Origin of the sequence: Desulfosudis oleivorans Hxd3 (assembly GCF_000018405.1) — a bacterium.
GTDB classification, from domain to species: Bacteria; Desulfobacterota; Desulfobacteria; order Desulfobacterales; family Desulfosudaceae; genus Desulfosudis; species Desulfosudis oleivorans.
This window is the reverse complement of sequence record NC_009943.1, coordinates 3,853,265-3,910,935: the sequence shown is the minus strand read 5'-3', so window position 1 is coordinate 3,910,935 and position 57,671 is coordinate 3,853,265. Positions and strand designations below refer to the sequence as shown.

Sequence of the window (57,671 nt, the reverse complement as noted above, 5' to 3'; positions counted from 1 at the left end):
ACTGGGACGGCACTGGTTATCCCGACGGGTTGAAGGAAACAGAGATTCCTCTGGCTGCCCGGATTGTGGCCCTGGCGGATACCGTTGACGCCCTGACCCATAAGGAGCCGTACAAGAATGCATGGGACATGAAACGCGTGTTGCAGGAAATCAAAAAACTGGCCGGCACCCGGTTTGACCCCCGGATCGTGGAAGCCTTTGTTTCCCTGCAGCAGAAGCGATCTGGCCGAAAAGCACAGGCAAAGGGTTCCGCGTAACAGGAAGAAACGGACCGTGCATTCCTGCCGGTACGTACGACCGGTGCAAGAGAGAGAGGCCTTATGGACCTGACGCGAAAACGGCTTGTTTTTATGATTCGGCTGCTGGTCATCATCAGCCTTTCCTACCTGATGCTGCTGGCCCCCGGTGCCGGCGCCGCCACCCCCTTGATATACGGCTTCATCGGCCTTTACCTGTTTTCCAACCTGGTTATCTCCCAGCTGCCGGCGCCCTTTTTTGAGCGGCCCCTTCTTTTTTACGGCATTGTGCTGTTTGACAGCATCATGGTGGTGGCCGGCATCTATGTGGCCGGCATGGCCAGCACCGACCTTTACCTGATTTTTTTTCTGATTGTCTGCCTGGCCACCCTGGGTTCGGATTTAAGAAACCTCATCATTGCCGGCTTTTTGTTCGTGTTTGTTTATGGATGGCTGCTGTACCAGGAGGGGCTTCTGCAGGGGCCGGAGGCCGTCAGCTACACCCTGCGGCTTCCCTTTATCCTGGTGATTACCCTGTTTCTGGGATACATCGTCGACTTGCAGACCAAGGACAGGGACCGGCAGCTCAAGGCGTCGGAGGCCCGCTACCGCAGCTTTATTGAAAATCTTCCCGTGGGCAGCTACCAGCGGACAACAGGGGAAAACAGCCGTTTTCTGATGATGAACCGGGCGTTTTTGCGCATGTTCGGTTTCAAGGGAAAACCCGACGCATGGCAGCCGGCGGCACTGCCCTACGCGGACGCCGACCAGGAAAAAGAAATTGTTGCCACCCTTGAGGCCAAAGGCAATGTGGATGGTATGGCCGTGGATCTGCGTCGAAAAAACGGGACGGTTTTTAACGCCCGTGTCTGGGCACGGCGCTACCGGATCGACGCCGGGGAGATCGTGGAGGGCATTGTTGTTGATGAAACCGGCCTGCGGCAGGCGGAGGCGGCCCTGCGGGAGAGCGAGGAGCGGCTCAAGGTGGCGGTGGCCGCCTCCTTTGATCTGATCTACGAGTGGCAGGTGGGCGGCGACCGCCTGCAATGGTTTGGCGACATTGAGCAGAAACTGGGCTATGGCCCCGGAGAGGCGGGCGATACGCTGGCGGCATGGGAGGTCCTGATTCACCCGGAGGATCTGCAGAATTTCCGCGAGATGGTGGAACTGCGCGATTCCAACACACAACCGCTTTTAAGGGAATACCGGATACGGCATAAAAGCGGAGAGTGGCGGTACTGGAGTGATCACAGCGTTCCCCTGCTGAACGGAGAGGGCCGGCCCTGGAAGTGGATCGGGGCCTGCACGGATGTCACCCGGCATAAAGCCATGGAGGCCCAGCTTCAGCAGGCCCAGAAAATGGAGGCCATCGGTGTGCTGGCCGGGGGCGTGGCCCACAATTTTAACAACATTCTGATGAGCATACAGGGATATGTGTCTGCCATGCTGATGGACCGGCAGCCCCAGGATTCCGACTACGAGCACCTGGTCGATATCGACCGGTCGGTGAAAAAGGCCAGCACCCTGACCCGCAATCTTCTGGGATATGCCCGTGGCGGCACTTATGATGTGCAACCCACCGACTTAAACGAGTTGATGCGGAACGAAGACAGAATGTTCGGCAGCGCCAAGAAGGAGATCGTGCTGGACGAACACTTCCAGAAGGATATCTGGCCGGTGGATGTGGACCAGAGCCAGATGCAGCAGGTGCTGATGAATCTTTACATCAATGCCGTTCAGGCCATGCCGGAAACAGGCGGCACCCTTCATGTGGGCACGGAAAATGTCATACTCAATGAAGAGGATGTCCGGGGACATGACGTGCTGCCCGGACCTTATGTAAAAGTGGTGGTGCAAGATGAGGGGTGTGGCATGGACAAGGCCACCATGGAAAAGATTTTTGATCCCTTTTTTACCACCAAGAAGACCGGGGTGGGCACCGGCCTGGGGCTTTCATCGGTCTACGGCATTGTAAAGAGCCATGGCGGCATGGTCCGCGTCACCAGCGAAAAAGGGCGGGGCACCTCGTTTTTTATTTTCCTTCCGGCCATGATCCGGGGGCAGTTGAAAAAAGAAAAAGAGGCGGCCGCGCCGGCCATAAAGGGCGGGGCAGAGGCCATTCTTGTGGTGGATGACGAAGAGATGGTGATCAAGGCCTGTTCACGCATGCTCAAAAGGCTGGGATATAATGTGGTGGCGGTCCAGAGTGGTGAGGCGGCGGTGTCCCTCTACCGGCAGCATTACAGGGAAATTGCCCTGGTCCTGCTGGATATGCTGATGCCGGGCATGGGCGGCGGCGAAACATATGATAAGCTGAAGCAGATCAATCCCCATGTAAAGGTGCTGCTGTCCAGCGGGTTCAGCCTGAACAATCAGGCCCGGGAGATTCTTGCCAAAGGGTGCAGCGGGTTTATTCAGAAACCCTATGATACGGCCGCGATCTCTTTAAAACTGCGTGAAATCCTGGATCAACAGGAGGCCGCCGAAACCTGAAAGCATGTTCCCTGTTGATGCGCCTCTCTGGCCTACTCCACCTGCACCCGGAACCGGACCTGGAAGGAGGGGGTGTTGCCGGATGCGGCCCCGTCCATCGGACCTTTGGGATTGACAAGAATATCGGTGACGTTTTCGTCGCAGTCGTCTCCATCCGGGGTGGGGTGATAGGTAAACGTGGCGCCGTTGTCGCTGGAAAAGCCCAGATCATCGGTGTCATTGTCCAGGGCGATGTAATCGTAGGGATCCAGGCCGCTGTCCGTGCCGCCGTAGGCGGACCCGTCCAGAAAGACAATCGGCCCGTCGCCCAGGTCTCCCACGAAAAGTTTTGTGTTGGCGGGAATGGCGTCGGTGATGTTTATCGAGTCCGCGTCCACGGGACCGGCCCCCTGGTTGGTCACCTGAATGGTATAGATCATTACGGCTCCGGGTATGGCCTTGGGGTTGGCCCCGCCTGTGGGATCGGAAAAGGTGGTCACGGTTTTCATCACCAGCAGGTCCGGGGCGGCCGCGGAAACGGTCACTGTGTCGGTGTCTGAGTTGTCGCTGGTATCCGGATCAAAAGTGGTGTCGCTGTCCACCGACGCGGTGTTGGAGACGTTGGGCACTGCCGCAGCCCCCACGTTTACGGTCAGGGTCAGGGCCGGCAGGCTGTTGCCCGGGGGCAAGGGTGAGGCGGAGCAGTCGTAGGTAAAAACAATGGTGGGCGCACCGCTGGTGTCCACGGCCCAGCCGGTGCCGGAAAAGGAGCTGTAGGTCAACCCGGCGGGCAGCACATCGGTGACAGTAACTGTGCCGGTTTCGCTGTTGGGACCGCTGTTGGTTACGGTGATGGTAAAATCGCCGGTGCCGCCGGACACAAATCCCCCGGAATGGGTTTTGGATATGGAAAGGTCGGCAGCCTGGCAGGTGACGGAAATAATTTCGGCGCTTAAGATTACCAGGTCCCCGGCCGCGGAATAGACCGAGCTGAGGGAGCTGTCGCCTTCCGACAACAGGCTTGAGATATCGTAGATATCAAAATCCACACCATAGGTGGGGGAACTGACCAGGGTGCCCAGGTGGGAAAAGGTGGAGTTGTACTGGTCGGTGGCTGAGTTGCTGGCATCGGTCAGGGTTGTGCCGTTGACCCGGAGGTATTCATTGGCGCCGGTCAGGGTAGGGTCGCCTTCCCAGGAGATATGGCCGATTTTGCCGTCGATTCCGGAGGCCGAAGAGACAACAAAGTTTGACGGGGTAAGGACGATGTCACTGTCCCTGAAATACTGAAATCCGTCGTAGATGTTGATGACCCGCTCCTTTTCGGAAGCATCTTCATAGATCACCACCAGTGCCCATCCCCCCACCACGGCCTGGACCCCGCACCAGGGGTTGCCGGCGGAAATGGTTAATCCGCCAAAGGTGTAGTTGCCGTTTCTCGTGGTGTTGACAATGGATGTGACATCGGCCATCCCGCTGAAGAATCGATAGGTGGTGCCGCCGTTGACAAACGTTTCGTCAAAAGGGCGGTCGGCGTTCACGGTGTTGCCGTTAAGGGAGACTTGATTGTCCGCCGCGTTGCCGGACCGGGCCCAGTAGAGATAGGCGGCCCGGATCGTGGCGCCGGCCGGAATACCGGAAAGGGCCTCGGTGGAGGTGGTTGTAATTCTACAAGGGTCCGCCCACCACCCGGCATTGGGCCGGGTGCGAAGGGACCCGCCGGTACCCACAAAATTGACGTTTCCCACAAAGGTGTAGCGCGGGGTGGTTTCGATGTCCGTGGCGCCTGCCGGCAGAACAAAAAGCGCGCACAGGACCAGTGGAATCAGTCCTGCCCAAAGGATTCGGTTTCTTACCCCTGCCGTTGTTTTTTTATGGTAATTCATAGGCATCAGTGTTTGTCCAGCAGCTCCACCGCTTCCTTGACAGTGGCCTGGTCGAATTTGAGTCTGAACTGAATAAAGGGCCCCTGGGCCGTAAACCCGGCCGCTGAAAAATCCTTGTCGGTAAAGCCCGTAAGATTATACCCGAAACTCAGCCAGAAGTTTTTAACAATATCGCAGCCCAGTGACGCCCCGGCCAGGTAGTCGATCTGGCCGCTGTTCCAGGAGTGGAGCATGCCGCCGTGCATGCCCACGTCAAACCGGCGGGTGATGTCGTACCGGGCTTCGATGCCGGTTAAATCCGTGTAGCCGCTGTAGTCATTGTCTTCCACGGTTTCCAGCACGTACTTGGCGCCATACTGCAAGGATACCTGGAATTTTCCGTTCGGCTTGAAGTTGGCGTTTAAGTTGTTGATGATGCGCCGGCTTTCAAATGCCGAAGACGTGCCGGTTTCATCTTCATACACCAGGTCCAGCCGGTCTAAAACGATCCACTCCGCGTTTCTGGGCCGGCGGGCCAGGCCGAACCGCAGGTTTGCCGCTGTGGTGTCGGTGCCGGAAACCGTTTCCGTGCGAAACAGCCTGAAACTGGAAGAGAGCCCCAGCCCCTCTTTCGGCTCGCCGAAGATGCCGGTCATCAGGCCGTATTTGTCGTCGACTTCCGAATGGCGGAACTCGACCCGGTTGTTTGCGGACCATGTTTCCTGAGTGTAGGCGGTGCCCAGGGAGAAGGCGGTAAAGTCATTGCCGTCGGCCGTGCCCGAGGCTGGGGGCACATTGATATTGAGGGGCGTATTGCCGGGGTCCTTGAGGGTCCGGCTGTGGTCGATGCCGCCGTCGGCGCTCCAGTAGTCGTTGATCCGCCATTTCTGGGAAAGGCCCATGCCGGCAAACACCCGGGCGCCGTTTTCGTCCGTCTCCCTGCCCACGGATGAAGAGAGGCTGCCCCCGGTCCAGGGGGAGGTCTTGACCCCGGCCCGGCTGGTTTCAGTATCTTCGTTTTCGCCGAAGGTAAACTCCTGCTCGGCAAAAAGCGTGGTTTTTTCAGTCACCGCATAGTCGGCCCCCAGGGTGGTGCGGGTGGGAAAATCGGCGTTGGCGTTTTCGTCCGGGTTTAAGGTCTGCTCATGGTCCACCCGAAGGGTCAGTTTGTCGTTGGCCGTCTTTGTGGTGGCCCCGGCCAGCACCTGGTCGGTCCGGTTGACTGTGCCGTCGGAAAAGCGGTCCTCGGCATGGCGCAGGCCGGCTCGAAGGGAAGCGTCCCTGCCGGTGGCATAACTCACACCGGCCTCGGCCACGTCCCGTTTGGCGTCGGTTGTCAGGTTTTCCTGGCGATAGACCTCGGCATTGACCCCCACCCTGGACGTGGCCTGGTAGGCGGCCTCACCGCCGATTTTGCGGGTGCCCTCTTCCGATCCATTCTGCTGGCCCAGGCCGAACCCGGGCTGCTGCTCCCGCACATAGAGCTTGCCCGCCAGTTTTTCTGAACCATGGACCATCTCGGCCAGGTAGGCGTTGCCCTCTTTTTGTTCGGTGCCGGACTGCTTGTCGCTGGTTGCCACTTCGGCCCGGACCGTGGTGTTCTTGCTCAGCCGGACCGTGGCGTCCGCACCGGAAAGATCACCTTCAGCGCCTGTGCCGCCTTCGTGAAGATGAGAGGCTCCCACCTCGACACGGCCGTCCAGGAATTTGACTGCGGCCCGGCCGCCGTAGTTGAGTTCGCCCGAGTCACCGGCCTCTGTTTCATAATCGGCGACAATGAATATGGGGTTGAACCGGTCGTCCCTGCTGAAGACCGGCTCCTTGAAGAAAAGGGCGCCGGTGTCGTAGTCGATCTGATAGTCCACGTGCCGGGTCAGGGGCCTTGACTCAAGGATTACCTCACTTTTAAACCGGTCCCGGGTCTCTATTATGATGGTTTCCGAGTTGGGCAGAATGTCGTTGCCGGACAGGTGGTAAAGACCGGAGGTGCCGTTGCCCTGGATTTCGTCCTTTATAAAACCGGAATCCGCCTCGTTGACAAAAGCCGTGTAGGTAAACCGGTCATTTTCAAATTCCGACTTTATACCGGTGGCGTTCCGGTTGTACCGGGCCAGTTCGGTGACGGTCAAATCCGTGGCATAGTCGCCGAACAGGGCGTAGAACTGTTTTTTCTCGATTTTCACGTAGAGCCGCTTGCGGCTGGGGGCCTCGTACCCTTGCTGTACCGTATCACCGTACAGGGTGTAGTAGGTGTCCGGGTCGATGGTGCGAAACATCTCGGTTTCACCGGCGGCCTTTTCCTCGGTGGTGTCCGCGGCCAGGGTCAGGAGCCATTCGCCCTTGATTCTGCCTTTGGCAAAGAAGGCGATACGCCCGTCCTCGTAAATCTCGTCATCCACATCGGCAGCGGCCAGGTTTTCCGCGTGGCCGGAGAGGGTGTTGTAGCCCACGGTGCCTTCGGCCAGACCCACCAGGATCCACTCCCGGTCAGGCGCGATCAGCCATGCACTCACGGTTTTCGTGCCGTCGGAACAGGTAAACTCCAGGGTGGCTTTTCCGGTCGGGGCCGAGGGGTCAAGCGGGATATAGGCCATGCCGTCTGCTTCCACCCGGTACCCGGGAGCATCTTCCACGGCCCCGGTGAGCGGGGCCTGCTGCATGGTCTGTGTTTCCGCCAGGGCCGTGTAAGGGGGCAGAACATTCACGCGGCCCACCACACCTGTTCGGGCCGGGAATCCGTCCTTGTCGGTCAGCCGCACCGCGATCACCGGGGGTGTGGAACCATCGGCGATCAGCCGGGATTTTTCAACCACAAGGTCGGCGCGCACCGGGGGGCCGGAATAGTGGATGACCCTTTCAATGCGCGTCGGTGTTGCTGTATCCGGGTCCTGCCAGAGGGCTTCAAACCGGTTGTCCCCTTCCTTCAGATCGACGCCGCGCCATGTGCTCACCGCCACGGTGCCGGCCCGGTCGGATACGGTTTTTTCAAAATTGAGGCGGCTCACCTCATGGCCGTTTAACAGCAGCCGGGGCACGGTGCCGGCCCGGTGGCGGACGGCGATTTTGATGCCGGGTGTTGCCGGCAGAAAGCCGTCTTCCGGCCAGACCCAGGCCAGGGGCCGGTCGTCGCGGGACAGGGACTCGACAAAGGCCCTGCTGATTTCCGGCATGGTTTGGGCCTCCGCGTCAGAGAGTGAATAAGGCTTCTTCCCGGCAGCCGGGTCTTCACCCGGACGGGCACCCCGGGTGGCCACGGAAACCAGGTCGGCATCGTTGGAGGCCGCCGTGTCAGGACGAATGGATTCCGACACCACGGCCACGGCAACCCGGCGATTTTCTGCCCGGCCGGCTTCAGTGGCGTTGGAGGCCACCGGCTCGCGGTCGCCCTTTCCCTCGGCCTCGATGCGTTCCGGCGGCAGGTTTAAAATGGTTTGCAGATAAGTGGCCACGCTTTGGGCCCGGCCCAGGGAGAGGGCGTCGTTATCGGCAAAAATATGGCGGCTGCGGGCGCGGATGGGCTGGTTGTCGGTGTGGCCGGTGACGATGATGCGTTTGATCCGCCGGCCGGCAAGGGACTGCCGCAGGGCGCGGACCTGTTCCTTGTCGTTTTCGGTCAGTTGCGTGCCAAAGGACGCAAACAGGGGCCGTTGATCGGCCTCCAGGTTGATTGCGTTATGAAATCTTACGGCCAGAAGGCTTTCCACCACCGGGGTCCGCTGGTTTTTCTGGGCCGGTGTGTTAAAGGTGAGCAGCCCTTTTGTGACAATGTGGCTTTCCTCGCCGTTGGTGAAGATGCTGCGTATGGTGGCCGACAGGGTGATTCGCTTCTCCCATGCGGCAGGCACATCCCCCAGCCGGTAGGTCAGCGCGTTGTCCGTCACCATGGGGGTGATGGGTGTGCCGTCTGAAAGGCGGCTGGAGCCTTCGGTATAGATGACGCCTTCCGGCAGCAGCAGGGTCAGCCGGAGGTTGTCCAGGGCCACGCCGTCACCGGAAAGCCGGGCATAAAAAGAGGCCTGGTCCCCGGCGCGGGTGCTTTCCAGGTAGAGCCGGGCCTCGCCTTCGGGCCGGGGTTTTGTGGCCACGTGAAAATCGGCCCGCCACAGGGTGCCGCCCTGAAGGTCCACAAACTGGGAGTACGGGGTCTGGGCAAACCGGGTGTTCTCTTCACAGGCCACAACCTGATACCTTTCCGGAATCGTAACCAGATCCATCTGGACCACGTGGGTGCCGGGCACAACCCCCTCAAAATGGTACATGCCGTTGTCGTCGGTGACGGCAAAGGTGCCGTCCTCCAGGTAGACCCTGACGCCGGGAACCCCGTCGTTGCCGTCAACCGGCTTGTTTTCGCAGTTGTCCGCGATTACCCGGCCCATGATAATGGCCTTGCCGCGGAACAGGTCCTCTTTGACCTCAACGGTGGCCGATGCCGGCAGAGACGACGCGGTGTCGCCCACGGCCACGGCCCGGTTGACCGCCTTGCCCTTTCTTGCCCCGGCCGAGACTTCGACAACATATACAATCGTTGTCTTTTCATGGGAGGCCAGGGTGCCGATAGAAAAGGTCAGGGTCCGGCCGTCGGAAGCGATGGCCGGATCGGCTGTTTTCGCCTTGTCCCGCCGGGACGAGCCGTTCTGATACCGAAATCCCGGGGGCAGCTTGTCGTTCAGCACGATGCCTGAAATCGGATCATCCGACGTGTTTTCCACGGTCAGGGTATAGGCCACAAAATCGCCTGCCGCGGCCGTATCTTTATTCGCCTGTTTGGTCACGTAAAGCGCGTACACGATGGGGTCGATGGGAATATCCAGGTGGACCGGCGGCCCGGGATCGACCCGGAAGGACTCTCCCCTGGACCCCTTAACAATGACAAAAGGGCCGCCTGGCAGGGCCTGCAGGTCGGCGTCGGCCACGATGGACGGGGCCTTGTAGCCTTCCGGCGGCGTGATACGCAAACGGTAGTTTCCCGGTAAAATCAGGGGAAACCGGAAACCGCCCGCCGGCGGATCATACCGGTTGCCGCCGCTGTCTGTGACAGCAGCCCCGGATATAAGGGTGGAAGGGTAGGTGCTGACACCATCTTCACCCAGGACCCGGGCAGGGGCGCCCACGGCCGCCGACACACCGGCCGCTGCCTCGACAATCGTGACAACCGCCCCATCCACCGGTTTTCCGGTGGAACTGTCAAACACAATGCCGTAGGGGTCCACCAGGGCGCTGTCATCCACCACGGCCTCGGGCCCGTCCTCTGTGTCGTGGTAGACGGCGGTAATCGTGGTGCCGGAGGAGACGGCAAGCCGGCCGTCATAATTGCCCGGCGCGGTTCCGGGCGCAGACATCACATAGCCCGTGAACACGCCGGTGTTCAGCCCGGTCTCGGTGAGCAGAATCACCTCGGTGTCGGTGCCGGCCGGGCCGGTGCCTGAAATTTTTATGACAATCGTTTCCACGGTGTTCGGGTCGGTGTTCCGGTCACGGTCGGTCACGCGGATGAATATGGGATCGCCCTGGTGAAAAACATCGGCGTCAATCAGCGGAACCGGCTGGGAAAGATCAATGGGGGTCTGGCCCGACAGGGGCGGCGCCAGTGCGCTAAAGGGGCCGGACAGGGAGCCGTTGGAAGAATAGGCGGCAACCGCGACATTGACGGATTCAGCCGTTGATACCGACGGAGCGTAGCGCAGCAGCTCAATCACGCCCGGCGTGCGAACCATGACCCCGGCCGTGGCAATATTGTTGTTCAGGTCGCTGTCGGCCTGGGCCGTTGTGGCTGCGGCGGTGTTGACAAGGGTTTGGCCGGCAAAGCCGCTGTTTTCATTCACCAGTACCGTCACCGTGACAACGGTCTGCTGCCGGGGTGCAAGGTTTCCGATGTTCCAGGTCAGGCGCCGGTCTTCAACGGACGTCGCCGTTGGGCTGGTTTCCACAAGAGAGACCCCTTCAGGAAGGTCGTCTCTTACCACCAGCCCGATGATGGGAACATCGCTGTTGTTGATCGCGGTGATCCGGTAGGAGACATTGTTCCCCTCCATGGCCCGGTCCGTGTCCGCGCTTTTTTCAACGGCGCAGTCCACGGCTTCTGCCCGGGTCAGAACAACGGAATTGGACGATACCGTCACACCGTCGTTAAAGGTGATGCCGGCGGTGTTGGAAATATCGTTCGGTCCGGCCCATGCGGTGGCGCAAAAAAGGACCAGGGCCGTTATGATCAGCGCGTAAAGACGCGTTAAATGGATTTGCGGGGCCAGGGCCGCCGCTTTCGCGGCAGCCCTGTTCCGCACAGCGGCCATGCGCGCAGAAACAGGCAAAGCCCCGCCGTTTCCGGCAAAATTGCCGGAAGGCGGGGCCGCCTGTCCTTTAATGCGCATGGTCGTCTGGTTCATGGTTGTTATCCGGTGCTATTCGACTTCCACCCGGAAGGTGGCTGACTCGGTAGCGCTGCTGTTGATCGCGTTAAAGACGATCTGGACGGCGTCCACATCCGGATCCGGATCGCCGTTGGAGCCGGACGGGGAGTAGGTCCATGTGGCGCCAAGGTCATCCGAGTAGCTTATCGTGTCCCCGTCTCCGGCCACGCTGCCGATGATAAAATCGGTATTGGCAGGAATCGAGTCGGTGATGGTGACGCTGGTGGCATTGGAACTGCCCGTGTTTTCGATTTCGATCTCATACTCGATGACCGCGCCGGGAATGGCCTTGGGGTTGGTGGTGCCGTTGACCGGATCGCTGATCACCGTGACGCTCTTGGTTACTTCCAGGGCCGCGGTGACAACCGTGTAAGTACCGGCATCGGAAGCCTTGCCGTCCTCGGCCACGTCGGCCGTGCCGGCACCGTCGACAAAAACGGTCTGAACCGTTGCCGGGTTATCGGCAATGAGGCTGTCGTCGGTGGTGATGTTCGCGCCCTGGGTGGCAGCAGTGCCGCCCACGGCCACCTGGGCCACCAGGTCAAGGATGGCGTCATTACCGTTGACTGTGGCTGCCGGAATGTCAGAGACAATGTAAACGATTTTGGAAGCATCGGCAGCCAGCTCATCGATGTAGTCGGCGGTATCTTCACCCGCCTGATAGCCGGCGGTGGCGCCGCTCTCTACAAAGATCGTCACGCCCGTGGTGTCAAAATCGTCCCCCGCGGCCCTGTTGACCGCGGACAGGGAAAAATCCTGGGTGGCGTTGCCGTCGTTGGTGACCGTGAAGATCAGTACCTGGTCCAACTGACCGGGTACCACTTCAACGTCAGCCAGATCCGTCCAGGCCACGCTCAGGTCAAGGCTGGTGTCCACCACAAAAGAGGTGGCCGTGCCGTTGCCGATGCCCGGTGTGGAGTTGCCCGTGAGCGAACTTTCAATGACGGTCTGGTCCACACCGCCCACCTGGTAAGCCACGGTGGCAAGGTTGGTAACGGGAGTGCCCGATGCGGTGCCGTCCGCCAGGGCTCCCTGCGGGGCCGCCCACAGCAGCATAACTGCCGCGACCAGAACACCCGCACCCTTGATCCATCTGCTGGTTGTACGTTTTCTGTTTCTCATTCTGTTTCTCCTTTGCTTTTACTGCGGTTAGTGCTTCTGCTGTTGTTAATGCGCTTGATGAAGCTGTTTATGGGTTGTTTATTTCAAGATGGCCCTGTATGAGACAACCCCCTTTTCCCCTGAAGAAACGGGTTTGGTCACTGTCCATCGAATATGGGTGTAGTCCGATGCCGTTGCCGGACGCGTTGTGCCGTCCGCGGTTTTTACAAAAAGGGCATCGGGCGTTTGATACGTTTTGCCGTTGTCAATGGAAAACACAATGGTCGTGTTTTGGCCGGCCGCGCTGTTTTCCTTATAGACCATGTGTTCGGGCACCGGGTTGGTGATGATCACGTTTTCCGCCGGGGCTGTGCCGATGTTGGTATAGGTGGTGGTGTAGATAACCTCCTTTCCCGGAACCACCAGGCCGGCCGGTTTTCGAACCGTCACGCGTTGGCCCTCGCTGTTAAACTCCTGGGCCTCCACCTCGGCGATGGAGGCAAGCTCAATGCTGCCCTTGTCTTCGGCCAGAGCCGGCCCGCCGCACAGCAGCAGGCAGGCCCCCAGCACCAGCGCAAGGGGGGTGAAGAATTTTAGTTTCATGATGGTCCTCCTTTGGATTAGGTTGGATCGGTTACGCGAACCTGAAAGGTTATGGTCTGGTCCGGGGAGCCGGCGATAAGGTTCCCCAGAAAAACAGTGACGGTGTTTGCCGTGGTCTGGCCCATGTCCCCGGCATCGGCATCAGCGGCATCGGTAAGGCCCGTGCCGTTTAAGGTGATGGACCCGGGGAGATATTCGCTGTTGTCCGGTATCGGGTCTTCAAGGGTTGCGCCCATGGCCGCAGCGCCGGTGCCGGAAACCGACACCACAATGGTGTAGGTAATAATCGCGCCGGGCACCACATGGTCGCCGCCGTAAGGGTCGGCCACCACAGCCGACTTTGCAACAGACAGCACCGCGGCCCGGTAGGTGCCCACGGCATCGGCCGCTGCCCTGGAAAATCCCACCACGGCGTCGGTGCCGCCGTCGCCGGCCCCGGCAATAATGGTGCCGGTGGGGGCCCCGTTGCCGGTGGCGGATGTGGCGGTCAGCCGGATGTCGCCGGTGTCGTCAGCGTCAAGGCCGGAAGGAATGTCACAGAGAACAAAAACAGCCAGGGATGCGTCGGCTGCGAGTACCGGGTCATTGACCCCCGGCGTGTAAACGGTGTCCACGGCCGGTTCATAGATACCGTTTCCATTGGCGTCCAGAACCAGGGTGGTGAAAGACGGGTCAAAATTATCTCCGGAAAGGGCTGTGTCAATGGCAAGGCCGTAACGGTCCTGGCCGTTTCCGGTGTTGGTGACCTGAAAGGAAAGCACCCGGTTGATGTCCCCGGCGATCACCGGCACAGGGGCCGCATCCTGCCAGGAGAGGGTGACATCAAGAACCTCGGCAACGGTAAAAGAGGCGATATTGCTGGATTTTGTAAAACCGGAGACAGGGCCCACCGTGTATGTGACAAAGGCCTGGCTTGGGATGATGGACCCTGCCGGTGTGCCCGCGGCAAGGGCGGGCAGGGGCAGAAAAAGCGGAAAGCAGAGAAAAAGAAGCACCAAAAGCCGGATACGAAGCCCGGCCCGCTTGTTTTTTCCAAAAAATTTTTGATCAAAGTTCAATCTTTTTCAGTCCGTTTTTATTATATTGAACACACAAAGCCAGGATTGAATATTCAAAAAGCGTGCCGTCAATATGGTTTTTCACTTTATTTACAGATCTGCCCTATTGCAACCAGGGAAAATCCGCACCCGTTTCCAATTTTCTGTCGGTGAATATTAATTTTTAAGCCTTTTTATTTAGTACCGTGTCCATCCATAAATTGTCGATTTTGGGTCTTTAATCTGGCACATTTATGAGCAAAATTTTATCACCCCTTATTTTTTGGGGATAAAAAATTATTGAGCAAACAAAATACCACAAAATATCAGTTTTGGGGAACAGCTATCCCCATGACTTATCAAAATCGTTATGTCGGGGTCCGGTTATGCCAGTTGTTTTCTGGCAACGGTCAGCAAATTTGCCGACACGATCGTTGCCCAGACATAGCTTTTAAAGGACGGCAGGCCTTTCCACATGCAGCGGTTGAAGCCGAAGGTCCGTTTGAGCCAGGATATCCCGGCCTCGATGCCCGCACGGAAGCGGCGTAACTGTTTATAAACATAATGGCTGCGACACATATCCAATTCAGACAACCCGCGTTTTTTGGCAAAGCATACGTCTTTGATCTTTTTCTCTTTGGCTTTGGCCAGGTTGTCTTTGGAGGCAAATCCGCCATCAAGGGCGGCTTTCAGCGGGTAACGATTATAAATCTGATGCTGGCGATCCAGCATGGTCTCTGTCAGTGTGGTATCGGCCGGGTTGCCTTCAACAATAAGGCAATCAAGGATCAGATTTGATTTGCCGCCGGTCAGACAGACTTTATGTCCGTAATAGGTGTCCCGGCGGTCTTTGACAATGATGTCCGTATGCGGTTCAAACAAAGAGACGATTTTTTCTGACGACGGAACCTGCTGGTCCTGGAAGACGCGCAGCTCGGTCTGACGGATCACCTGATCGGTCAGGCGCACAAAGCTCTGCAGTTCAATGGCCAATGCCGTTCTGGAAGGATGGGCCACGGATTGCTCCAGCGCTTTTACGGCTGACCTGGCATAGGAGACGCACTGGCGGGTTTTTTTGACAAGGTCTTTGTAAAGGGGCTTTCGGGCTTTTGCGTCACGGGTGTATTGAATCGCCAGCATTCGTTTTTTTGCGATCCGCCGGTGGTCATGGAACAAAAGCCTTTGCTTCCCGGTCTCTTGTTGGGCGCGTTCCAATAACCGGGTAATAGCCCGGACGGCGTCCCACAGAAGGACAGAATCACTCGGCTTATGGATATTGCTTTCAACAACCGTGCAATCAATACGCACCTGACGGCCTTTTTCAATCCCGGCTTCTTCGGCATGCGCCAGCACCTCCTTGTTGATCAACTGCCAGGTCTCGGCGGACAGGGCTTTGATGTTTTTATGAAGCGTGGATTTTTTAAACCCTTCGTCGGTAATGCCGATTCGACAGAAGCGCCGGATGCTCATGGAATCGACCAAATGAAAGGCCAGTTCTTCGTATGTAAAGCCGAACAGGACCTTTACAATGGCGGCTCGTATCACCTGCTCGGCAGTCATGCCCTGGGCGCCACCTGGCGAGCCGGATGTCGCTTGACTGGGAAGGTCTTGCAAGACGATTTCGTAAATGGTAGATTTGCTGTCAAGCAACTGACTGATGGCTTCGAGTTCTCTGGCTTGCGGATGATCAATTTCTTGAGGCATGAAGGTCATTTGTTTTTGCCATTTTTTGCGCATTTTGTATTGGGCTCCTTTTTGTTTTCTGTAGTTATATTGAAAGCTTGGATAACTTTTATATACTACAGCAAGACAAAAAATACCAGTACAAAATGCGCTTTTTTTATTCTTTACAAGTAGTTATATCTGTGGATGGACACTAGTACCACTAAATTTTATTCAATATGGCTCTTTACTGAAGCAGCTCACTTTTTAGAAACGCTTGCCGCAGACTGCCTTATATCTCCCGGTTTTTGTCACTGTTTGCGCTTTTTTGTCTCATATCGGACAAGCGGTCCAGTTTTTCAGGAGCGAGCCGTTCCCATTATGAGACACTTTCGTCATTAAACAGATATTTCCCATCACCTGCGGCCCATACCAAAACAACAGCAGGCGTTTTTTCATGCCTGTTTAATGAACAGATTTCCATCCATCAATGGCCTTTTTCCACAATCTCTCTCGTCAAACGGCCGGCTTTCTTGTGCGGCGTACAAGAGTACACCTTCAGCAAAAGCCCTTGTTTTCCTTGACCGGGCAAAACAATTCGCAGTTTGCGGATTGGAAGCCTTTTTCGTGTTTTCACAACAGATGGATGGACACGCACAGGTTACGTGATGAAGAAAAGTGGCCGGGTATCTGGTGTTGCGCGGGAAAGGAGTTTTGGGAGTATCTGATGTTTATGTGTATGAATATGTCCCGGTCGTGCCAAAAGGGGGCGGCCTGCCGGGCGCTGTCGGTTCCTTTGCTATAATTAGTTTCCATCCATAAATGGCCTTTTTCCGCAATCTCTCTCGTCAAACCGCGGTCTTCCTTGTGCGGCGTACAACAGTACGCCTCCGCGTCAGCCCTTGTTTTCCTTGATCTTGCGAAAAAATTCTCATTTCTGGATTGGAAACCGTTGTTGTGCCCTCATAATAGCTGGATGGACACTAATTAAAGAAAGCCAAATCACGGTCCTTATATCCTCTATTTCAGGCAGGGTCAATCTTTTTCTGGTATATTTTTTGTTTTTTCAAGTTGTTACAATGGAAGAAGGCCGCCTGTGCCTGCTGCAGGTGTTGTCTCATTTTACAACGATAATCTGGTCCGGGCCTTGTGTCACAGTGCCGATGGCAGCAGCATGAGACACACCTGCTTTGTGAAGGGCCGTGACCATTTTTTTTGCCTGGCTGCCGGCAACGCTGATCAGAAGACCTCCGGAGGTCTGGGGATCGAACAGAATATCTGCCAGGGCCGGATTGACCGACTGCTGGATTTGCACCATGGGAGCGCGAAACTCCCTGTTTTTGTAAGCACCCCCTGGTATCAGGCCCATGGCCGCATACGCCGGCGCCTCGGCAATGACCGGTATTTGTTCTGAAAAAAGATGGGCCGAGGCCCCGGATCCGCACACCATTTCAGCAAGGTGGCCCAGCAGGCCGAACCCGGTGACATCGGTGCAGGCGTGAACGGTAAAATCGGCCATCACTTCGGCGGCGGCCCGGTTCAGGGTGGCCATCTGTTCGGTGACGGCCCGTATCAGGTCATCCGAAACCAGGCCCGCCTTGATGGCGGTGTTGACAATGCCGGTGCCCAGGGGCTTGGTCAGCACCAGGGCATCGCCGGGAACAAGGGTTTTTTTTGTTTTCACCCGGCCCGGGGCAATGGTGCCGGTCACCGACAGGCCGTAGACCAGTTCTTTTCCGGTGATGGTGTGGCCCCCGACCAGGGCCGTGTTTGCCTCCCGGAGCGTGTCCATGCCGCCCTCAATAACACGGCGCAAAATGGCAAGGTCCATGGTCTTGTCGGGAAACACCACGATATTCATGGCGGTTTTGGGCACCCCGCCCATGGCATAGACGTCGCTTAAGGCATTGGCCGCGGCAATCCGGCCAAAGTCGTAAGGGTCATCCACAATGGGGGTGAAAAAGTCCACGGTCTGAACCAGGGCCAGGTCATCGGTGAGTTTATATACACCGGCGTCGTCGGCACGGGCAAGACCCACCAGGACATTTTCATCCGCGGGAAAGGTCATGCCGAAAAGTGCCTGCTCCAGGTCCCCCGGAGCCAGCTTGGAGGCTCAACCGGCCCCTGCCACGGTTTGAGTGAGGCGTATGGGTTGGGTGTCGTTCATGGATAATTCCTGTCCGGCTGTTGTGCTGTTGATGGTAAATCTGCTGACCAATTCAGCATATTAAGGAGTTGAGAATGGCGCTTCATCCAAATCGAAATCGCTATCGGGATCGAAATCGAATTTTATATGCGGCAGTTCTCTTAAGAAAATATTTCCCTCATTTTTTATCCGTGTACTTTTCTTGGCGGCAAGAAAAGTACCAAAAGAATCACGCCGCAGGCGTGACAGCTTGGCCTCTGGCTTGCCACGCCACAGGCGTGGCTTCCCTCGTGCAAAGGGCGGGGGCTTTCGTTAGTGTTTGGCACGTAAAAAAACTGCCACCCGTCGCACGCGTCATTGCGAGCGAAGCGAAGCAATCTTGTCCGGATTATGTGTCATTGCGATCGAAATCGAAACAGCCCTACTCGACCACTCGACCCCTTGAACCCTCGAATCCTTGAACCCTTTTAAAGCAACACCTCTTCCAGCGCCTTTGGTATCGCCGCAACCAGCTCCGCCGCCTGGGTGGCCGGCGTGGCATGGGCGTAAACCCCGGCCCACCGGTTGGCCACGGCCCCCGTGATCCCGGCTTTTTCCGGGGAAAACCCGGCGCAGCACAGCACTGAGATCAGGCCGGTCAGGGTGTCACCTGTACCGCCCACCGCCTCCATGGCCGAAACGGAAGGACTGTCTACCGTGGCCAGGATCGATCCGCTTTTAACAATATAGTCGGTTTGGCCTTTTACTACAAGGTGGGTGGCGGCATTGGCGTGTTCGCAGGCTCGGGCGATCAGGTCGGGTGTTTTGTTGTCCGTGTGCAGAATAAAGCCCCGGGTGTAAAAAGGGTGGGGCGCGGCCTCGTCGGCCAGAAAGGCCAGCTCTCCGGCGTCCGGGGTAAAAATGTCGTAGCGTGGGGCCTGGCCGCTCATTTTGGCCGCGTACATGAAGCCCGCGTCAGCGATCAGCAGGGGCCGGCATGCCAGCGCGTCCACGGCAAACAGCACCCGGTTGTGCCAGTCCACATCGGGTTGAAGATAGTGAAAGGTGAGCACAGAAAGATCAAAGTCGGAAAGGTTTTCTTCCAGAAACCGGTAGATCTCCCGGCTGCCGTGACCCCGGCCGATGTCGCCGGCCAGAAAGGCGTAAACTGTCGGTCCGGCCAGGACCTCCGCGGCTCTGGCCGCGGCTGCCAGCAGGGCCGGGGTGCCCCGATGAACGGGAACGGTTCGGCCGCCAATGGCCAGCTGGTCTTCGCAAAGGCTTACCGGCCCGTGGGTCAGGGGGAAATTTATGTCCGGTACGGTTCCGACGACAGCTAACATTGACGGTGGATCTCCTCATAAGCCAGGTCCAGGGCATATCCGCACAGGGTGCTGCCCAGGTCCCGGGGCCGGGGGGCCGCGTCCAGGGGGGTGCCCACCATTCGGTCGGCCAGAAACGGCACATCCGGGCAACCGCCGCCGGAGATATTGACAATGGTCCGGCTTTTTTTCTCAATGGTGATCTTCATGTTGGCGGCCCGAACCATGAGGTAGTCGCCATAGTCGGTGGTTTGAAAAAGGCTGACCGGTTCCAGCAGGGGCGCGGTTACCGGCACCACGGACAGGGGCGTGATGCCGGCTGCTTCAAGGTCCCGAAGGATGTCCAGCTCTTCGATAAGCGGAAATTCGATGACAAGGTCGCAGCCGGTGCGGATTTCCGGGGGCGGCCCCATGACCTGCACCGGCCGGCCTGCTTTTTTTAGGATTTTTTCAGCCCGTATCACGTCCCCGGTGTGTTCAAACACCAGAATGCCCCGGTCCGCCCCGGAAGTGGCCGCCTTTTTGGCGGACATGTCTTTTTTCTTGAATAAAGACAGCACATCTTTCCTTTTAATCGAAATCGGGATCGCTATCGGTATCGAAATCGAATGTCACGAAGCCTTTTGGATGGTAAGCCGGTACCCCTCCCCGTCCGGTGTCACGTCCACCACCGTGCAGCCCTGGCTGGTCGCGGCCCGGGATACATTTTCCTTGGAGGTGTCGGTGTCCACCAGCACCACGATCTGGTTTTCAGCCCCGTTTTTGATTTCCTCCAGCGTCAGGATTACCGGCTGAGGGCAGGAGAGTCCTCTTGCGTCAACGGTTGCAGCCATTTTACAGCCTCCTTTATGCAATTCTTTTTCTCATGGTAAACCCGATAAACAGGCAGACGAAAAACCCCACAACCACCGCGGCAACGCCGTGGGGGCCAAGCCCGGCGGGGGAGCTGGCCAGGCCGAAGTTGTGGGCAAAGGCGGCGCCCACGATCATGCCCATCACAAAGACCGCGGCATCGCCGTCTCCTTCACCGGCCAGAAAAAGCTGGCGGCCCGGGCATCCGCCGGCCAGGGCAAAGGCAAGGCCGGCCAGGGCCATGCCCAGAAAGTTCCAGACATGCAGAGTGTGGGCCACGGGCTGACCGGCAAACCCCATCTTGAACTGTCCCAGCACCAGGTTGACGCCAAAGGCCACCACCAGCAGGGCGATAAAGCCGCCCAAAAGGTGGGTCTGGCCGAAAAGAACCGTGTCCCGAATGGCGCCCATGGTGCAGAACCGGCTTCGCTGGGCCAGAAACCCCACGCCCAGGCCGATGACCAGGGATATGACCAGGGGCGCGTGGGCAGCGCCCGGGCCTTTGACGCTGTAAAACAGGACCCCGCTCTGGGCCTGGCCGGAAACCTGGGGAAAGATCAGCATCAGGGCGAAAAACCCCAGCATCACCAGGGGCAGCATCCATCCCGCGGAGGAGTGGGTCTTGTAAGACCGGCCCAGGTTGTAGCCGCCTTTGAGAAACCGGGTGCCGATCCAGATGCCGAAGGTCAGGCCCAGCAGGCCCAAAATGGCGTTGCCGTCGCCGCCGGCCAGCCGCAGCACGGCCCGCCACGGGCAGCCCAGAAACACCAGTGCCCCGATCATGGCAAACACGCCCAGCACGAACCGTACAAACGGGGCCGACCCGGACCGGGGCCGGAACTCCTTAAACAGGTACGCCGCCACCAGTGATCCCAGCACAAATCCGATGATTTCCGGCCGCATGTACTGGACCACGGCAGCCCGGTGAAGGCCCAGGCTGCCGGATATGTCGCGCTCAAAGCAGGCCACGCAGATCCCCATGTTTCCGGGGTTTCCCAGTTTCTGAAGCAGCGGCGCCAGTACGCCGATAACAGCGCCAACGCCGATGACCCCCCAGCGGGTGGCCAACCAGTTTTTCTGTTGCATGAATCCTCCTCCTGATGGTGGTTTATGACAGCCTGCCCGTCAACGGGCAGGGCAGTTCCTCTGCGCGAAACACGTGCGTGTTGCCGCAGAACGGGCAGGGCTCGTCGAGGGCCACTTTCGCGTCCAGGGTTTTGCCCCCGTTTGCCGCCGGTACAATTCCCTTGTTTTCCACGATGTGAAAGGCAGCGCTTTCAAATATTCTGTTGTAAACAGGGCAGATAAACATCAGCTTCATGGAGCCTCCATGCCGCCTGTATACGGGTAAAGACAGGCTGTTATCTTTTCATAGATACAATCGATATGTAAAATAGATAATATAAATGAAATAGAAGGTGGCTATTGAGGCCGCCGATGGAGAAAAAAGGCGCAACTTCAAATTTTATCGAGATCGCTATCGGGATCGGTATCGAAATCGGACCAGCAGCGCTTGACCTGGCTCGGCTGTTGATGGGCGCCCGTGCCACCCGTCGCACGCGTCATTGAGCGAAGCGAAGCAATCCTGAACGCAAGTTGTGTCATTGCGAGCGAAGCGAAGCAATCTTGTTCGGAAGCGGAGGAGATTGCCTCGTCGCGTTGCTCCTCGCAATGGCACCCTCTCTCCGTCATCGCCCGGCCTTCGCCCCGCGGGCTATGGCGGACACACAGGCCGGGTAATGACCACGTCTTGGATGGCAGTACAGTCAATTCGATCCCGATCCCGATTTGGACAAGCAGGCACAGCGTTGCCCCTAACTCCCCGTGATCGAATCCCTGCACGCTTCCGGTCACAGGATTACAAGGCGGGGCAGGGGCTTGATAAAGTTCTGGCGCAGGCTGTAGGTGTAGGCTCCCTGGGCCGGAATCAGCAGGATGTCGCCTTCTGCGATATTCTTGCCGAAGTAGCCAAATCCCCACACGTCATGGGGGGTGCACAGGGAACCCAGAATAAGGCAGGGCTGTTCGCGTGTGTCCGGCCGGGAGAGGTTTAAGACCGGGAAATAGTCGGTTTCAAACCGCTCCCACCCGATGGCATTGGTGCCGGCGTCGGTCACCACAAGGTCGTCGGCCTTTCTGTCGATCACCCGCATCAGAAGCTGCATGGCCGGATGGCAGACCCACCGGCCCGGCTCCATGCAGATGCGGACATCGGCCACGGGAAAAATATGACGGCGCACCGCCTCGCCGATGGCCCCGGCAAAATCGGTGATGGGCCGGGCCGGAAGGCGAAAGTGGGGCCGCACATGGGAAAATGATGTTTTTGGGTCCGCGGGTGTACCCTCCGGGTGGTGAAGCCATTCGCCTTGCTCCGGCCAGAAGCCGCCGCCGATGTCGATAAACGCCAGTTGCCGGATAAAGGTTATCGGCATGCGGGCCAGCACCGCGCCCAGGCGCTCAATAAAGGCCACGTGAGCCTTGGGGTCCAGGTTCCAGCTGGTGTGAAACTGCAATCCCGCCAGGTTGACATGACCGCATGTTTTTGAGGTCTCATAAAAATCGGCCAGGCGTTCGGGCAGAATGCCGAACTTGCGCCACAGCCCGTCGGCCGCGGTGGTCAGCCGCACTCCGGCCAAAACGGTTGTTTGCGCGGTAGCGGCCACCGCCTCCAGCCGCTCCATCTCGCCGAAGCTGTCGATCAGCACCGTGACCCGGCCCCTGTTTGCAACGGCCAGGGCCAGTTCTTCAGTGGTTTTTCCCGGGCCGCTGAAAACGATGGTCGTTGCCTCGGTGTCCAGCGCCATGGCCAGTTCCTCGCCGCTGGACACATCCAGGCCAAAACCGCAGGAAACCAGTGTTTTTGACACCTCCGGGCAGTTGTTGCTTTTAACGGCGAAAAAAAAACCGGGGTCGGGCAGCTTCGCGGAAAAGGCGCCCTGAAAGGCCTGTGCCTGCCGGACCAGCACGTCCGGTTCCAGCACATACAGGGGCGAGCCGTGGGTAGCGGCAAGGTCCAGATACGCCTGGCGCCGGTCCAGATAGGGCTGTACAAAGGCGGCCAGTTCGTCGGGCGGCAGCAGCAGAGAGGCGTCGACGTCAGGGTGTGTGGTCATGGGGCAATCTCCACGATCAGGCGGGTTAACAGGGCCTGGCATTCTTCGGCCGGGTCAGCCGGATTTTTAAGGGCAAAGATGGCGCTTCCCAGCAGAAATGAATCATAATCGTCCGGCGGCAGCACAATGGTATGGCCGGGCTGTTGCAGGCCCGTCACCTCCCGGACCCCGGGAGCGGCGGCAACCCGGGACCAGTCGATGGTTGTCAACACCCCGGCCTGACGCGCGTGAAACCGAAGCCCGGCCATGGGGGCAACGGGCGGGCCGAACGCTTTCGGCAGGGGCCGGTGCTGAGCCAGGTCCAGGTCCAGCAAGAGGGTGTCAATGCCCAGGCCATGGCGGACCAGGTCCGGCAGGCAGTCGCCGCCGGGCCGGGGGGTGATCTCCAGAAAGGCCGGCCGGCCGTTTTCAAGCACAAAATCGGCCATGCACAGGGCCCGGTCAATGCCCAGTGCCCCGGCCCCGGCGGCCAGGTGCCGGGCCAGCGCATGATTTTCAAGCCCCGGCAGCCGGTTGATCAGCACATAAGCCATGGCGGTGCCGAAAGCGATATCAGGCGCGACAATTTTTTTTGTCAGCCGCACGATCACGGCCCGGCCCCCATCGACCAGAAAGTCGCAGCTGAACTCCGGGCCGGTAAGCCATGTTTCGGCAACAATCGCCGCGCTGTTATCGGGGGTGTGATAGAGGCGGGTGTGGGCCCGGCGCAACAGGCCCTCTTTGACAAGACCAAAGGCATGGCCGCAGGCTTCTTTCGTGTCGCAGCAGAACACCAGTTCGCTGCCCGCGCCGGATACCGGCTTGATCACGCAGGTTCCGTGGGCCTCAAAAAAGGCGACGGCGTCGGCTTTGGAAAAAACCGGGGCAAAAGCAGGGCACAAAACACCCTTTTCCCACCACAGTCGTTTGGATGCGTACTTGTCCCGGCAGGCGGCCACTGCCGCGGGCGACACAAAGTCAAGGCCAAGCTGTTGCGCAAGAAAAGCGGCAACCGGCAGGGACTCGCAGTCAAAGCAGGCCACGCCGTCAATGGCAAGGCCCCGCTGCCGGGTGTGGGCCGACAGGGCTTCAAGGAGACGCTCCGGCCGCTCCAGGTCGCCGCACACCTCCTCGTCCGGACCGGGTGCCGGCTCTTTTGCCTTTTGCCGAAGCACCGGGTCGGTCAAAAACAGCGCCCGGCCGGGCGCTGCGCGTCGAATCCAGTCGACATAGTCGGAGGTGGTGCCCACCACCAGTACACGGGTGTCGGTTGACACAATTGCCCCGAATATTTCATGAAATTTTTCGATGTTCATAAGCTTTTATATAAAATTCAAATGTTGGAATAGAAATCAGGCGCTTTTAAAAAGACATGCCGTCACGAACGATTTGAGGCTTTGTGAGCCAATTTTATATCGAAAAATTTCATGAAATATCCGGGCCAGCTTCCTGTTTGGGGTCATTATTGTCCAGTGACGGTTTTAGTCATGACCGGACGGATCTCCTGCTGTTTATTCAAATCCTATCGCTATCGGGATCGGTATCGCTATCGGTATCGAATTGTCTTTACGACGGCTCGTCGGCCGTGTCCGGCAGGCAAAGCTGGTAAAGGGGCCGTTCGGTCAGGCGGAACCGCGATTTCCAGGAAAAGTCGCCGCAGAGAAAATCCACCGATGCCAGTCGCTTTTCGCAGGCCCATTTTATGTGATGAAAATTGATCAGCTTGGCCACGCCGGTAAACTCCGGGTCCGTGCCGCCGGCCATGACCGTGTAGGTGTTGTTCCACACGGCCCCGACATCCACGGCCGCCAGCCGGCCCCCGATTTTAACCGACGTGATGCGCAGCATGCCCCGTTTTTGAAAAAAGTCGATCATGTCGACAAAGGCGGCAAAAAACCGGGGGTCGTAAAAATAGGACATTGGGCCAAAGGCGGAAAGATTCATTTCCATCATGGGGCCGATGTCGGCCGGGTCGTCGTGGTGAAAAGAGACCCCCAGGGCCTCAATCCGGGCCATCTCCTGGTCCAGTTTTTTTCTCGACTTTCCGGGAAAGCACTGCCGGTAGCGCTCAAAGGAAAAATCATGGGCCGGCGGATAAAAAAGGTAGCCGGTTTCATCCACACGGGGTGGTGAGTTCCATGACGGCAGAAAATCGGCATCAAGATACCGGATTTTAATTTTGCCGTCCACGGCGTTTATCACGGATTCAACGGGAAAAGATTCCCACCCGATGATTTTGTTCTGCTCGATCCAGGTTTTGCCCTGCCAGGTCTCGCCGGGAAAATGGCCGAAATAGCCCTCCTCCTCAATCCAGGAGAGGGCCAGAAGAAAAGGGCGGCGGAACTCCGCCGCCTCCCCGGTGATAAAAAAAGAGGGCCGGTCAAAGTGCCGGGCAAAACAGGCCCGCACCGGCCAGAGGTCAAAAACGCACTGCTGCGGCCAGAGGCGCTCCCACACATCCCGGCAGGCCTCAGGATCAGAAACGACACGCACTCCGTTCATGGATTCGCCCGTATATTTCACGAGTTGATTTGGCCGCAGATGCAAGGCGCGGCATGCGAAGCTGTAGTCAATCTACCGCGAGTATGCCGCAACGAGAGCAGATGCGGGCAAGGCGGCTCGCCCGAAGGGTGAAAATTTTCGACATAAAATTGGCGTAAAATACCTCAAGCAGCTCACGACAGGCTGTGCATTCAAAAACTATCTGTGTTTGAGGTAAATACCCATCAATGTCGAAAAATTTCATGAAATATGCGGATCAGTGGCGCATGGTGACATTGATCGCGCTGTGAGTACCGCCGAAGTAGTTCTGGGCAAAGCGTCGGACCGTTTCCGGGTCATAGGCCTTGCAGCTGAACACGTCCAGGTACACGGCATTGGTCAGGTTGGCAAAATGGCCCGAAATCAGGGAGGTCTCGATCAGCTGCACCATGGAGTAGCCGGCCACGCGCTCGTCTTCACCAAAGTGGACCACCTGGGTTTCGCCGAACCGCCGCATCTCGATCAGGTCGCACAGCTCCACCACGAACCGGCGAATGGCGTCAGCGTCCCGAATGGTGTCCGGATTGCAGTTGTAGATATCAATGGCCGAAGCAATGCCCCATACCTGCTGGGTTTCGAAGGCTTTGGGGGATGACGCGACGGGTTCAAAAGCCTCCTGCCGTTTCAGTGCCAGTGCGCTCATGGGCTGTGTCTCCTTGTAATATATATGAAAGGTTGTCTGTTCGGTGTCGGGCGAAAGTGTCCCTGCTTTTATGCCGAAGGTGTCTTTGAGGAACATAAAGCACTTTTTGTGCCAAAAAATTAATTGTTTTTAGGTGTCTGGAATCAATAGGGTTTGTTAAAAAGTCCCGGAAATAAAGATGAAAGCCAGAGAAAAACAGGTATTGTTTTGCTGTTTTTGATTATTTTAAGCATAAAAAAGCTTAAATTCTGCCGTCAGGATCGGACCGCCTGCGGGCCGGTTTGGCCGTTTGATCCGGTAAATTGTATATCAATCTTAAAACAATAGGGATTCTTTGAACCAGCCCGTTTTTTTGGGCTTGACGGTTTGCGCGTGTGGGTTTATGGTGGAATAAATTCGGCAATAAAATTCTTTTTTTAAGGAAACAACATGCTCATTCGTCTGGTGCTGGCCATCAAGAACCGTAACCTTCAGACCTACATGGACAAGCAGTTTCAGCAGTTTGATGACGTTCAGGTGGAAACCTGCGGGGACGCGAAAAATCCCTGGCAGCGGGTGATCCGCAGCTGCGGCGACATCCTCGTGGTCAGCGCCTCCTTTATGCCGGCCCAGATCGAATCCAGCATTGCCATGCTGAACGAACTGCCCGAAACCCCCACCACGGTGGTCCTGCACAACAGCGATTCTTCCGAGGAGCATGCCCAGTTGGTGGGGGCCGGCGCCGACGTGGTGCTGTATGACGGCATCTCCCGAAAAAGCCTGATCGAGGCCATTGAGTCCACGTTAGAGTCCCGGCGCCAGCTGATTCAGAAGACCCGTCTCACGGCCCGGGGCCAGGCTTCGCCCAAGCTGGGGGATTTTATCTCCCAGAGCCAGAGCATGCAGTTGCTGATGGAGGACGTGTGGAAGGTGATTCCCAGCAATGCCCCGCTTCTGGTCCTGGGTGAGACCGGGGTGGGAAAGGAGCACCTGGCCCGGGCCATTCACTCGGAAAGCCCCCGGTCGGCCGGGCCCTTTACCGCGGTGAACGCGGCGGCCCTTCAGGAGCAGTTGCTGGAAAGCGAACTGTTCGGTCACGAAGAGGGGGCTTTTACCGGCGCCATCCGGTCCCGGCGGGGAGCCTTTGAAATGGCCCACGGCGGCACCATTTTTTTAGATGAAATCGGCGAAATGCCGCTCCATCTTCAGGCCAAGCTGCTGCGGGTTTTGCAGGACTACGAGATTCGGCCCGTGGGCAGCGAACGTTCCACCTGGGTGGACATTCGGGTGATCGCCGCCACCAACCAGGACCTGGCCCTGGCAGTGGAAAAGCAGACCTTTCGAAAAGACCTGTTTTACCGGCTGGGCGTGATCACCCTGACCATTCCGCCGCTGTCGGACCGCAAGGAGGACATTCCCGGCATGGTCCACCGGTTTATCGAACACTACCAACTCAAGATCGGCAAGGAGATTCGGGGGGTCACCGAGGCGGCCATGGCGGCCCTGTGCCAGTACGAGTGGCCGGGCAACGTGCGGGAGCTGATGAACGTGATTGAGCGGGCCATTCTGCTCTGCCCGCAGGAGATCATAGGCATTGAGGACCTGCCCTACATTTTTAATTCCCCGGCGGCCCTTTCAAAGGACGCCATGACCCAGGGGGCTCTGGATCCGGCCGCGTGGAAGGGCAAGACCCTGCCCCAGGTGCGCCAGGAGGTGATGGATCGGGTGGAGCAGGCCTACCTTCAGATGGTGTTAAGGGAGACCCGGGGCCGGGTGGGCGAGGCGGCCAGAATGGCGGGCATTCATACCCGGGCCCTGTATAACAAGATGCAGCGCCTGGGTATTGACAAAAACCGGTTCAAGGCGGCCGGAAAAGAAGAGGCAAAACTTCTGTAAAGAGCAGCTGTAGCGGCGGCCTTCAGGCCGCCATGCGGCCAGGCAGCAACGACCGCCGATCTTTTTATCAAACCCAGGCGTCTACCCCCTTATCAAAATCGCTATCGGGATCGAAATCGATTTCGTTCAATTGCAGCAGCAGCAATTTAAAATTGTGTTTGTAGTGACGCCGTCAGGCGTTTATCGACCGGGCATGTTCGATGCCCTTACGGGCACACTACAAACGGGGGGGGGTCGTCCCTACTGCGCATCATTATGCGACGAAGCAATTTTTGTGGCGCCATGTGTCATCGCCCGGTCAAGCCGGGTAATGACGAGTACGGTGGCGACTTGGGGCGGTAGGGTGACTACGAGCAAGAGTAAGATTAAGAGCACGAGCACGAGCACGAGGAAGAGCACGAGGAAGAGCACGAGGAAGAGCACGAGGAAGAGTAATAGGGAGGAGGGGGATCAGGATTCGATTTTGAACAGGCGGCGAACAATGTCGAGATACCGGGCTTTGTCTTTTTTTTCTTCAACCTGTTTTAAAAAGGTGGTGGGGTCGTGAAGCAGCTTGTTGACAATGGCCTCGGTCATTTTGTGGATGGTGTCCTGCTCTTCCGGCGGCAGGTGCTTTAAGGTGGAGGCCAGGGTTTTTCTGGCCTCGCCATGGGCCATCTCGGAGAGCTTGTCCCGCAGGGCCACGATGGTGGGCACCACGTCCAGGCTTTCGTACCAGGTGCGAAAGGTGATCACCGCCTCATCCACAATCCGCTCGGCCCGGATCGCCTCGTGGCGGCGCTGGCTGATGTTTTCGTCGATCACCGCCTGCAGGTCGTCAATATCGTAAACATAGGCGTTTTCCACCCGGTTGACGGCCGGGTCGATGTCCCGGGGAACGGCAATGTCGATAAAAAAGATCGGGTTGTTGCGCCGGCCCCGCATCACCTGGCGGACCTGGTCTTTTGTCACCACAAAGTCCGGAGCCCCGGTGGAGCTGACCACGATGTCCACGGTGCCCAGCATATCCGGAATTTCGGGAAAGCTCACGGCCCGGCCCTGGTAGCGCCGGGCCAGTTCCACGGCCCGCTCAAAGGTCCGGTTGGCCACGAAAATGGTTTTCACCCGGTGGCCGGCAAAATGCTCCACCGCCAGCTCGGCCATCTCACCGGCGCCGATCAGCAGCACGCTTTTGTCCTCAAGAACGCCGAATATCTTTTTGGCCAGTTCAACGGCGGCATAGCTTACCGACACCGCGCTGTCGCCGATGCCGGTTTCGCTTCTGACCCGCTTGGCCACCAGAAAGGTTTTGTGAATCAATCGGTTTAAAATCACGCCCGAGGTTTTGCGCTCCACGGCCAGGCGATAGGCCTCCTTGACCTGGCCGAAAATCTGGGGTTCGCCCATGATCATGGAGTCCAGCCCGGACGCCACGCGAAAGATGTGGCGCACCGCCGCGTCGGCCGCGTGCAGGTAAAGGTAGGGCGCCAGCTGCTCCGGCGACAGGCCCTTGCGCCGGGCCAGGCAATCGGTGGCGGACTTTCGGGCCGCGGCCGGATCGTTGGTGGTAAGAAGCAGCTCGGTGCGGTTGCAGGTGGAGATCAGGATCAGCTCCAGGATGGCGGGCTCGGCAACCAGGGCGTCCAGGGCTTCGGGCACCTCCTGGGGTGAAAACGAGACCTTTTCCCGCACCTCCACCGGCGCGGTCTGATGGTTGATACCGGTCAGCAGAATAGTGTTGGGAGAAACGGCTTTATAAGCCGAGTGGCGGTTTGTGATGTCGTTCATATTTTCGTAAAAACGCCGTGGTGGCCCTCCAGCAGAAAATTAACCCCGAGAAAGGTGAACACCACCACGCAGAACCCGATAATGGCCATGATGGCGGCCCGGCGGCCCCGCCATCCCGCCACCAGCCGTTCGTGAAGCAGGGCCGCGTAAACCAGCCAGGTGATGCCGGACCACACCTCTTTGGGATCCCACCGCCAGAAAACGCCCCACACCAGGCCGGCATATACCACACCGGTGATCAGGCCGATGGTGAGCAGGGTGAACCCCACCACCAGGCAGGCGTATCCGGCTGAATCCAGGCGGTCCAGGGAGGGAAGCCGCCGGTAAAAAAAGCCCCGTTTTTTCTGTTTGATGGCCCGCTCCTGGATCAGGTAGAAGATGCCGGCCCCGCAGGCAAGGGCAAAGGCCGCGTCCCCCACAAACACCGTAACGATGTGAACGATCAGCCATGCATTGTTGGCCCAGGTGTGAATATCGTCAATGGGCGGGGTGGATCGCTCCGGCAGCAGCAGGGCCGCCAGCAGGGTGATCAGTACCAGGGGCGCCACATAGATGCCGAAAAAATTAAGGTTCAGCCGCCACTGAAACAGCACGAACAGCCCGGCCAGGGACCAGGCCGCCAGAGAGAGGGACTGGGAGAGGGTAAAGGCCGGCAGGTGCCCCAGAACAATAATCTGAAGCACCAGGGCCAGGCCGTGCGCCAGAAAACCGGCCAGCAGCAGGCCGAATCCGTAGCGGTAGATGCTGTCTTTCTGGGAAAAGAGAAACACAAAATAGGCGGCCGTGCTCAGGGTGTAAAGCAGGACAGCCGTTGTGGCGGCAAGAGAAATCATCATGGGTGTTTCTCCCCGGAACAATGTATATATGGAACCGTCTGAATCATTCTATCCTAATCGCTATCGGGATCGGTATCGGTATCGAACCCGACCACCGTAGGCCTTATTTTATATTTCAACACCCAAGTCCTTTAAGGAAAATTCAGGGCCAAGGGTTTTGCCTAAAAGGGTGTCAATATCCTTATCCCTTTTTTCCCGGATCATGTTCAGCAGCCCGGCCGCGATCAGCTCCTCAAACAGCCCTTTGTGTGCCTCGGGCGCGTGTTCCTGGGCCAGCAGCTCTTTTCGAATGGCCCCCATCAGGGAAAGAAACACGGCATACTCGGCGCCGAACTGCCGCTCCATCTCTTTTCGCAGGTGCTTGGCAAAGGCCGGGCTTTTGCCGGAGGTGGAAACCGAGATCTGCAGGTCCCCCTGCTGCACCACGGCCGGCAGAATAAAATTGCAGGCATCCGGCACATCAGCGATGTTACACAGCATGTTTTTTCTGTCGGCGTCCTCGCTGATCCGGAAGTTCAGTTCCGTGTCGCTGGTGGCGCCGATTACTAGAAACATGCCCTCCAGATCGGACGGTTCATAGGCTCGCAGGAAAAGGGTAATCACGCCTTCGTCCGCCAGCCGCAAAATGGCGTCATTGGCGGCTAGGGTCACCACTGTGACCTTTGCTCCGCAAGCCAGCAGGGTTTTCACCTTGCGGCCCGCCACGCCGCCGCCGCCCACCACCAGGCAGTTTTTGCCCTCTATTTTCAGGCATACCGGATAGTAATTCATGGTACCTCGATTCGCATCAGGTCTTCGGCCACTTGCACGTCTCCGTCATAGGCGGACCGGCACTGGCTGACGATGTCCACCATGTCGCACATCGGATAGAGGTGGGTCAGCACCAGGCGCCTGACGCCGGCCTTTTGGGCCATTTCGCCGGCCAGGGAGGGGGTCAGGTGGCCGTCCACCTTCCACCCGTCGGGCAACGCTGATTCACATATCATCAGATCCGCGTTTTTTGCAAGTGTTATCAGGCTGTCGCTTACGTCGGTATCGCCGGAGTAGACCACGGACACGCCGCCGGCCTCCAGGCGGAAGGCAATGCTCTCCGGCCGGTGGGGCACCGGCCGTGTGGTCAGAAAAAACCCGTCATAGCTCCGGGTGTCCGGGCCGGTTGTGTCAAATTCCTCAATCACCAGCAGGTCGTCGGCCCATTCAATCCACTCGCCATAGACCCCTTTAAAGGCCTCGTAAAACCGGGCAAAGCCGGTGCCGCCAGCCATCACCATGGGACGCGTCCGCCGGGGGCCGGGGGAATATTTGCCGGCAAACAGAAAGGTGGCCATCTCACCGGTGTGGTCCGGATGAAAGTGGGAAAAAAAGAGGTGGGAAACATCATGAATGCCTGTGCCGGTTTCCAGCAGCCGCCGCATGGTGCCCGGCCCGCAGTCAAACACGACTTTTGCCCCGGCAATTTCCACCAGCACGGCGCAGGCGCTTCGCGTAAGCGAGGGCACGCAGGTGCCGGAACCCAGGATCGTTACCCTTATCTTTCCGGTTTTCGGGGCAGGGGTCATGAGCGCCTCCTGTCGGCATGAACAAAACGGGCGTGGTGCCGGTTGTAATACCATTTGCCGTGCAGGTTCTGGTACCACCAGGCAAACCGGATGGCCGCGGGCAGGTCGGGAATCCAGAACCGGTCGGGAATGGTCTCGGACGGCGAGTGCCGGCGGGTCAGGTCCAGGTCGGCCAGTACAAAGCCCTGTCCGTCTGTCCGGTCCATGCGGGCCAGCACCGCGCCGCTTCCGTCCACGATCTGGGTTTGGCCCAGAAAGCAGGACCGGTAGGCAAGGCCGGGCGCCAGGGGCGTTTTGCACACAAAATCACCGGCATGGGCCGCGTGCACCACCGGGCAGCCGGTGAGGCGGGCAAACCGGGCCGGCGTCTCTTTCATGATGGCCAGGTTTTTCGCTTTCACCTGGGGCGTGAATCCGGGCAGCCGGGCATCGGGCAGGTCCCACCAGCAGGAACCGCCCACCACCAGGTTCACCCGGCCCAAAAGGCGGCGGGCGGTGCGGGTGCGCACGAATTCCCAGCACAAAACCGCGCCCACCGGGCCGATGGGCGTGTCCATCACGCCATTGTCCGACCCGCCCCGGTAGTAGCAGTTTTCCCACATGGTGGGCTGGTCCTTGTCGTGGGTGCAGACCGTGCCGTCGGCAAAGGCCAGCACAAAGGTATTATAATGATCAAGCCCCCGCCGGGACAGAAAGGAGCCACCCACAATACCGTCGTGGTCGGCGGCCAGTTTCTGCAAAAGGCGCATGGGGGCGCCGTCCACAGGCCGGGCCGCCCGGTCCATTTTTTGGGAAAAGCCCATGGCGGATGTGAAAAATTCGGGCAGGATCACCATTTGCGCGCCCTGGTCAAAGGCCTCTTTTGCCAGGGCTTCGGCGGCCCGCATGTTTTTTTCGACCCGGCCCACAAGGGCGGTCATCTGAACGGCGGCGACTTTCATGGTATTTTGCGACTCAATCGGTTGATATAAAAAGCAGAACAAAGACGATTCGATATCGTAATGTCTGTTTATCCTATCAGCGTTTTTTTGTAAAGCCGCCGGGCAAAGAAGGTCCGGGCTTGCGGTTTTTTTTATGATCGCCTAGACTCCCTCTTTGTCTGGTCGATAACCGCAACGAAGGATTCAATGATGAGGCGTTTAACAAAATATTCAGGCCGGTGGATGCTGGCCGCGGCCTGCCTCTGCCTGGCTTTTGCCGGGTGCGACGGCTCACGGCACAAGACCTTTTCCGGAAAAACCATGGGCACCGAGTACCATGTCACGGTGGTGACCGGAATGCTGTCACGCACCGCGCCCCTGCAAAAGAAGGTCGAGGCCCGGCTGGCCCACATCAACGCCGGTATGTCCACGTATATGGACACCAGTGAGATTTCCCGGTTTAACAACGAGATCGGCCAGGACCAGCCCTTTGCCGTGTCCAAAGATTTTTTGCGGGTGGCTGCCGAAGGCATGGCCCTGTTTCGGCTGACCGATGGGGCCTGGGACGGGTCGGTGTGGCCCCTGATGATCCTGTGGGGGTTTGACCGGCCGGAGCAGCAGCGTTTTGTACCGGATTCGGCCGAAATCGACCAGGTGCTGACCTGCGTGGGATACGATTCGCTTCAGATTGATGAGGCAAACCGCCTGGTGAAAAAAACGCCCTGCCTGTTTCTGGACTTTGCCTCCATTGCCAAGGGGTATGGCGTGGATGTCGTGGCCGAGGTGCTTCGGGAGGCCGGTGTCGACAATTTTATCGTGGAAGTCGGGGGCGAAGTGTATGCCGCCGGTGTACGGGAAACCGGGGATCCCTGGCGTATCGGCATCAACACGCCTGAACCGGGTGCGCCGGTGGACCGGGTGCGCCAGGTGGTGGCCCTGTCCGACCGGGCCATGGCCACCAGTGGTGACTACCGGAACTATTTTGTGATCGACGATCGGACCTACAGCCATGTGCTGGACCCCCGGACCGGTTATCCCGTGGCCAATGGTGTGGTCAGCGCCACTGTGGTGGCCGACACCTGCACCTTTGCCGACGGACTGGCCACAGCCCTGATGGTGATGGGGGCCGAACCCGGAACGGCCCTGGTAAACACCCTGGAAAACGTGGAGAGCTGCATCACGGTCCGCCGGACCGACGGCACGTACGAGGATTTTTGGTCAACCGGATTTGTCGCGCAGTAACAAGGAAGAGGATTGTTTAACGTCGTCAGATGGACGTATCCGAATCGTAATCTTGCTCTTACTCGTGCTCTTGATCTTTCTTTCTCCCCTGTGCCGGGTGATTTTCGATCAAGATTACGAGCAAGAGCAAGAGTAAGAGTTAAGATCGCTGATCATCTCTAAAACACTTATTACAACACACCAGGAGAGAATAATGACAACCGACTATACGTTTTACCTTGTGGAAAAAAAGCCGCCGGTGGCATGGGTCTATCTGAACCGGCCGGAAAAGAAAAACGCCATGAACCCGCCGGCATGGGAAGAGACCGTGCCCATTTTTGAGGACCTGGACGGTGACGACGACATCCGGTGCGTGGTGGTGGCCGGCAAGGGCGAGGCCTTTTCCGCTGGCATTGACCTGATGGCCATGGCCGGGGAGATGCCCGAGCTGGCCGACATGCACCAGCGGGGCGGGATCAAGCGAAGCCTGCTGAAAAAGATCTACCGGTTGCAGGACACCATGAGCTGCATCGAATGGTGCCGCAAGCCGGTGATTGCCGCCATTCACGGCTATTGCGTGGGCGCGGGCCTGGACATGGCCACGGCCTGTGACATCCGGTTGTGCAGCCAGGACGCGGTCTTTTCCCTGCGCGAGGCGGCCGTGGGGTTTGTGGCCGATGTGGGGGTCCTGCAGCGCATTCCCCATATCGTGGGCCAGGGCGTGACCCGGGAGCTGGCCTATACCGCCAAAAATATCGACGCGGCCCGGGCAAAAGAGGTGCTGCTGGTCAATGCCGTGTTCAAGGACCGGGAGGCCCTGTTTGCCGGTGCCCAGGCCATGGCCGAAGAGATTTCCGAAAAATCGCCCCTGGCGGTGCAGTCCTCCAAGGATGTGCTCAACTACGGTATCGGCAAGTCCGTGGCCGACGGCCTGACCTACGTGGCCTCCATGAGCGCCAACGTGATTCCTTCCGAAGACCTGTACGAGGCCATTGCCGCGTTTGCTGAAAAGCGAAAGCCAAAGTTTTCAGGAAAATAACATGAAGGTACACCTCACCAGCCTTGGCTGCGCCAAGAACCAGGTGGACAGCGAGCTCATGCTGGGGGCCTTTGCCGCCGAAGGGCTTACTGTCTGCGATGATCCGGCAGGGGCCGATGTGCTGGTGGTCAATACCTGCGCCTTTATTGAAGATGCGGTCAACGAGGCGGTGGACACCATTCTGGCCCTGGCCCGGTATAAAAGCGAGGGTTCATGCCGCCGCCTGATCGTTTGCGGCTGCCTGCCGGAGCGCTTTGGGGAAGAGCTGGCCGGGGCCCTGCCCGAGGCAGACTTTTTTTTCGGCACCGGCGCCTACCACCGGGTGATTGAGGCCGTGGCCGGCAAAGAGAGCACACTTTCCCGGTGCACCCTGCCACCGCCGGACGCGGTGCCCATGCAGGCCGCCGCTGACCGGAGAATCTGCGCCACGCCCCACACCGTTTATGTAAAGATCGCCGAGGGGTGTGACCGGCGCTGCACCTACTGCATCATTCCCCGGCTGCGGGGCCGCCAGCGGAGCCGGCCCCCGGCCGACATCGTGGTCGAGGCCCGGGGCCTGGTGGCCGCCGGTGCAAAAGAGCTCGTACTGGTGGCCCAGGAGACCACGGCTTATGGAGCCGACCTCTCCCCCCCGGTATCGCTGGCATCCCTGCTGATGGCGCTTTCCGACGCCGTGGGCGACATCTGGGTCCGGGTGCTTTATATGCACCCCGACACCATGGACCCGGACCTGATTCGCGTGATGACGGAACGGGACAACCTCTGTTCCTATTTTGACGTGCCGGTGCAGCACGCCAGCGACCGGGTGCTCAAGCGGATGGGCCGGCGCCACACCGCCGCTGACCTGCACCGGCTGTTTGACGACATTCGAAGGGCGGATCCGGACGCGGTGCTGCGCACCACGGTCCTGGTGGGATTTCCCGGCGAGAAGCCCGCCGATTTTGAAAAACTGCTTGATTTTATCACTGGCGTCGCGTTTGATCATCTGGGCGCGTTTATCTATTCGGATGACGAGGCCCTGTCCTCCCATGGACTGGACGGTCACGTGTCGTCAAAAACGGCCCGGCACCGGTACGATCGGGTGATGACGGCCCAGATCGATATATCGTCCCGGCGCCTGGCAAAACGGGTCGGCAGCCGCGAACCGGTGCTGGTGGAGGAAAAGGCGGAGGACGGCCTGTTTTTCGGCCGGGCCTGGTTCCAGGCCCCTGAGGTGGACGGTGATGTCTGTTTTTCCGGTGCCGGTGATTATGCCCCGGGTGACCGGGTGTCCGTACGCATCACCGGGGCGTCCGCGTATGACCTGACAGGAGAAGCACAATGAGCGAGGATCTGCGGGGCTATATCTTTTCCCGTGTGGCGGGGGACATGGAAGCCATTGAAACGGCCCTGGCCGACAACCTGACCCCGTATTTTGACAAGGTGCGCGAGATCGCCGGTCATATTCTGTTTACCGGGGGCAAGCGCGTCCGGCCTCTGCTGATGGTGCTTTGCGCCCGGCTGTGTCGATACGACGGGAGTGACGACAAGCGGGTTTCCGTGATGTTTGAGTATCTTCACACCGCCACCCTGCTTCACGACGACATTGTGGACGGCGCGGCCATGCGCCGGGGCAGCCCGGCGGCCCATGTTGTGTGGGACCCGGCCTCGGCGGTGCTGGTGGGGGACTTTCTGCTGGCCCGGTCCGCCTCCATTGCCGTGGACACCGGCAGAATCGCGCTGATGAAAATTCTGGCCGATATTCTCGAGGACATGTCCCAGGGCGAGATTCACCAGCTGGCCCGAAAAGGCAACGTGAACCTTTCCGAAGCGGAGTACCGGACCATCATTCTACACAAGACCGCGGTGCTGATGGAGGGGGCCTGCCGCTCCGGCGCCATTCTGGCCGGGGCTTCGGATGCCCATGCCCGTGCGCTGGCGGACTATGGGCGGAACCTGGGGATGGCTTTTCAGATGATCGATGACCTGCTGGACTACACGGCGGACACCCAGGTGCTGGGCAAGGCGGTGGGCGCCGACCTGCGGGAGGGCAAATTCACCCTGCCCCTGATCCATGCCCTTGGCCGGGCCGATGCCGGTGATGCTGAAACCATAAAGCGAATCATGGGCAACCCCGATGTGACCGACGCGGCCTTTGAAACCCTGAAGCGGCTGCTGGAGACCTACGACGGCATCGGCTATACCCGGCGGTGCGCCGAGGCCCATATTCAGGAGGCCCGGTCGGCCCTGGATATGTTCGAACCGTCGGAAACAAGGACCCTGCTGGAAAAGCTGGCGGATTATACCATTTTGCGGCGCACGTAGGCGCCGTCCACGCCCGGTGGCGGGCGCGGAAAAATACATAACAAACAAGGTGCAAGAATATGAAAAATCGGTGTGTCGTGTCTGTGTCGTGGCTGGTGGCCGTGTGTGGCATGGCTGTTGCGGGCCTGTTTTTTTCTCCGGCTTTGGCAAGGTCTGCCGCCGGTGGAGACACTGCCGTGACCGTGAATGTGGTGGGCACCGGCGTTGAGACGCAGGATACGGATGCGGCCGCGGCCAAGCGGGAGGCCATTGACAACGGGCTCTCTTTGGCCGTGGACGAGGTCATGCGCCGGGTGGTGACCCAGGAGATTCTGGCGGCCAATTTTGCCGACCTGGACGCGGCGGCCCGGGCGGTTGAAGGCCAGGCCATCCTGACCTACCAGGTGCTGGCCGATGCCCGGCGGGAGGATGTGTGCCGGGTCCTGGTCCGGGCCTCGGTGTCAACGGACCAGTTGCGGCGGCAGGTGCTGCGGGCCGGCGTGCTGCCGGACAGGGAGAATATGCCGGGTGTAATGCTGCTTCTGCTGGATGCCGACAATGACGGCCCGGCCGTGGCTGCCAACCAGGCCATGACCGACAGCCTTTTAAAAAGGGGGTTTCGGCCGGTGGCCGGATCAGAAAGCCTGCTGGCCGGGGAATCGGGCCAGGCCGGGGCGGACATGGCGCCGGCCCGGTTCGTGTCGCTGGGCCGGGAAATGGGAGTGGATTTCGTGGTGACCGGTCATGTGGCGGCCACTCCGCCGGTGCGCACCGGCAGGGAGTCGAAAACCGGATGGCAGGGCACGATCAATGCCCGGGTGGTGAGCACGGATACAGGCCGGGAGGTGTTTTCCCTGGCCACCGAGGTGATGCCGCCTGACGAAGAGACGCTCTTTTTTGACAAGGCCATGGTGCAGGCCGCAGCCGGGGCCCGGGCCGCAGCCGGGCTGTCGCCCGCCATGGCCGTGGCCTGGGACCGGCAGCAGGTGCAGACCCGGAGTTTTGATGTCACGGTGCGGGGCGTGGGCTACCTTGCCCAGCTGGGGTCGTTTCGGTCGGCCGTGGAGTCCCTTGCCCCTGTCAAGCGGGTCCAGATACGGGAAATGAAAATCGACGAGGCCCTGGTGGTGGTTCAGGCTATGGGCGGGGCCGAGGCCCTGGCCGGTGCCATTGGCGCGATCCGGGCCGACGGGTTTTATGTTCAGGTGCTGGATGTGGTTGAGAACCGCATGACCGTTGAAATTATTTCAGACGGCCACTGATTCCGCGCCTGCTGTCTGAAAAAAGGGGGCACAATGAACCTGGACAACGCAATACATGAGGCCGCAAAAGTGCTGGCCGGCGCCTCCCGGGCCGCGGTCTTTTCCGGGGCCGGGGTTTCCGCGGAAAGCGGCATTCCCACGTTCCGCGATCCCGGCGGCGTGTGGGACCGGCTCAACCCGGCCGAGGTGGGCGACACACAAGGCCTGCTGGCCTCCCTGGAAAAGAACCCTGAAAAGCTGGTGGCCATGTTCATGGAGCTTCTGGCCGTGTTTGACGCCGCGATCCCCAACCCCGGCCACCGGGCCCTTTTCGACCTGGAGCGCATGGGCATTCTTCAGGCCGTCATTACCCAGAACATTGACAACCTGCACCAGGAGGCGGGCAACACCCAAGTGATCGAGATGCACGGCAACGGGTTCCGGTTCCGGTGCCTGAAGTGCCGGTCCCGCCGGTCCCATGAACGCCATGCCCTGATCGGGCGGGTAAAAGAGCGGCTTTCCACCCTGCCCGATTTTTCACCGGCCTCGATTTTTGCCGCCATGCCCGACTGCGACCTGTGCGGTTCGGGAATGCGGCCCGACGTGGTGATGTTCGGAGAGACCGTGATGGAGGTGGAAAACGCTTTTGCCGCGGCCCGCTCCTGCGACGTGATGCTGGCCCTGGGCACGTCCGGTGTTGTCACGCCCGCGGCCCAGATTCCGGCCGAGGCCAAGGCTTCCGGCGCAAAGGTGATCGTGATCAACCCCAATGAAAATGGTTTTGCCCGGGTGTGTGATATCTATATTTCCATGAAAACCGGTCAGGCCCTTCCCCGCATCGTGGAGCAGGTAAAAAAAATTCGATCCGGGTCATAACCCCCACCCATTCAAGTCGAAATTTCTATCGAATCAGGATTACGGCCAGGAGCAAGAGAATCGGGGCATCGGCCTGCTTGTAGTGTACCTTAAGGGCATCATATGTGGCCGGGCCAAACACCTGACGGCGTCACTACAAACGGGCCGGGGCATCAGTGTCAGAGGGCGCGGCGGAAAACGGCGTCATTGAGGAGCGGATACGACAAAACAAGCGTGTCCGCACTGGTTGTTATTACCCGGCTTGCCTGTCGTCCTCAGCCCGAATATTTCACAAATCACCTTGGCCGCAGCTGCTGTCTTGTTCCGACACTGGCTGTAGATTGACTATAGCTTCATGTCCCGCGCCTTTCAGTGGGTCTCCTTCCGGAACTGTTCCCTTGCCCGGCTCTGGACCCGGTTCAACCGGTAGTAGTATCCCTGTTGCGCCATGAGATGGTCGTGGGTGCCGGACTCCACGATCCGGCCCCTGTGCAGCACCAGAATGGTGTCCGCGTCCCGAATGGTGGAGAGCCGGTGGGCGATGATGACAGCGGCCCGGCCCTTTGCCAGGTTGGCCAGGGCCTGCTTGATATGCTGCTCGGTTTCCAGGTCGATGTAGGAGGTGGCCTCGTCAAACAGGATCAGGTCCGGATCGTTGGCAAAGGCCCGGGCAATGGAGACCAGCTGCCGCTGGCCGCTGGAAAACAGGGCGCCCTTGTGGGTGAGCACCGTGTCCACGCCCTTTTCCAGGCTGGCCACCAGGGATGTGCAGTGGGCCTGTTCCAGAATGGCGGCAAGCGCGTTATCGGAAACCGCATTGCTGCCGAACACGATGTTGTCCCGCAGGGTCCCGGAAAAGAGAAAGGGGTCCTGCATCACGTACCCGATTTTCGACCGGGTGGCCGCGGTGGAAAAATTCCGAACATTGACGCCGTTTACCGTGATGGCGCCGGACCGGGGCTCGTAGAACCGCAATATCAGGTTGGCGATGGAGGTCTTTCCCGCGCCGGTGGGGCCCACGATGGCAACGGTGCGGCCCTTTTCCACGGTAAAAGAGATATTTTCCAGAACCGGCTCGTTTTCCACGTAGGCAAAAGAGACGTCTTCAAACGACAGGGTCTGAATGTGGAAACCATCCCCCGGTTCGCCGGCCGCGGCGTCAGCGCCGGGCCGAACCACCCGCTCGTCGGTGTCAAGCACCTGGAAAATCCGCTCCGCCGACGACATGGCGTTCTGGGTGATGTTGTATTTTTCAGCGATGTCCCGAATGGGCCGAAAAAACATCTTGATGTAGGAGATAAAAGCGGCCAGCACGCCGATGGTGAGGGTATCGGACAGCACACCCCGGCCCCCGGCGTAGATCACTATAGCCAGGGCCACGGTGCCCAGCATTTCAATGGCCGGCAGGAACACCGCCACAATATGAATCTGCTGCATGCCGGCCCGGTAATATTCACGGTTGGCCCGGTCGAATTTCTCAAAATTACGGGCCTCCTGGGAAAAGAGCCGGATCACGGAGATGCCTTCAATGGTTTCTGAAATCCGGGCGTTGATCTCGGCGATCTTCACCCGCATGGCGCGAAAGGGCCTTCGGGCCGCGCCGGCAAAATAGACGGCGGCAAGGATCACCAGGGGCAGCACGGTAAAGCAGGCCAGGGCCAGGCGCGGGGAGAGGATGGTCATCACAACGGCAATACCGATCACCAGGAACATATCTTTGAAGAAAAAAGTCAGCACCGAGGTAAACATCTCGTGCATGTTCTGAATGTCGTTGGTGGTCCGGGTCACCAGCCGGGCCACCGGGTTTTTCGAGAAAAAGTCGATGCTCTGGTCCTGAATATGGGTAAACACCTTTATTCTCAGGCTGTGCATGATCCGCTGGCCCGCGTACTCCATGATCATCACCTGGGCAAAATTGAGCACGAACATGGCCACGGCCACTCCCAGAACCAGCAGGGCCGCCAGGGCCAGGCGGCGAATGTCGTCCTGTCGCAGCAGGACAAGATCGGTCCTGTCCAGCTTTTCCAGGTGCTCCATGGAAATGCGGGCGGTCCGGCCATCGACACTGGCAAACAGGCCGGGGTATTGATTCACCACCTTCTTTTTTGCCGGGTCGGACAGGTCCACCACCAGGTAGCGCCCCTTTTCACCTGAACCGGCCCCTGCCTCGGACACCACGGTTCCGGGCACCATGTAAGAATCGATGGCCACCTTGGTAATATAGGGAATGGAAAGGTCGAACAGGGTCACCAGCATCACCACGCCAACGGCCAGGGCCAGCCACCCGGCCTGGGGCCGGATAAAGGGCAGCAGCCGGACCATCAGGGCCGTGTCCCGGCGTTTGCCCAGGGTGGCTTCGGCAAAACGGTCTTTTCCGGAACGGGCAGGCGGTGTCATGGTGCCTCCTCTTCCAGGCGCTGCAGGGCCCAGGACCGCGCGTAGTAGTCACTGGTCGTCATCAGCTGCTCATGGGTTCCTTCGGCGGTGATGCGGCCGTTTTCAAGAACGATCACCCGGTCGGCCAGCCGGGCAAGGGACAGCCGGTGAGAAACAAACACCGCGGTCCGGGTCCGGGCCGCGGACTGAAGGGCCGAAAGAATATGGCCGGCGGTTTCCGTGTCCACCTGGCTCACCGGATCGTCCAGGATCATCACCGGGGCCGCGTGGTACAGGGCACGGGCCAGGGCCACCCGCTGTTTCTGCCCTCCGGACAGGATCACACCCTTTTCTCCCACAATGGTGTCAAACCCGTTGGAAAAAAGAAAAACGGTCTCCAGAAGCCCGGCGTTCCGGCACGCGTCCACCAGCTTCGGGTTATCGTCGGCCACGGTGTCGTCAAAGGCGATGTTTTCCCGAATGGTGCCGGAAAAGAGAAACGGCTCCTGGGGCATGAAGGCTACGGCGGCCCGCAGGTCGGCGATGCGAATGGCGCGCAGATCCATGCCGTCCATGGCCACAGTGCCGGTGTCCGGATCGTAGAGCCGGGCCATCAGGTGGACCAGGGTGGTCTTGCCGCTTCCCGGCGGGCCCACGATGCACAGGATTTTTCCGGCGGGCAGATCAAGGTGAATATCGGAAAGCACCGGCTTGCCGCCGGGCGCATAGGAAAAGGAAACATTGCGAAAAGAGAGCGCTCCGCCGGGATGCGGCAACGGGCGGGGGTCAGAGGCCTCCTTAATTTCAGGGGAGGCGGCCAGCACCTGGTTGATCCGGTCCAGGGAGGCCCGGCCCCGCTGCATCAGGTTGGCCACCCACCCCATGGCCATCATGGGCCAGGTGATCAGGGTCAGGTAGCTGAGAAACGCCACGAAATCACCGATGGTGATCTGGGCGGCAATGGTCTGGCGGCCGCCCACGTAAAGAACAATAGCGATGCTGATGTTGGTGAACAGCAGCATCAGCGGGAAAAAGGTGCCCGTGACCCGGGTCAGGTCCAGATTTTTGCGAATATAGTCCTCGGAAATGCGGGAAAACCGCCCCGCCTCCGCCGCTTTCCGGTCAAAGGCCTTGATCACCCGAATACCGGCAAACCGTTCCCGGGTGACTTCGGTCATGTCTGAAAAGGCGGCCTGCACCGCCAGGTACATCTTGTGCATGCGGCGGCTGAAAAACCGGGTGAGAATCACGATCATGGGCATGGGCAGCAGGCTGTAGAGGGTCAGTTCCACGTTGATGTAAGCCATGAAGCCGATGGCGGCGATACCCAGAAACACGGCATCGATCAGGGCCACCAGCCCCAGGCCCATGGCCATGCGGATATTGTTGATATCGTTGGTGACCCTGGCCATGAGGTCACCGGTGGAAGTGACATTGAAGTAGGCGGCGTCCAGGGTCTGGAGGTGGCCGGCCAGCCGGGCCCGCAGGTCCCTTTCAACCGTGCGGGAGGTGCCGATAAGGCAGCGGCGCCACACGTAACGAAACACCGCGATGACCAGGGCCATGGCCAGCAGAACGGCCGCGTGCCCGGCCAGGGACCGGAGGTCTGCGGCCAGCAGGGTCAGGTCGTCCACGGCCCGCTTGACCACCCGGGGGATCAGCAGCTGGAAGGCGTCCACCAGTACCAGGCTGACCAGCCCGGCCAGCAGTTCCCACCGGTTGCTTAAAAGAAACTCTTTTGCGCGCGCTTCAGCCACCTGCTATCACTCTTTCTGCCTTTAAAACACCTCATGAAACACATGGAATAAGTGATGGTCTCATAAAAGTCACAATCCATACGGCGTTGTCAAAAACATAAATACTACTATGGCACCGGAAGATGCGCAAGCACGGGAAACCGGGAAAAACAGTCCGGCGCCCGTCATGGTGCCGCCGGCAACAGAGAGAACCGGCCGATATTTCCCTTGACAGTGATTGCCTGTAAATGGTATTCGAGGTCTGTTCTTCCGTCGGGGCGTAGCGCAGCCTGGTAGCGCACTTGCATGGGGTGCAAGGGGCCGCAGGTTCAAATCCTGCCGCCCCGACCAGAACATCCTTCCGTTTCCTCCCGGCAAACCGCCACCGCACACGTCACTGCCCGGCTTGATTGGGCGACCCAACATAAAATTGACCCTCATTCCTTTATAATCGAAATCGCTATCGGAATCGACACCGGCTGGCGGGCAACCACGGGTTTCCCCTGCATAATTGCCCGTGACACCCATCAGAGTTCAACATTTTCGTTACGGGCCGGCCATTTAACGTACGACACCCGCCCATTGCAGCGCAGCCGAGCGCAGACGGGTTTTTCGGAAACAGCGGGCAGGCTGTCTGAGCGAAGTGAGTTCCTGCCCGCGCCGAAAAACCCGTCTGCGCGAGGGAAGCCGAAGGCCAAGCTGCGGGGCGCGGTTCTTTTGGTACTTTTCTTGCCGCCAAGAAAAGTACACTGATAAATAAGAAAGAAAAAAGATGATTAAATGAAGCACGGGCAAGCCTGCGCTTTGCCCGTAACACCATTCGATTTCGATCCAGATCCCGATAACGATCGGAATCTGATTCCCTGTCTCCAGATTCAGATTGCGCCTTCTCTTCTTTCATGATAGGTCACAGGTCAAATGTTTGGTTTCTGTTAGAAAACGATTGGTTTTGATTCGGGCTCCGCTTAAAAAAATAATAATTTCAGGCTTATAAATATCGGCGGCCCGTTTTCCACCCAAAGGGAAGGGCCGGGGAGAGAATAAAGCAAAATGAGTCTTGAGTATGTGATACTGGCCTGCGGTTATGTGTTCGGTTTTTACATGGCCTGGAACATCGGCGCCAATGATGTGGCCAACTCCATGGCTTCGGCGGTGGGGGCCCGGGCCATCACCCTGCGGCAGGCGGTCTTTATTGCCGGCATTCTGAACATCATCGGCGCGATCTTTATCGGCTCCCATGTTACCAACACCATTCGCAAGGGCATCGTATCCACCGATGTGCTGGCCGATCCCAACATGGCCCTGATCGGAGGGTTGTCGGCCCTGCTGGCCGCGGCTTTGTGGGTGTCGTTTGCCACCTGGAAGTCGTTACCGGTCTCCACCACCCACTCCATTGTCGGCGCCATGATCGGCTTTGGCATCATGGCCGGCGGCTTTTCCGTGATCAACTGGGCCAAGCTGGGCCAGGTGGTGGCCTCCTGGATCATCTCTCCTTTCTTCAGCCTGGTGATCGCCTACCTGACCTTTCAGATCATTATCCGGTCCATCTATCGGAAAAAAAACGCTTCCGGCACGGCATTAAAACTTTCCCCCCTGTTTATCGGCATGGCGGTGCTGATCGTAGCCCTGTCGTTTCTGTTTAAAACCCCGCTGGGTGAATCGCTGAATGTCAGTGCCCCCATAGCCATCGGCTGGGCACTGGTCATTTCCGCCGTGTGCGGCGTTGCCGGTAAAGCGGCCATCGTCCGCTTCGGCATGCGCCACGAGGGGGATGAGACCGAGACCATTTTCCGCCGTATTCAGATCGGCACCTCCTGTTATGTGGCTCTGGCCCAGGGCGCCAATGACGTGGCCAATGCCATCGGCCCCCTGGCCCTGATCTATTATATTGTTAAAACCGGCAGCGTGGCCGGCATCAACACCGTACCGGTGCCGGTCTTTCTGCTGGCCTTCGGCGGCATCGGCATTGCTGCGGGCATTGCCATGGCCGGCCGGCGGGTGATTGAAACCGTGGGCTCCCGCATCACCACACTGAACAACACCCGCGGGTTTTCCGTGGATTTCGCGGCGGCCACCACGGTGATGGCCGCCTCCAAGCTGGGCCTGCCGGTCTCCACCACCCACGCGGCCGTGGGCGGCGTCATCGGCGTAGGCCTGGCCCGGGGGTTTGAGGCAGTGAACTTCCGGGTCATTTATTCCATCGTCGTATATTGGATTCTCACGGTGCCGGCGGCGGCCATCACCAGCATGGTGGTATTCAAGCTGCTTCAATTCATACTGTTTTAAGGAGGCAATATGCGTATTCCGCTTGTTTCCCTGTTTACCACATCGCCCTTTGAAGGGCTTCAGGAGCACGCCGAAAAGGTAAAAGAGTGCGCCTGGGCCTTTCAGGAGGCCATGGAGTGCCACATGTCGGACCGGTGCACCACCTTTGACAACCACAAGGGGTCCGTGGACGTGATTGAGCGACAGGCCGATGCCATCAAACGCCGCATTCGGGGACACCTGCCCAAGGGCACCATGCTGCCGGTGGACAAGTTTCAGCTCTTCCGATACCTCCGTGAGCAGGACAGTGTGCTTGACTCCATGAAAGGGGTTCTCAGCTGGATCGCCTACCGCGAAAGCCAGGGTATTCCCCAGGTGCTGCACAAGGATTTTGCCCGGCTGGTGGACAGTGTCATCGACCCCATTGAGACCCTGGACGACATGGTAAAGGAGGCCAGAAAATACTTTACCAGCTTTTCGGAAAAGCAGCGCATGGTGGTAAAAGAGATCATTCGCAATCTGCGCCAGAAAGAGCACGACTCCGACCAGGTGGAACACGCCCTGAAACAGAAGATATTCAATGTGGACATGGACCCAGTTTCCGTGTTTCATGCCATCATGCTGGCCGAAAAAATCGGCAACATCGCCGACCACGCGGAAAACGCGGGCGATATGATGCGGGCTATGATCGCCCGCTAGCCCGCACATTTCGTGAGATATCCGGGTTGGCAAACATACCTGCGCCCTCGCATTGACTTGGAACGCCGGGTTGCGGTAAACTCTTTTGCATAGCACAAAACCGTTTTTCGCGTCTCCGGGCCATATCAATCGGGGGGGATTCCGTGGGAAAACTGTTTGACCGGGCACTGTCCGCCTATTCATACGCCGACATCGACCGCCGGCTCAAAGCCCGGTTTTTCCTGGTTTTATGCATCGTCATTCTTGCCGCAATCCTGGTGCTGACCTTTCTTGCCGGCATCATTCAACATCTTAATGTGGGCTATCTGGTTAACAGCGTCATTGTCACCCTGCTGTTAAGCACCGCCTGTCTACTTGTCGTCCTGCGGCTCCTGGTCCGGGGCTATTTTCTGCTGGCCGCGCACCTGCTGATCGTCATCATCATGACAGCGGTCTGGATCGTGATGGTGGTCGATCCAGGCGAGCCCGTGGCCCGCCTGGACTCGTTTGTTTATATCATCAGCCTGCTGGGGTTACTGCCTTTGGTCATTCACCGGCGCAAGTCGGTCATTGCGCTGTATGGCCTGATCAACCTTGTTTTTCTGTTCGGGTTTGTCTATTTCTTTCGGCCCCAACTGGCCATACCCGACTATGCGGTCATGGATTTTTTGACCGACAACGCCCTGGCGGTGATTGTCTCCTGCTTTGTCGCGGCCAGCGTGTTTGCCATCAATAACGCCGCCATTAAACGGGCAAAAGCGGAAGTCGAAGAGCGCAAACGCGCCGAAGAGGAGAGAAGAAAGCTTGAAGCCCGGCTTTACCAGGCCGAAAAGATGGAGGCCATCGGCCAGCTGGTCGGCAAGCTGGCCCACGACTTTAACAACATGCTGTCGGTTGTCATCGGCAATACCGAACTGATCCGCATGCAGCAGGACATAGACGAGAACGGCCGGGAGCAGCTGCAAACCATCCAGTACGTGGCGACCCGTTCTTCAGACCTGATACGGCAGCTGCTGGCGTTTGCCCGAAAACAGACGGTGATTCCGAAAATCATTGATATCAACCAGGCCATTTCAGACATGCTGCCCATGCTGCATCAGCTTGTTGGCGCCAATATTTCGTTAAAATGGCTGCCGGGAGAAACCCCCGGCCATATCCTGATCGACCCCTCCCAGATGGACCAGGTGCTGACCAACCTGCTGGTCAATGCCAGGGACGCCGTCGGCGATACCGGAACGATCACCATTGAGACCCGGCGTCTGCTGCTGGACCAGCGTTATGACATCGGCCAGGGAGAAAGCCTTTCCGGCGCCTATCTCCTGCTGGCTGTCAGCGACACCGGCTGCGGCATGGACAAAGAGACCCAGTCCCAGGTTTTTGAACCGTTTTTTTCCACAAAAAAGGGACAGGGAACCGGCCTGGGACTGGCCACGGTTTACGGCATTGTCCGGCAGCACAGCGGTTTTATCCGGGTATACAGCGAACCGGGCCAGGGCACCACTTTCAAAATCTATTTTCCCGAAGTTGAAGGACAGACGGTTGAGGAGGGGGTAAAGCACCCGGCCAGCTCCCTGATACCCGGAGGCACCGAGACTGTTTTGATGGTGGAAGACGACCCGGCGATTTTAAAATTCGGCGTCACCGTGCTGGAGCAGCTCGGCTACAACGTACTGGCCGCCGATTCTCCGGAAAAGGCCCTGGCGCTGGCGCGGTCCGGCGGGCACGCCATCGACCTGCTGCTCACCGACGTGGTCATGCCGGAAATGAGCGGCCACGAACTGGCCGGTTGCATCAGGGAAACGATCCCTACCGTCAGGTGCCTCTACATATCCGGCTATACGGCCAATGCCATCAGCAACGGCGACCTGATTGAAAACCATATCTGCTTTCTGGCCAAGCCCTTTTCCATCCGGGAGCTGGCGGAAAAAGTCAGGGAAGCCCTGTCGTGAGCCATACCCCCCTTTTACTCCTCCTCCAGCCTTACCCCCACGGCATTGGCATGGGCGTCGAGACCCTCCACGGCGGCGATGCGCATCACATCAGCGGCCTCTGACAGAAAGGCCGCTTTGGAATAAGAGACAATACTGGTCCTTTTCAGAAAATGGGCGGTGGACAGGGCCGAGGCAAACCGGGCGCACCCCGAAGTGGGCAGGGTGTGGTTGGGCCCGGCCACGTAATCGCCGATGGGCTCGGGTGTGTAGGGACCCAGGAAAACGGCGCCGGCGTTGCGGATCTGGTCCAGGTCCTTTTCCGGATTTTTCGTGTGCAGCTCCAGGTGTTCGGGCGCGAACCGGTTGACCAGGGCAAAGGCCTCTTTTTTGCTTTTCACCACAAACACGGCCCCGTAAGCGGCAAGGGCCTTCCGGGCGATCTGCCACCGGCTGATACCGGTTGTCTGGCGTTTGACCTCGTCGGAAACGGCCCGGGCCACCTTCATGGAGGTGGTCACCAGGACCGCGGCGGACAGGGCGTCATGCTCGGCCTGGGAAAGCAGGTCCGCGGCGATATATCGGGGGTCGGCGCTACCGTCGGCCACCACCAGGATCTCACTGGGCCCGGCCATCATGTCGATGCCCACGGTACCGGCCACGATTTTTTTTGCCAGGGCCACGTAAATGTTGCCCGGCCCGGCGATCATGTCCACCCGGGCTATGGTTTTGGTGCCATGGGCCAGGGCCGCGATGGCCCAGGCGCTGCCCACCTTGTAGATTTCATGAACCCCGACCTTTTTTGCCGCCACCAGCAGATGAGGGTTGACCGTGCCGTCCTGCCGGGGCGGGGTCACCATCACGATGCGCCGCACCCCGGCGGTTTTTGCGGGAATGGCGCCCATAAGAACGGTGGAGACCAGGGGCGTCCGGCCCCCGGTGGCGCCGGGCACGTAGATGCCGGCCGAGTCTACCGGTGTGACCTTTTTTCCCACCACCACCCCCGGCCGCGGCTCGGCGGTCCAGGTCTTTTCCAGGCCCATGGCGTGAAATTCGCTCACCTGGCCAATGGCCCGGTTGATGGCCTTAACAAAGGAACGGTCCACTTCCTTTGCGGCACCGGCCATTTCCGCTGCTGTGACCCGGAACCCGGAAGCCGCCAGTTTCGGGGCGTCAAATTGCCGGGTATAGCGCTCCAGGGCCTTGTCCCCGTTTTTTTTCACATCCGCGACAATGGCCGCCACCTGGTGAAGCTGTTCCGGTGTATAATCCAGTCCCCGGTTGATGATGCGGTCCAGCCGCCGGTCCGCTTCCGGCGTTCCAGAGGTATAAATTTTCATAATCTTTCCTGTTCTCAAATGGATGGGATCAAATTACCATTGACATCTTTTGGTAAATCGGGTTAAGTCATCTTTTTTATCGGATTATACCAGAAAAACAGTTTGTGTAAACGGAGGTTTGCAACATGTCGAAACGTATTTACAATTTCAACCCCGGACCGGCCGCCCTCCCCTTGAGTGTACTGGAAGAGATACAGGCCACTTTTCTTGACTTTGCCGGCACCGGTATGTCCATCACCGAGGTCAGCCACCGGTCCAAACCCTTTGACGCCATCATCAACGACGCCGTGACCCGCGTGAAACGACTGCTGGGCATCGGCGACGACTTTAAGGTGCTGTTTGTTCAGGGCGGCGCCAGCATGCAGTTTGCCATGGTGCCCATGAACCTGCTTCCCGACGGTAAGTCCGCCGACTACGTGAACACCGGCACCTGGTCCACCAAGGCCATCAAGGAGACAAAAATCCTCGGCAAAACCGTTAACGTGGCGGCCTCGTCCGAAGACCGGAACTTTGCCTATATTCCAAAGGAACTCTCTCTTGATCCGAATGCCGCCTATGTGCACATCACCTCCAACAACACCATCAAGGGCACCCAGTGGGCCGATTTTCCCGACACAAAGGGCGTGCCCATTGTCAGCGACATGTCTTCCGATATTCTGAGCCGGCCCCTTGACATGAGCAAATTCGGCCTGATCTATGCCGGGGCACAGAAAAACATCGGTCCCGCCGGCGTCTGCATGGTCATTGTGAAAAACGACCTTCTGGAAAAAGCCAACACCGGCCTGCCCTCCATGCTGGCCTACAAAACCTATGCCGATTCCAATTCCCTGTACAACACCCCGCCCTGCTTTACCATCTACGCCATTGACCTGGTGCTCAAGTGGCTGGAAGAGACCATCGGCGGGCTGGAAAAGATGGATGCCGTCAACCGGGAAAAGGCGGCCCTGCTCTATGACCTGTTTGACGCCAGCAGCTTTTACAACGGCACGGCCGATGCCGACAGCCGGTCCCTGATGAACGTCACCTTCCGCCTGCCTTCCGAAGACCTGGAAAAACGGTTTGTGGAAGAGGCCACGAAAAACGATCTGGGCGGGCTGAAAGGCCACCGGTCCGTGGGCGGATGCCGGGCCTCCATCTACAACGCCATGTCCATGGAGGGGATTCAGGCCCTGGTGGATTTCATGAAGGAGTTTGAGCGGACAAACGGCTGACCGAATATTTCATGACATATCCGGGCGAATCGCCCGTTTTTCGCCGTTTGGCGGTAGCAGGGGAAAAGGATGAACGCAAAAGCGGCTTTAAGCCTCAAGCAGGATCTTTCGCTGGACATCGACGCGGTGTGCGGCCGGATTGCCGCCACCCAGCGGGAAAACGGCGACATTCCCTGGTCCGAGGGCGATAAAACCGATCCCTGGGACATGGTGGAGGCCGCCATGGGCCTGGCCGTGGGGGGGCATTACAACCGGGCACGGGCCGCCTACGCCTGGCTGGCGGAAAAACAGCACGCCGACGGCAGCTGGCACGCCGCCTACAGGGATGGTGTGCCCGAAGATCGAACCTACGACACCAACATGAGCTCCTACATTGCCGTGGGCGCTTTTCAATATTACATGATCACCGGGGACCGGGCCTTTCTGGAGGGGATCTGGCCCACGGTGGAGGCGGGCATCAACTTTGCCTTGAGCCTTCAGACCGACAGCGGCGAGATTCACTGGGCCAAAAGCCCGGAGGGAAAGACCGACCCCATGGCCCTGCGCACCGGCTCCAGTTCAATCTATATGAGCGTAAAGTGCGCCCTGGCCACCGCCCACATTCTGGGTATCCGCCGGCCCCGGTGGAAAACCGCCCTGGCCCGCCTGGGCGACGCCGTGGCCAACCGGCCCCACCTGTTTAACATCGCCAAGTCCCGGTTTTCCATGGACTGGTTTTACCCCGTTCTTTGCGGCGCCCTCTCCGGGGAAGCGGCCCAGCGGCGCATCGACAAGCACTGGAAAAAGTTCGTGGTAAAGAATACCGGGGTTCGGTGCGTGTCCGACGAACCGTGGATCACCATTGCCGAAACCTGTGAGCTGGTGCTGGCCCTTTCGGCCATGGGAAACGAGGAGATCGCCAAAATGGTCTTCGGCTGGATCGCGGACCGGCGGTTTGATGACGGCTCCTACTGGTGCGGGTTCACCATTCCAAAAATCGTGATCTGGCCGGGCCAGAAAATCACCTGGACCAACGGGGTTGCCCTGCTGGCGGCCGACGCCCTGTATCGCCTGACACCCGCGGCGCGGTTGTTTTCCCACGATTTCTGGACATCGGAATACCCGTTTCTGTTTGCCTGAAAAACACGCTTCCAAACGGAACTATACCGTAAAAAAAGAATTCCGGGCTTTTTACGAAGCCGTCAAGAGCAGGCCTGTGCGAAAAGACCACCGTCCATATTACATCAAGCAGCTTCACACAAGGGCACAGTCCCTTTACGTGAACCACTTTCTGCGGCCCCAGTTTGAATGCCTGGGCCGTCACTTCAACTTTATTCAGCCATGGTACGTGGAGGTGTTCGGCGGGCCGGTCCGGCTGGGCGAACATGTGTGCGTCATGGCCGCCGCCGACAACCGGGTCCGGTTTTCCGTCTGGTCCAACGAAAAGGACATAGCGGGCATCACGGTGGGGGACGCCTGCCTGGTCTCGCCCGGAGCCCGCATCAGCGCGGCCAAAAGCATCACCATCGGCAACAGCTGCATGCTGGCCAGCGGTGTCTACATCACCGATTCGGACTGGCACGATATTTACAACCGGGTCACTCTGGGCCCGGCCCGGCCGGTGGTGTTGAAGGATAACGTGTGGGTGGGGGACAACGCCATGATCGGCAAGGGCGTGACCATCGGCGAAAATACTATTGTAGGGGCACGGGCCGTTGTGATGAACGACCTGCCGGCCAACGTGATCGCCGCGGGAAACCCGGCCCGGGTGGTGCGGGAGCTGAACCCCGATGAACAGCCCTTTTTCACCCGGGGCCAGTGGTTCGAGGACGCCGAGTCCCTGCACCGGGGACTTCAGGCCATCGACCAGGGCATGCTCCAGGGCAACACCCTGCTGGGGTGGCTGCGCCACGCGTGGTTTCCCCGCCGGGGCGAGTAAGTGGAACGCCTTTACCTGCCGGTTATTCCGTCAATCCTGTTTTCCGCCGTTCCCATCGACACAAAGTGTTGTTAATTCATTAATTTTGATATAAAACACGGCGGTAGAAAACAGCTGTTCAAGCACCCCGGAAAAAGACCGGGGCCAATACACCAGGTCGGAGAAAAACCATGAAGATTCTTATTATCGGCGCCGGTGAGGTGGGGTTTCACATCGCCAACCGGCTTTCCGCTGAAAACAAGAACGTGGTGGTGGTGGACAAGAACCCGGATGCCCTGCGCCGGGTGACGGAGTATACCGATGTCCAGACCGTCGTGGGATCGGGCAGCAGCCCGGCCGTGCTGGAAGAAGCGGGCATCAAGGAGGCGGAAATCATACTGGCCGTCACGGACAGTGACGAGACCAACCTGGTGGCCTGCCTGACCGCGGACATTCTTTCCCCGTCCACGAAAAAACTGGCCCGGGTGCGCAACGCCGACTTTGATCCCTACCACGAGATTTTCCGTGAAAAGGCTCCCCACATCGACACCGTCATCAACCCGGAAATCGAGGTAGTCAAAACTATAGAGCGGCTGATCAGCGTATCCGGGGCCGTGGAGGTGGAGGACCTGGCCGACGGCCGGCTCAAGCTGGTGGGCCTGCGCCTGGACAACAGTTCGGTCCTCAACGGCCAGCGCCTTTCCGAGGTTTCGGTAAAAACCGGGGACAGCAACTTCCTGGTGGCCGCTATTGTGCGAAACGAAAAGATGATCGTTCCCCGGGGCGACAGTCGGCTGATGGCCAACGACCTGGTCTATTTTATCAGTGAGAAGGAGAAGCTGGCCAATTCATTAAACCTTTTTGGAAAACCCCTGAAGCCGGTCAAAAGGGTGATGATCGTGGGCGGGGGCCGGGTGGGGGCCCGGCTGGCCATGCGCCTGGAAAAGGAAGACATCAAGGTCAAGATCATTGAGTCCAACCCGGACCGGTGCGCCCAGCTGGCCGAGAAGATGACCCGGGCCGTGGTGCTTCACGGCGACGGATCGGACCAGGAACTGTTAACCGAAGAGAACATCGCGGACATGGATGTTGTGGCCAGCCTGACCAGCGACGAACAGACCAACATTCTGATCTCCCTGCTGGCCAAACGGCTGGGAGCCGCCAACACCATTACCAAGATCTCCAAGTTCACCTATATTCCCCTGATGGCCACCATCGGCATCGAACAGATTATCAGCTCCCGGCTGTCGGCCATCAACAGTATTCTGCAGCACATTCGAAAAGGCCGGGTGCTTTCGGCCATCTCCCTGAAGGGGGAGCAGGCCGAGGTGATCGAAGCCATGGCCCTGTCCACCTCGGAGCTGGTGGGCGCGCCCCTGCGAAAGATCTCCATGCCCAAGGGGTCCCTGGTGGTGGGCGTGGTCCGGGACCAGGAGATCATCGTGCCTTCCGGGGAAACCGTTATCGCTCCCAACGACCGGGTGATTATTTTCGCCCAGCGGGAAACCGTGCCTAAAATCGAAAAACTGCTTTCCGTCAAGCTGGAGTTTTTCTAAATGAGCTGGCCCCGAATTTTTTATATCACCGGCTATCTGCTGGTCTGGATCGGTCTGTGCATGGTCCTTCCCCTGGGTGTCAGCCTTTATTTCGGCGAGGCCGGGGTCTGGCCCTTTGTCTACGCCATGGCCGTCACCGTAAGCTGCGGGTTACTGCTGATCGCCGGCTTCCGGGCCGGCCGGGGAGAGATGATCTCCCACCGGGAAGGCATGGCCATTGTGGCCTTCTGCTGGGCCGGAGCCGGCTTTTTCGGCGCCCTGCCGTTCTATTTCGGCAACGCCATCCCGTCTTTTACCAACGCCCTTTTCGAATCTATTTCAGGGTTTACCACCACCGGGGCCTCGGTGCTCTCCAATATCGAAGGGCTTGAAAGGGGTTTTTTGTTCTGGCGCAGCATGATCCAGTGGCTGGGCGGCATGGGCATCATCGTGCTCTCCGTGGCCATTCTCCCCTTTCTGGGCGTGGGCGGCATGCAGCTTTACAAGGCCGAGGTGCCCAGCCCGGTGGTGGACAAGCTTCAGCCCCGCATTCGGGACACCGCCAAAACCCTTTGGCGGGTCTATCTGCTGATCTCCGTCGCCCAGGTGTTTCTGCTGAAGGTGGGGGGCATGAGTCTGTTTGACGCGGTGTGCCACGCCTTTACCACCATGCCCACCGGCGGTTTTTCCACACAGAACCTTTCCATCGCCGCTTACAACAGCGCCTACCTCGACTGGGTGGTGGCGCTTTTCATGCTGCTGGCAGGCGTCAATTTTTCTCTGCACTACCAGATGCTCCGGGGAAACACCCTGGCCTTCTGGAAAAATCCGGAGTGCCGTTTTTTTCTGGTGCTGGTGCTCTGCCTGACAGCCGTGGTCAGCCTTGATCTGCATGGCCGGGCCTATGAAACCATCGGCCAGTCTCTTCGGTACGGCGCCTTTCAGGTGGTGTCCATTATCACCACCACCGGTTTTGCCACCGCCGACTATGAGACATGGCCGGCCCTCTCCCAGCTGATTCTCTTTATCTGCATGTTTGTCGGTGCCTCGGCCGGCTCCACCGGCGGCGGCATGAAGTGCATTCGCATCATGCTTTGCGTGAAATACTGCTACCGGGAACTTTTTTCCATGGTGCACCCAAAGGCGGTGACCCATGTGAAAATCGGCGGCAAAACGGTTCCCGACGAAGTGATGCGGAGCGTACTGGGGTTTTTGTGCCTCTATGTGCTTATTTTTATTGCCTGCTCCTTTTTACTTGCCGCCATGGGGGTGGATGCGGTAACATCAGCCGCCGCTGTAGCGGCATCCATCGGCAATATCGGCCCGGGCTTCGGCGCGGTAGGGCCGCTGGACAACTATGCAAATATTCCCGTAATGGGAAAGTGGCTGCTGATGTGGTGCATGCTGCTGGGCCGGCTTGAAATCTATACCATACTGATTCTGCTGGTTCCCGAGTTCTGGCGAAAATAACAAAAAGCCGGGCCGAGCCGATTTTATTTCTGGTCCTTATTTTTTATCTTGATTTTCAGTGCCGCGATATTATGGTGGGGGCAGCCGTGACAGCCCCTTTTTTTAGATTAAGGAGAGATGCAGAGATGAAACAGCAATTTTTAGTCGCCCGTGGAGAGGCAAAAACCGACCTGCTGATTCGGGAGTTTGCCGAGTTGGAGAAAAACGAAACCTCTCTGGTCGGCGAGCACGTGTTCAAGGTGTCCGACCTGAAAAAGGCCGCCCAGGCCGGCCTTGGCGAGCTGATCACCCGGTTGCGGACCGCGGATTTTTTCCCCCCGGCGTTTCTGGCCGAAAAACTGGCCCAGGGCGTGATGGAGATGCTGAAGGATGCCGGTAAGGAGTCCGTGGAAGTGCTGGTGGATGACATGACCGTCATGAAAGACCAGGAGGCGGATTTTGTCGACGACGAGCTGGACGATGACGAAGACATCGACGAGCTTCTGGAGGACGACGAGATCCCCTTTGAAGACGAAAGTGACGAGGAAGAAGAGGAAGATCTGTCGTAGACCGGCGGCCCTTACAAAAGACAAAACAGATGAAAGAGACCTTGCAGGCCATGATTCGGGCCGCGGCCACGGCCGCCTTTGAAAAAGGCGCGCTGACCGCCTCCCGTTTTCCCGACATTGAGCTGGAAGCACCCCGGTTCAGGGATCACGGTGATTTTGCCACCAACCTGGCCATGGTGTCGGCATCCACCCAGAAAATGGCGCCCCGTAAAATCGCCGAGGCCATCGTGGCCCACTTGGCCGATTCCGCCGGGATTTTGCTCAAGACCGAGATCGCCGGGCCGGGGTTTATCAATTTTTTTATTTGCCCGGAAGCCTGGCTGCCGGTGCTGCACCGGATTCACGAGGACCAGGAGCGGTTCGGGGCCTGCGACCTGGGTGGCGGGAAACGCGTCCAGGTGGAGTTTGTCAGCGCCAATCCCACCGGCCCCCTGCACGTGGGCCATGGCCGGGGCGCCGCCGTGGGCGACAGCGTGGCCCGCATTCTGGCGTTCTGCGGCTGGCAAGTGCACCGGGAATACTACGTCAATGACGCGGGCAACCAAATTCTGACACTGGGCCGGTCTGTGCTGCTGCGGTGGCGCGAACTTTCCGGCCAGGCGGTTGATTTTCCGGAAGACTGCTACCAGGGCGACTATATCCGCTCCATTGCCCGGCAGATCGACGCCGAACACCGCCAGGCCTTAGAAAAAATGGAATCGGCCGAAGCCGTGGCCTTCTGCGCCCGGGTGGCCGCCGACCAGATTCTGGACGGGATTCGCCGGGATCTTGCCGATTTTTCCATCACCTTTGATCAGTGGTTTTCGGAAAAATCCCTGGTGGAAACAGGGGCCGTGGAAACCACCCTGGCCCGGCTCAAAGAAACGGGCGTGGTCTATGAATCCGAAGGAGCCCTGTGGTTTGCCACCTCCCGGTTCGGAGACGAAAAAGACCGGGTAGTGGTGCGCAACAACGGCGAGGCGACCTATTTCGCGTCAGACATCGCCTATCACAAGAACAAGTTTGACCGGGGATTTAACCGGGTCATTGATGTATGGGGCGCGGACCACCACGGCTATATTCCCCGGGTAAAGGCCGCCATCGGCGCCGTGGGCAGAAGCCAGGACGATCTGGATGTGATCCTGGTCCAGCTG

The 57,671-nt window shown here is 58.8% G+C and carries 43 protein-coding genes and 1 tRNA gene (2 of these 44 running past the window's edge); 20 read left to right on the top strand and 24 right to left on the bottom strand.

Features of this window, described 5'->3' with window-relative positions:
* Nucleotides 1-257, top strand: partial view of an HD domain-containing phosphohydrolase gene (locus DOLE_RS16760; RefSeq protein ID WP_012176669.1) — the 3' end only. 820 nt of this gene lie to the left of the window's left edge; 257 of the gene's 1,077 nt are visible here — the last part of the coding sequence; its start codon lies beyond the left edge, outside the window; the stop codon is at nucleotides 255-257.
* A gap of 63 nt (nucleotides 258-320) precedes the next feature.
* Nucleotides 321-2,729, top strand: a complete 2,409-nt coding sequence (locus DOLE_RS17720; RefSeq protein ID WP_012176668.1) for a PAS domain S-box protein — start codon at nucleotides 321-323, stop codon at nucleotides 2,727-2,729.
* Between the two features lie 32 nt (nucleotides 2,730-2,761).
* Here DOLE_RS17720 and DOLE_RS16750 read toward each other — a convergent pair whose 3' ends face one another.
* From DOLE_RS16750 to speD, 16 genes are all read right to left on the bottom strand, one after another.
* The gene (locus DOLE_RS16750) at nucleotides 2,762-4,600 is read right to left on the bottom strand and encodes a DUF11 domain-containing protein (protein WP_012176667.1); all 1,839 of its coding nucleotides are present in this window, start codon (nucleotides 4,598-4,600) and stop codon (nucleotides 2,762-2,764) included.
* On the bottom strand, nucleotides 4,600-10,956 hold the full coding sequence (locus tag DOLE_RS16745; protein ID WP_012176666.1) for an OmpA family protein: 6,357 nt from the start codon (nucleotides 10,954-10,956) through the stop codon (nucleotides 4,600-4,602). The genes DOLE_RS16750 and DOLE_RS16745 overlap by 1 nt, the downstream gene beginning before the upstream one ends.
* Nucleotides 10,957-10,971: 15 nt before the next feature.
* Nucleotides 10,972-12,102 carry a DUF11 domain-containing protein gene (locus DOLE_RS16740; RefSeq protein ID WP_012176665.1) on the bottom strand — a complete coding sequence of 377 codons (1,131 nt, stop codon included), beginning with the start codon at nucleotides 12,100-12,102 and terminating at the stop codon, nucleotides 10,972-10,974.
* Nucleotides 12,103-12,180: 78 nt separating this feature from the next.
* Complete coding sequence (locus tag DOLE_RS17715; protein ID WP_012176664.1) at nucleotides 12,181-12,684, bottom strand: DUF11 domain-containing protein; 504 nt, start codon at nucleotides 12,682-12,684, stop codon at nucleotides 12,181-12,183.
* 17 nt (nucleotides 12,685-12,701) lie between these two features.
* Nucleotides 12,702-13,742 carry a DUF11 domain-containing protein gene (locus DOLE_RS16730; protein ID WP_012176663.1) on the bottom strand — a complete coding sequence of 347 codons (1,041 nt, stop codon included), beginning with the start codon at nucleotides 13,740-13,742 and terminating at the stop codon, nucleotides 12,702-12,704.
* Between the two features lie 363 nt (nucleotides 13,743-14,105).
* Nucleotides 14,106-15,458 (bottom strand): ISNCY-like element ISDol1 family transposase, encoded by a 1,353-nt coding sequence (locus DOLE_RS16725; RefSeq protein WP_012174089.1) that lies wholly within the window; start codon nucleotides 15,456-15,458, stop codon nucleotides 14,106-14,108.
* A 1,042-nt stretch (nucleotides 15,459-16,500) separates the two neighbouring features.
* Nucleotides 16,501-17,550, bottom strand: coding sequence for a selenide, water dikinase SelD (gene selD / locus DOLE_RS16720; protein WP_083766642.1), 1,050 nt, complete (start codon nucleotides 17,548-17,550; stop codon nucleotides 16,501-16,503).
* Between the two features lie 446 nt (nucleotides 17,551-17,996).
* Nucleotides 17,997-18,851, bottom strand: a complete 855-nt coding sequence (locus DOLE_RS16715) for an NAD(P)H-hydrate dehydratase (protein ID WP_012176661.1) — start codon at nucleotides 18,849-18,851, stop codon at nucleotides 17,997-17,999.
* Nucleotides 18,845-19,363 carry a DUF3343 domain-containing protein gene (locus DOLE_RS16710; RefSeq protein ID WP_041281327.1) on the bottom strand — a complete coding sequence of 173 codons (519 nt, stop codon included), beginning with the start codon at nucleotides 19,361-19,363 and terminating at the stop codon, nucleotides 18,845-18,847. Before DOLE_RS16710 ends, DOLE_RS16715 begins: the two co-directional genes overlap by 7 nt.
* Before the next feature lie 78 nt (nucleotides 19,364-19,441).
* On the bottom strand, nucleotides 19,442-19,663 hold the full coding sequence (locus DOLE_RS16705; protein ID WP_012176659.1) for a sulfurtransferase TusA family protein: 222 nt from the start codon (nucleotides 19,661-19,663) through the stop codon (nucleotides 19,442-19,444).
* A gap of 13 nt (nucleotides 19,664-19,676) precedes the next feature.
* Nucleotides 19,677-20,768: a YedE family putative selenium transporter gene (yedE, locus tag DOLE_RS16700; protein ID WP_012176658.1), complete on the bottom strand. Its 1,092-nt coding sequence runs from the start codon at nucleotides 20,766-20,768 to the stop codon at nucleotides 19,677-19,679.
* 22 nt (nucleotides 20,769-20,790) lie between these two features.
* Nucleotides 20,791-21,003, bottom strand: a complete 213-nt coding sequence (locus DOLE_RS16695; protein WP_012176657.1) for a hypothetical protein — start codon at nucleotides 21,001-21,003, stop codon at nucleotides 20,791-20,793.
* A 529-nt stretch (nucleotides 21,004-21,532) separates the two neighbouring features.
* On the bottom strand, nucleotides 21,533-22,795 hold the full coding sequence (locus tag DOLE_RS16685) for a diaminopimelate decarboxylase family protein (protein WP_012176656.1): 1,263 nt from the start codon (nucleotides 22,793-22,795) through the stop codon (nucleotides 21,533-21,535).
* The gene (locus DOLE_RS16680; RefSeq protein WP_012176655.1) at nucleotides 22,792-24,090 is read right to left on the bottom strand and encodes an ATP-grasp domain-containing protein; all 1,299 of its coding nucleotides are present in this window, start codon (nucleotides 24,088-24,090) and stop codon (nucleotides 22,792-22,794) included. The genes DOLE_RS16685 and DOLE_RS16680 overlap by 4 nt, the downstream gene beginning before the upstream one ends.
* 250 nt (nucleotides 24,091-24,340) lie before the next feature.
* Nucleotides 24,341-25,276 carry a GNAT family N-acetyltransferase gene (locus DOLE_RS16675; RefSeq protein WP_012176654.1) on the bottom strand — a complete coding sequence of 312 codons (936 nt, stop codon included), beginning with the start codon at nucleotides 25,274-25,276 and terminating at the stop codon, nucleotides 24,341-24,343.
* A 256-nt stretch (nucleotides 25,277-25,532) separates the two neighbouring features.
* The gene (gene speD, locus DOLE_RS16670; RefSeq protein WP_052294352.1) at nucleotides 25,533-25,958 is read right to left on the bottom strand and encodes an S-adenosylmethionine decarboxylase; all 426 of its coding nucleotides are present in this window, start codon (nucleotides 25,956-25,958) and stop codon (nucleotides 25,533-25,535) included.
* Between the two features lie 429 nt (nucleotides 25,959-26,387).
* On the opposite strand from speD, the gene DOLE_RS16665 reads away from it, so the two are divergent.
* Nucleotides 26,388-27,833, top strand: a complete 1,446-nt coding sequence (locus DOLE_RS16665; RefSeq protein WP_012176652.1) for a sigma-54 interaction domain-containing protein — start codon at nucleotides 26,388-26,390, stop codon at nucleotides 27,831-27,833.
* A 450-nt stretch (nucleotides 27,834-28,283) separates the two neighbouring features.
* On the opposite strand, the gene hemA is transcribed toward DOLE_RS16665, so the two are convergent.
* From hemA to DOLE_RS16640, 5 genes are all read right to left on the bottom strand, one after another.
* The gene (gene hemA, locus DOLE_RS16660) at nucleotides 28,284-29,600 is read right to left on the bottom strand and encodes a glutamyl-tRNA reductase (protein WP_012176651.1); all 1,317 of its coding nucleotides are present in this window, start codon (nucleotides 29,598-29,600) and stop codon (nucleotides 28,284-28,286) included.
* Nucleotides 29,597-30,436 carry a c-type cytochrome biogenesis protein CcsB gene (gene ccsB / locus DOLE_RS16655; protein WP_012176650.1) on the bottom strand — a complete coding sequence of 280 codons (840 nt, stop codon included), beginning with the start codon at nucleotides 30,434-30,436 and terminating at the stop codon, nucleotides 29,597-29,599. Before ccsB ends, hemA begins: the two co-directional genes overlap by 4 nt.
* Before the next feature lie 108 nt (nucleotides 30,437-30,544).
* Nucleotides 30,545-31,207, bottom strand: a complete 663-nt coding sequence (locus DOLE_RS16650; RefSeq protein WP_012176649.1) for a precorrin-2 dehydrogenase/sirohydrochlorin ferrochelatase family protein — start codon at nucleotides 31,205-31,207, stop codon at nucleotides 30,545-30,547.
* On the bottom strand, nucleotides 31,204-31,995 hold the full coding sequence (locus DOLE_RS16645) for an MBL fold metallo-hydrolase (RefSeq protein WP_012176648.1): 792 nt from the start codon (nucleotides 31,993-31,995) through the stop codon (nucleotides 31,204-31,206). The genes DOLE_RS16650 and DOLE_RS16645 overlap by 4 nt, the downstream gene beginning before the upstream one ends.
* Nucleotides 31,992-32,936, bottom strand: coding sequence for a carbon-nitrogen hydrolase family protein (locus DOLE_RS16640; RefSeq protein ID WP_012176647.1), 945 nt, complete (start codon nucleotides 32,934-32,936; stop codon nucleotides 31,992-31,994). Before DOLE_RS16640 ends, DOLE_RS16645 begins: the two co-directional genes overlap by 4 nt.
* Before the next feature lie 189 nt (nucleotides 32,937-33,125).
* Between DOLE_RS16640 and DOLE_RS16635 the strand changes: the two genes are divergently transcribed.
* The 6 genes from DOLE_RS16635 (at nucleotide 33,126) to DOLE_RS16610 (ending at nucleotide 39,575) form a co-directional block, all read left to right on the top strand.
* The gene (locus DOLE_RS16635) at nucleotides 33,126-34,157 is read left to right on the top strand and encodes an FAD:protein FMN transferase (protein WP_041280667.1); all 1,032 of its coding nucleotides are present in this window, start codon (nucleotides 33,126-33,128) and stop codon (nucleotides 34,155-34,157) included.
* A gap of 193 nt (nucleotides 34,158-34,350) precedes the next feature.
* The gene (locus DOLE_RS16630) at nucleotides 34,351-35,175 is read left to right on the top strand and encodes a crotonase/enoyl-CoA hydratase family protein (RefSeq protein WP_012176645.1); all 825 of its coding nucleotides are present in this window, start codon (nucleotides 34,351-34,353) and stop codon (nucleotides 35,173-35,175) included.
* 1 nt (nucleotide 35,176) lies between these two features.
* Nucleotides 35,177-36,499 (top strand): 30S ribosomal protein S12 methylthiotransferase RimO, encoded by a 1,323-nt coding sequence (rimO, locus tag DOLE_RS16625; RefSeq protein ID WP_012176644.1) that lies wholly within the window; start codon nucleotides 35,177-35,179, stop codon nucleotides 36,497-36,499.
* On the top strand, nucleotides 36,496-37,479 hold the full coding sequence (locus tag DOLE_RS16620) for a polyprenyl synthetase family protein (RefSeq protein ID WP_012176643.1): 984 nt from the start codon (nucleotides 36,496-36,498) through the stop codon (nucleotides 37,477-37,479). The genes rimO and DOLE_RS16620 overlap by 4 nt, the downstream gene beginning before the upstream one ends.
* Nucleotides 37,480-37,538: 59 nt before the next feature.
* On the top strand, nucleotides 37,539-38,720 hold the full coding sequence (locus DOLE_RS16615) for a hypothetical protein (RefSeq protein ID WP_012176642.1): 1,182 nt from the start codon (nucleotides 37,539-37,541) through the stop codon (nucleotides 38,718-38,720).
* 33 nt (nucleotides 38,721-38,753) lie between these two features.
* A complete protein-coding gene (locus tag DOLE_RS16610; protein WP_012176641.1) occupies nucleotides 38,754-39,575 on the top strand; it encodes an SIR2 family NAD-dependent protein deacylase in 822 nt (273 codons plus the stop codon).
* 348 nt (nucleotides 39,576-39,923) lie between these two features.
* Here the strand turns inward: DOLE_RS16610 and DOLE_RS16605 are convergent, their stop codons facing one another.
* Together DOLE_RS16605 and DOLE_RS16600 are read right to left on the bottom strand one after the other, a co-directional pair.
* Entirely contained in the window at nucleotides 39,924-41,951 is a 2,028-nt protein-coding gene (locus tag DOLE_RS16605; protein ID WP_012176640.1) for an ABC transporter ATP-binding protein, read from the bottom strand.
* On the bottom strand, nucleotides 41,948-43,687 hold the full coding sequence (locus tag DOLE_RS16600; RefSeq protein ID WP_012176639.1) for an ABC transporter ATP-binding protein: 1,740 nt from the start codon (nucleotides 43,685-43,687) through the stop codon (nucleotides 41,948-41,950). Before DOLE_RS16600 ends, DOLE_RS16605 begins: the two co-directional genes overlap by 4 nt.
* A 253-nt stretch (nucleotides 43,688-43,940) precedes the next feature.
* On the opposite strand from DOLE_RS16600, the gene DOLE_RS16595 reads away from it, so the two are divergent.
* The 4 genes from DOLE_RS16595 to DOLE_RS16580 all read left to right on the top strand — a co-directional run bounded on the left by DOLE_RS16595 (nucleotide 43,941) and on the right by DOLE_RS16580 (nucleotide 48,558).
* A tRNA-Pro gene (locus tag DOLE_RS16595) sits at nucleotides 43,941-44,017 on the top strand.
* A gap of 699 nt (nucleotides 44,018-44,716) precedes the next feature.
* Nucleotides 44,717-45,952: an inorganic phosphate transporter gene (locus DOLE_RS16590; protein WP_012176638.1), complete on the top strand. Its 1,236-nt coding sequence runs from the start codon at nucleotides 44,717-44,719 to the stop codon at nucleotides 45,950-45,952.
* Nucleotides 45,953-45,961: 9 nt separating this feature from the next.
* Nucleotides 45,962-46,630, top strand: a complete 669-nt coding sequence (locus DOLE_RS16585; protein WP_012176637.1) for a TIGR00153 family protein — start codon at nucleotides 45,962-45,964, stop codon at nucleotides 46,628-46,630.
* Between the two features lie 143 nt (nucleotides 46,631-46,773).
* Nucleotides 46,774-48,558, top strand: a complete 1,785-nt coding sequence (locus DOLE_RS16580; RefSeq protein WP_012176636.1) for an ATP-binding protein — start codon at nucleotides 46,774-46,776, stop codon at nucleotides 48,556-48,558.
* Between the two features lie 14 nt (nucleotides 48,559-48,572).
* Here DOLE_RS16580 and hisD read toward each other — a convergent pair whose 3' ends face one another.
* Nucleotides 48,573-49,877 carry a histidinol dehydrogenase gene (gene hisD / locus DOLE_RS16575; RefSeq protein ID WP_012176635.1) on the bottom strand — a complete coding sequence of 435 codons (1,305 nt, stop codon included), beginning with the start codon at nucleotides 49,875-49,877 and terminating at the stop codon, nucleotides 48,573-48,575.
* 125 nt (nucleotides 49,878-50,002) lie between these two features.
* Between hisD and serC the strand changes: the two genes are divergently transcribed.
* The 7 genes from serC to argS all read left to right on the top strand — a co-directional run.
* Nucleotides 50,003-51,088 (top strand): 3-phosphoserine/phosphohydroxythreonine transaminase, encoded by a 1,086-nt coding sequence (gene serC / locus DOLE_RS16570; RefSeq protein ID WP_012176634.1) that lies wholly within the window; start codon nucleotides 50,003-50,005, stop codon nucleotides 51,086-51,088.
* 69 nt (nucleotides 51,089-51,157) lie between these two features.
* A complete protein-coding gene (locus DOLE_RS16565) occupies nucleotides 51,158-52,207 on the top strand; it encodes a prenyltransferase/squalene oxidase repeat-containing protein (RefSeq protein WP_012176633.1) in 1,050 nt (349 codons plus the stop codon).
* A gap of 76 nt (nucleotides 52,208-52,283) precedes the next feature.
* Complete coding sequence (locus tag DOLE_RS16560; RefSeq protein WP_041281318.1) at nucleotides 52,284-53,006, top strand: acyltransferase; 723 nt, start codon at nucleotides 52,284-52,286, stop codon at nucleotides 53,004-53,006.
* Between the two features lie 170 nt (nucleotides 53,007-53,176).
* Entirely contained in the window at nucleotides 53,177-54,541 is a 1,365-nt protein-coding gene (gene trkA, locus DOLE_RS16555; RefSeq protein WP_012176631.1) for a Trk system potassium transporter TrkA, read from the top strand.
* Nucleotides 54,542-55,990, top strand: a complete 1,449-nt coding sequence (locus DOLE_RS16550) for a TrkH family potassium uptake protein (RefSeq protein ID WP_012176630.1) — start codon at nucleotides 54,542-54,544, stop codon at nucleotides 55,988-55,990.
* Nucleotides 55,991-56,115: 125 nt separating this feature from the next.
* Complete coding sequence (locus tag DOLE_RS18350) at nucleotides 56,116-56,538, top strand: hypothetical protein (protein ID WP_012176629.1); 423 nt, start codon at nucleotides 56,116-56,118, stop codon at nucleotides 56,536-56,538.
* A 29-nt stretch (nucleotides 56,539-56,567) separates the two neighbouring features.
* Nucleotides 56,568-57,671, top strand: partial view of an arginine--tRNA ligase gene (gene argS / locus DOLE_RS16540; protein ID WP_012176628.1) — the 5' portion only. 567 nt of this gene lie beyond the right edge of the window; only the first 1,104 of its 1,671 coding nucleotides appear in the window; the start codon lies at nucleotides 56,568-56,570; its stop codon lies off the right edge, out of view.

Bases quoted from the DNA above. Each gene is read 5' to 3' on its own strand.
- DOLE_RS16550 (WP_012176630.1), top strand. From the start codon at position 54,542: ATGAGCTGGCCCCGAATTTTTTATATCACCGGCTATCTGCTGGTCTGG.
- serC (WP_012176634.1), top strand. From the start codon at position 50,003: ATGTCGAAACGTATTTACAATTTCAACCCCGGACCGGCCGCCCTCCCC.
- DOLE_RS18350 (WP_012176629.1), top strand. From the start codon at position 56,116: ATGAAACAGCAATTTTTAGTCGCCCGTGGAGAGGCAAAAACCGACCTG.
- DOLE_RS16630 (WP_012176645.1), top strand. From the start codon at position 34,351: ATGACAACCGACTATACGTTTTACCTTGTGGAAAAAAAGCCGCCGGTG.
- yedE (WP_012176658.1), bottom strand. From the start codon at position 20,768: ATGCAACAGAAAAACTGGTTGGCCACCCGCTGGGGGGTCATCGGCGTT.
- DOLE_RS16635 (WP_041280667.1), top strand. From the start codon at position 33,126: ATGAGGCGTTTAACAAAATATTCAGGCCGGTGGATGCTGGCCGCGGCC.
- ccsB (WP_012176650.1), bottom strand. From the start codon at position 30,436: ATGATGATTTCTCTTGCCGCCACAACGGCTGTCCTGCTTTACACCCTG.
- hisD (WP_012176635.1), bottom strand. From the start codon at position 49,877: ATGAAAATTTATACCTCTGGAACGCCGGAAGCGGACCGGCGGCTGGAC.
- DOLE_RS16705 (WP_012176659.1), bottom strand. From the start codon at position 19,663: ATGGCTGCAACCGTTGACGCAAGAGGACTCTCCTGCCCTCAGCCGGTA.
- DOLE_RS16605 (WP_012176640.1), bottom strand. From the start codon at position 41,951: ATGACACCGCCTGCCCGTTCCGGAAAAGACCGTTTTGCCGAAGCCACC.
- DOLE_RS16725 (WP_012174089.1), bottom strand. From the start codon at position 15,458: ATGCGCAAAAAATGGCAAAAACAAATGACCTTCATGCCTCAAGAAATT.
- DOLE_RS16620 (WP_012176643.1), top strand. From the start codon at position 36,496: ATGAGCGAGGATCTGCGGGGCTATATCTTTTCCCGTGTGGCGGGGGAC.
- DOLE_RS17720 (WP_012176668.1), top strand. From the start codon at position 321: ATGGACCTGACGCGAAAACGGCTTGTTTTTATGATTCGGCTGCTGGTC.
- DOLE_RS16615 (WP_012176642.1), top strand. From the start codon at position 37,539: ATGAAAAATCGGTGTGTCGTGTCTGTGTCGTGGCTGGTGGCCGTGTGT.
- DOLE_RS16590 (WP_012176638.1), top strand. From the start codon at position 44,717: ATGAGTCTTGAGTATGTGATACTGGCCTGCGGTTATGTGTTCGGTTTT.
- DOLE_RS16680 (WP_012176655.1), bottom strand. From the start codon at position 24,090: ATGAACATCGAAAAATTTCATGAAATATTCGGGGCAATTGTGTCAACC.
- DOLE_RS16640 (WP_012176647.1), bottom strand. From the start codon at position 32,936: ATGAAAGTCGCCGCCGTTCAGATGACCGCCCTTGTGGGCCGGGTCGAA.
- DOLE_RS16695 (WP_012176657.1), bottom strand. From the start codon at position 21,003: ATGAAGCTGATGTTTATCTGCCCTGTTTACAACAGAATATTTGAAAGC.
- DOLE_RS16665 (WP_012176652.1), top strand. From the start codon at position 26,388: ATGCTCATTCGTCTGGTGCTGGCCATCAAGAACCGTAACCTTCAGACC.
- DOLE_RS16745 (WP_012176666.1), bottom strand. From the start codon at position 10,956: ATGAACCAGACGACCATGCGCATTAAAGGACAGGCGGCCCCGCCTTCC.
- DOLE_RS16650 (WP_012176649.1), bottom strand. From the start codon at position 31,207: ATGAATTACTATCCGGTATGCCTGAAAATAGAGGGCAAAAACTGCCTG.
- trkA (WP_012176631.1), top strand. From the start codon at position 53,177: ATGAAGATTCTTATTATCGGCGCCGGTGAGGTGGGGTTTCACATCGCC.
- DOLE_RS16715 (WP_012176661.1), bottom strand. From the start codon at position 18,851: ATGTTAGCTGTCGTCGGAACCGTACCGGACATAAATTTCCCCCTGACC.
- DOLE_RS16610 (WP_012176641.1), top strand. From the start codon at position 38,754: ATGAACCTGGACAACGCAATACATGAGGCCGCAAAAGTGCTGGCCGGC.
- DOLE_RS16685 (WP_012176656.1), bottom strand. From the start codon at position 22,795: ATGACCACACACCCTGACGTCGACGCCTCTCTGCTGCTGCCGCCCGAC.
- DOLE_RS16710 (WP_041281327.1), bottom strand. From the start codon at position 19,363: ATGTCCGCCAAAAAGGCGGCCACTTCCGGGGCGGACCGGGGCATTCTG.
- DOLE_RS17715 (WP_012176664.1), bottom strand. From the start codon at position 12,684: ATGAAACTAAAATTCTTCACCCCCCTTGCGCTGGTGCTGGGGGCCTGC.
- DOLE_RS16740 (WP_012176665.1), bottom strand. From the start codon at position 12,102: ATGAGAAACAGAAAACGTACAACCAGCAGATGGATCAAGGGTGCGGGT.
- hemA (WP_012176651.1), bottom strand. From the start codon at position 29,600: ATGAACGACATCACAAACCGCCACTCGGCTTATAAAGCCGTTTCTCCC.
- DOLE_RS16585 (WP_012176637.1), top strand. From the start codon at position 45,962: ATGCGTATTCCGCTTGTTTCCCTGTTTACCACATCGCCCTTTGAAGGG.
- rimO (WP_012176644.1), top strand. From the start codon at position 35,177: ATGAAGGTACACCTCACCAGCCTTGGCTGCGCCAAGAACCAGGTGGAC.
- DOLE_RS16565 (WP_012176633.1), top strand. From the start codon at position 51,158: ATGAACGCAAAAGCGGCTTTAAGCCTCAAGCAGGATCTTTCGCTGGAC.
- DOLE_RS16645 (WP_012176648.1), bottom strand. From the start codon at position 31,995: ATGACCCCTGCCCCGAAAACCGGAAAGATAAGGGTAACGATCCTGGGT.
- DOLE_RS16750 (WP_012176667.1), bottom strand. From the start codon at position 4,600: ATGCCTATGAATTACCATAAAAAAACAACGGCAGGGGTAAGAAACCGA.
- speD (WP_052294352.1), bottom strand. From the start codon at position 25,958: ATGAGCGCACTGGCACTGAAACGGCAGGAGGCTTTTGAACCCGTCGCG.
- DOLE_RS16675 (WP_012176654.1), bottom strand. From the start codon at position 25,276: ATGAACGGAGTGCGTGTCGTTTCTGATCCTGAGGCCTGCCGGGATGTG.